Origin of the sequence: Halosolutus amylolyticus (assembly GCF_023566055.1) — an archaeon.
GTDB classification, from domain to species: domain Archaea; phylum Halobacteriota; class Halobacteria; order Halobacteriales; family Natrialbaceae; genus Halosolutus; species Halosolutus amylolyticus.
Map to the genome: position 1 here is coordinate 502,541 of NZ_JALIQP010000002.1, position 55,267 is coordinate 557,807.

Genomic DNA, 55,267 nt, shown 5'->3' on the forward strand with positions numbered 1-55,267 from the left:
CTCGGCGTGTCACAGCCGACCGTCAATCGACACCTCCGACTCGGCCAGAAAGCGCTGTTGCGCCGGCTGTTCGGCGATCGATAGTGTACCGCGAAACGTACGTTCGAGGATACAAAACTGAATTTCAGGAAATCCTTATTCTCCGCTGGCGCCTGCAATCCTACCGGCGATCGAATCCATGACACGCTACGAACTACCGCCGCTGCCGTACGACTACGACGCGCTCGAACCGCACATCTCCGAACAGGTGCTCACCTGGCACCACGACACGCACCACCAGGGTTACGTCGACGGCTGGAACAGCGCGGAGGAAACGCTGGCCGCGAACCGCGAAGAAGGGGACTTCTCCTCGTCCGCCGGCGCGATCCGCGACGTCACGCACAACGGCTCGGGTCACGTCCTCCACGACCTGTTCTGGCGGAACATGAACCCCGACGGCGGCGACGAGCCGACCGGCGCGCTCGCCGACCGCATCGAGGAGGATTTCGGCTCCTACGGGGCCTGGAAGGGCGAGTTCGAGGCCGCCGCGTCCGCGGCCGGCGGCTGGGCGCTGCTCGTCTACGACAGTTTCTCCAACCGGCTCCGCAACGTCGTGGTCGACAAGCACGACCAGGGCGCGCTCTGGGGCTCGCACCCGGTGCTCGCGCTGGACGTCTGGGAGCACTCCTACTACCACGATTACGGACCCGACCGCGGCGACTTCGTCGACAACTTCTTCGAGGTCGTCGACTGGGAGGAGCCGTCCGCTCGCTACGAGCGGGCCGTCGATCGCTTCGAATAGACCGCCTGGCCGTCTCGACGCCGTGGGCATCCGTGGGCAATTTCGTCGAGACGCGTTCGGAATCCGATTTCGTTTTCGAGGGACGTCGGGGCCGCTCGCGGTGAACGGCCGTAACGGAGTGCGTTTTGGACGGGATCTCCCAGACCGTCCGATCGATCCGAATCGACAGCGTGGCAGTGTCCGAACTCGCTCGACGACGCGGACGTCGCACCGAATCGTTCGACGCCGCGAATGGCGCGCTGTCGTCACACGGCGTCCAGAAACGCCGCCCCTCGATCGATCGAGACCGTCGGATCCGTCGGATCGTCGTGTTCGTAGATCAGCCACTCCGCGTCGACGGCCGCGGCCGCCTCGGCACAGGCCCTCATGTCGACGTCGCCCCGTCCGATATCGACGAACTCGACGGCGTCCGAGTCGGCCGCGACCGGCGCGGACGCCCCACCGGCGGTGATGTCTTTCATGTGAACCTGGGACAGCCGATCGCCGAGATCGTGGATCCGATCGGCGGGATCGTCGCCGCCGACGAGCGCCCACCCCACATCGAGTTCGACGCCGACCCCCGTTCGCGCGAGGAATCGATCGAACGCCAGTTCGCCGTCGAGAGGGACGTACTCGTGGGCGTGATTGTGGTAGTGGAGGGCGAGTTCTGCGGCATCGAGGTCGGCCGCGAGGTCATCGAGGTCGGCCGCGGCCGCGTCGACCGCCGTGGTCGATTCGAACCGCGACGGGTCCAGCCACGGGACGACGACGCCATCGATGTCGAACGGTTCGTACGCCGAGAGAACCCGCTCGCGATCGTCCCGAAGCGCCTCGAACCCGACGTGTGGCGGCGTCGCCCCGAGGTCGCGGTCGGCGAGCGCGTCCGCGATCGCTCCCGGGTCGGCCTCGGCGGCGATCGGGCTGTACGGGCCGGCGAACTGGACGCCGTCGTAGCCGGCGGCGGCGACCCGGTCGAGGACGTCGGTGAGCGATTCGTCGAGGGCGCGCACGCTGTAGAGGTTGATCGCGGTCTTCGGCGTCGACATGGCGAAGAATCGTGGGGCCGGCGACTTCAGTCCTCCCGTGCGCGGTAGTCGGGAAGCGTGTCGTCCTGCATCACTGCGCCGCGCCCGCCGTCGACCAGTAGCGACGTGCCGGTGACGAACGCGGCGTCCGGGCTCGCGAGGAAGGAGACGGCCCCGGCGACGTCGGCCGGAACGCCGATCCGACCGGTCGGGTGGATCGATTCGACCTCGGCGAGACGCCCCTCCGGGAGTTCCTCGCGGGTCCGCTCGACCTCGACCCAGCCGGGCGCGACGGTGTTCACGCGGACCGACGGCCCGACGTCGAGCGCCATCGCCCGCGTCATCCCGTTGATCCCGGCCTTCACCGCGTTGTACGGAAAGTGCGCGGGCATCGTCGAGTAGGCGTGGTTCGAGGAGACGTTGACGATCGCCCCCCGGTCCATGTGCTCGAGCGTCGCTCTGGCCGCGAGCCAGTAGGCCCGGAAGTCCGTCTCGAGGACGAAGTCCCAGTCCTCGATGGTGGCCTCGTCCGCGGCCGTCTCGGTCTGGACCGCGGCGTTGTTCACGAGGACGTCGATCCCGCCGAACTCGTCGGCGGTGGCTTCGGCGAGCGCGGCGATGTCCTCCGGGTCGCGCATGTCCGCCCGGACGAACGTCGCCTCGCCCGCGCCGATCCCGTCCGTAATCTCGTCGGCGACGGCCTCGCCCGCGTCCGCGGTTCGACCGGAGATCACGACGTTCGCGCCCTCCGCGGCGAGCCGTTTCGCGACGCCCGCGCCGATACCGCGGGTCGATCCGGTGACGATCGCCGTCTGCCCCTCGAACCGGCCGGGGACGGCGTGCTCGATCGGCGAGTCCGGCCGGCGCGTCATCGATGGCCCTCCATCGTTACCACTCGGCGACGCTGCCGTCGTCGTGACGCCAGATCGGGTTGTGCCAGTCGACGCCGCCCGTCTGGTCGCGGACGTGGTCCTCGTCGATCTCGATACCGAGTCCCGGGCCGTCGGGGATGTCGACGTAGCCGTCGCGGTACTCGAACACGGAGGGGTCCGCGAGGTAGTCGAGCACGTCGCTGGTCTCGTTGTAGTGGATGTCCAGGCTCTGCTCCTGGATGAGCGTGTTCGGCGAGCAGGCGTCGACCTGGATGCAGGAGGCCAGCGCGATCGGCCCGAGCGGACAGTGCGGGGCGATCGAGACGTCGTAGGCCTCGGCCATCGACGCAATCTTGTTCACCTCCGTGATCCCGCCGGCGTGGGAGAGGTCGGGCTGGATCACGTCCACCGCGTTCGACTCGAACACCTCCTTGAAGTCCCACCGCGAGTACATCCGCTCGCCGGTCGCGATCGGGGTCGTCGTCGACGCCCGGATGTCCGGCAACGCGTCGTTGTGTTCCGGCAGGACCGGTTCCTCGATGAACATCGGATCGTACGGTTCGAGCGCGCCCGCCAGTCTGCGGGCCATCGGCTTCGAGACGCGTCCGTGGAAGTCGACGCCGATGTCGACCTCGTCGCCGACCGCCTCGCGAACGGCCGCGATCCGATCGACCGCGTCGTCGACCGCCCGCGGGTTGTCGACCGATCGGATCTCCGGCGTGGCGTTCATCTTGAGCGCGGTGAACCCCTCGTCGACTTTCTCCCGGGCCGCGTCGCCGACGTCGCGCGGTCGATCGCCGCCGATCCACTGGTAGACCCGGACCCGGTTTCGGGCCTTCCCGCCGAGCAGTTCGTACACCGGCGCACCGAACGTCTTGCCCTTGATGTCCCAGAGGGCCTGGTCGACGCCCGCGATGGCGCTCATCAGGACCGGACCGCCCCGGTAGAAGCCGCCGCGGTACATCGCCTGCCAGTGGTCCTCGATCGCGCTCGGGTCCTCGCCGAGCAGGTAGTTGTCGAGCAGTTCCTCGACCGCCGTTCGAACCGTCTTCGCGCGCCCCTCGACGACCGGTTCGCCCCAGCCGACGGTGCCGTCGCTCGTCGTCAGCTTGAGGAAGAGCCAGCGGGGCGGCACTTCGAACAGTTCGTAGTCAGTGATTCGCATTGCTATCGGGATGCCTCCGTATCGACCGCCTTCGCGTCCGCGACCGCGTCAGTTTTCGTCTTCAGCGCGTCCCCGTTCCGGACGTCGAAGAGGTACAGCGACGACTCCTCGAACGTGAACGCGACCTCCTCGCCCGCCTCGGGGCGCAGTTCCGGATCGATCCGCGCCGTGAGTTCATGGTCGGCGAGATCCATGTAACAGAAGTTCTCGTTGCCCATCGGCTCCACGACCGAGACCGTCGCCCGGTTCGACCCGCTCTCGACGAGGGTGATGTCCTCCGGACGGACGCCGACGCGAACCTCACCGGATCCGTCGACCGGGTCGGGATCCGACAGCTGGTAGGTGAACTCGCCCGGCCCGTGGAGCGTCGACCCCTCGACGGTCGCCGTGAAGAGGTTGATGCTCGGCGAGCCGATGAAATTCGCGACGAACTCGTTGGTCGGGTTTCGGTAGACCGCCTCCGGCGGGCCGACCTGCTGGAGCACGCCGCCGTTCATGACGGCGATCCGATCGCCCATCGCCATCGCCTCCGTCTGGTCGTGGGTGACGTAGACCGTCGTCACGTCGAGGTCCTGCTGGAGTTCCTGCAACTCGGTCCGCATCTCCGATCGGAGCTTCGCGTCGAGATTCGACAGGGGTTCGTCCATCAGGAACACCGACGGTTCCCGGACGATCGCCCGGCCCAGCGCGACGCGCTGTTGCTGGCCGCCCGAGAGTTCCTTCGGCTTGTCGTCGAGCAACGGGGTGATCCCGAGCATTTCGGCCGTCGATTCGACCCGATCGGCGATCTCGGCCGAGGAGAGCGTCGTCGACAGCTTCAGCCCGAAGCCGAGGTTCTTCCGGACGGTCATGTGCGGGTACAGCGCGTAGTTCTGGAACACCATCGCGACGTCCCGTTCGCTCGCCCGGCGGTCCGTCACGTCCTCGTCGCCGAACCGGATCGAGCCCTCCGTCACGTCCTCTAATCCCGCGACACAGCGGAGGGTCGTGGACTTGCCACACCCCGAGGGGCCGACGAGGACGAGGAACTCGCCGTCCTCGACCGAGAGGTCGAGATCCTCGACGGCGACGACCGATTCGGCGGCCGCGTCGTACACTTTCGTGAGGTCGTCGATTTCGATTCCTGCCATCAGTCTGTGAGTTGGGTCGTGGTCATTCTTTCAGCGATCCCGCGAGGATGCCGCTGACGAACTGCTTCTGGAGCACCAGGAACAGGATCGCCAGCGGGACGATCGCGAGCGTCGTCGCGACCATGATCTGGTCGTAGTAGATGCGTTGGGTCCCCTCGAGGCCGGCCAGCGCCACCGGGATGGTGTAGTTTGCCTCCGACTCGAGGATGACCAGCGGGTAGAGAAACAGGTCCCACTGGAAGAGAAACAGGATGATCGCGAGCGCGGCCAGCGACGATCGCATCGCCGGCAGGGCGATCCGGTAGAAGATCTGGAACTCGGTCGCCCCGTCCATCCGCGCCGACTCGAGCAGGGCGTCCGGGATCGACTTCATGTTCTGTCGCATGAGGAAGATCCCGATCGGGTTGGCGAGCCAGGGGAGGATGATCGCCCGGAACGTGTCCGTCCACTCGATCTGGGCCATCATCAGGAACAGCGGGATGACCAGCAGCTGGATCGGAAGGACGAGCGTCCCGAGGATCAGGTAGAAGATCGGCTCCTTGAACCGGAACTCGTACTTCGCGAACGCGAAGCCGGCCATCGAGCACAGCAACACCGACAGCACGGTGTAGACGCCCGCGATGAACACGCTGTTCCAGATCGATCGGACGAAGTCCGTCCGGTCCTGGAGCGACGCGAAGTTCTCGAGGAACGCCGTCCCCGGGTAGAACCGCGGCGTGAGGTTGAGGAACTCGTCCTGGGGCAGCGTCGCGGCGACGAGCATCCAGTACAGCGGCACCAGCATCGCGACGGCCATCACGAGGATGAACGCGTAGGTGAGGAACCGCCAGACCGCGTCCTTGCGGCGGTGCTCGCGCATCAGTCCTCACCTCCGATCCGGACCTGGACGATCGAGATCGCGCTGACGATAGTCACGAAGACCACCGTCAGAGCGCTCGCGTAGCCCAGGTTCCAGCTGTCGAACGCTTCCTTGTAGATGTACTGGACGATGGTGATCGTCGCGTTCGACGGGCCGCCGCCGGTAATGACGTACGGCTCCGCGAACAGCTTGAACGTCCCGATCGTCGAGAGAACCACGACGAACAGCAGGACGGGTTTGAGCTGCGGAACGGTCACGTACCGGAACTTCTGCCAGCGGCTCGCGCCGTCGATCTCCGCCGCCTCGTACAGCTGCTGGGGGATGTTCTGCAGGCCCGCCAGCAGGATGATCATGTTGTAGCCGGTCCAGCGCCAGGTGACTGCCGCGATGATCGTGTTGCGCGCCCAGAACGCGCTCCTGAACCACTGGATCTCCTCGAGTCCGAGGGCGACGAGCAGTGAGTTGATCAGCCCGAACTCGTTGAACAGCAACAGGAAGATCGTCGAGTACGCGACGATGTTCGCCGACACCGGGAGCGCGATCGCCGTCCGGAAGACGCCCTTGAACCGGACGAACGACGCGTTCAGCGCGAGCGCCAGCGCCAGTGCGAGCCCGATCATGATCGGCACCTGGATCGCGAGGATGTACGTCGTATTGTACATCGCGTCCCAGAACAGCCCGTCGTTGAGGATCCGGGCGTAGTTCCCGAGGCCGACGAACTCGAGTTCGGCAACCCGCGGAACGTCGATGAGGATCGGTCCGAGGTCGATCCACAGCAGGCTGTCGAAGCTGACCCCCTGGTACTCGAAAAACGAGAGATAGACCGTGTACAGGATCGGGAACAGCAGGAACAGCCCGAAGAGGACGAAAAAGGGCGAGATGAACAGGTACGCGACCGACGGCAGGCGTGGCAGTCGATCGCTCAGTCCCTGGCGCGCGAACCGGAACCGGTCCCAGAGCCGCCGGCGGGTCGCGGTCGCGGGCGTCATCGTCGCCACTATCGTCGCGATCACCGGGGCGTCGCCGCCGCTTCCGTTCCCGTCCCCGCTCTCGCGGGAGACGGATCCCTCGCCGTCCGAATCGTTCGATGACATGAGAGAGGCCACTGGATCAGGCGAGGTCGCGATCCGTCCGATCGGCGACGGTCTGGGCCGCGTCCGCCACCGCGTCTTCGGGATCCTTGTCGTCGTTGATCATCGCCTGGAACTCGCTGTTGATCGCGCTGGTGACTTCCGGCGTGTCGGCGGAGAACCCGTAGCTGGGCATCTCCTCCGCGACGTCGGCGAAGACCCGACGGGCCGCCTGTCCGCCGAAGAAGTCGAGTTCCTCGTCGAAGACGTCCGCGTCGTAGGTCGTCTCGAGGGCGGGGAAGAGTCCGTACTCGTCGTACATGAGCAGCTGCATGTCCTCGGTCGCGAGCGACCACTCGATGTAGTCCCAGGCGCGATTTCGCTTCGCGGACTCGACCTGCTCGGGGATCATCAGGCTCGAACCACCCCAGTTCGAGGCTCGCGAGCCGCCCTCCTCGTGGGCGGGAATCCTGTAAACGCCCCAGTCGCCGGCCGTGTCCGACAGTTCGTCGCGGAGCGTCCCTTCCATCCACGCCGCCGAGGGGAGCGAGGCGACGGTGCCTTCCTCGTACGCGCCGAACCAGGCGGACGACCAGCCGTCGAGCGTCGCGGCGAGTCCGCGATCGTACAGTTCCTTGACCGTCTCGGCGATCATCACCGAGTCGTCGTTGCCGATGTTCACCGCGCCGTCCTCGGTGAACGGCTGGTTGCCGAGCTGGCGGAACTGGTAGCGCCAGACGCCGTCCAGGTCGTTCATCGGCAGGTTGAGCATGTCGACGTCGTCGGGGAGCTTCTCCCCTTCCGCCATGAAGTCGTCCCAGGTCTCGATCGCGTCCGGTTCGAGCCCGTGTTCGTCGTAGACGTCGCGGCGGTAGTAGACCGCCGTCGGCCCGATGTCCCACGGGAGCGCGTAGATGTCGTCGCCGTCCGAGAGCGACGCCCACGCGCCCTCGACGAAGTCGTCGTAGACGCCCGCGTCGTCGATCCGATCGGAAATCTCGTGGATCGCGCCGGTCTCGATGTAGGCCGGGCCGTCGACCATCTCGAGCATGGCGAGGTCCGGCGCACCGGTCCCGCTACTGAGACGCGTCTGCAGGTCCTCCTTCATCGCTTCCCGACCGAACTCTTCGATTTCGACCGTGGCGTCGTTCTCCGCCTCGTACTCGTCGGCGGTCAACTGCAGCGATCGCGCGGCGACGTCCCACCCCCAGCCGCCGATTTCGTCCGCCATCACGTCGGTCGATTCGTCACCGTCTTCCCGGTCGCCGGTTCCGATACAGCCCGCGAGCGCGGCCGCACCGAGGGCAGCGCTTCCTTTCAGGAGTCGTCGCCGACCGTACCGTCCGTATGTGGTATCCCGTGGCATAATCCCACTGAGTATTCCGGATACAATCACGATTATTACTTAACTCTTTCCCCCTGTTGGGCAGAGAACGGCGTTTACAGGCCGTTTCGGTCGCGTTTCTGATGGCAGAACACCCCTTCTTTATATACCTATCTGCCAGCTCTTGGCCAATTTACAGGTAATAATTTCCCCCACCCCGATATATCCGACGTTACTTTGGCAGAATAAATATCGCGCCGGACGACGTCGTTCACCGATGGAGAACAAGGATTTAGTAGATCGGTGAGAGTACTCCACAGGAGAACGATGGGGGATCAGGATGGCGTCTCCGTTCAGGCGACCGCGACGACCGTCGCGATCATCGAGGAACTGCGAGACCGCGATCGGGCCGGAGTCACGGAGTTAGCCACGGCGCTGGACCTGTCGAAAAGCGCCGTTCACAATCACCTCTCGACGCTCGTGTCGCTCGGCTACGTTCGTCGGGCGGACGGTGCGTACGGACTGACCCACCAGTTCCTCAGGCTCGGACTGGGCATCCGCGAACGGAGCGCCGTCTACCGGGCCGCGAAGTCCGACCTCCGGACGCTGGCACAGACGACCGGCGAAACGGTCAACCTGGTCGTCCCCGAGGCCGACCACGGCGTCTACCTCTACCGCGTCGGCGACGGTGACCACCCGATCCCCGAGGGCGGACAGGTCGCACTCCACGCCTCCGCCGCCGGCAAGTCGATCCTCGCGTTCCGGGACCACGAGGCGGTCGACGCGTTCGTCGACGACCACGGACTCCCCGCCCTCACCGAGCGGACCGTCACTGATCCCGCCACCCTCCGGAGCCAGCTCCGGTCGATTCGCGACCAGCGCGTGGCGTTCGACCGTGGTGAACAGACCCCCGACTGGCAGTGCGTCGCCAGCCCCATCGTCGTCGACGGCGACCCGATCGGCGCCATCAGCGTCTCCGGCCCTGCCGATCGCATGCAGGGCAAACGGCTCGAAGAGGACGCCACGGGCCTGGTCGTGAGCACGGCGAAGGCGATCGAACTCGAACTGCTCGATTCGGCGGCGTCCGAGACCGAGTAACCTGCGCGATCGGCCCGGCGCTCGTCGAGACGCCGATCCCCGAGCGGCCCGTGACGCTCGAACCGACCCGGCGGTTCCCGTTTTCGTCTCCCGAACGCACTCGTCCCGGCGGGGTGGCCCCCTGGCCATCCCGTACCACTGGGCTAAAGTCACGCGCGACTGAGTCGTAGCCATGACTGACTCACAGCAGGTCCGCGAACGGATCGTCGAGAGCGGAATCGTCGCCGTCCTCCGGGGCGTCGACGCCGATCGAATCGTCCCGGTCGCCCGCGCCATCCACGAGGCCGGCGTCGGCGCGATCGAGGTCACGGCGAACGACCCGCATGTGAGCGAGAAGGTCGCGGCCGTCGACGAAGCGCTGGCCGACACGAACGCCGTCGTCGGCGCAGGGACCGTCCTCGACGAGGCGACGGCCCAGTCGGTGATCGACGCGGGGGCCGAGTTCGTCCTCGCCCCGGACGTGAATCCCGCGGTCGTCACGGCCTGTAACCGCCACGGCGTTCTCTCCGCGCCCGGCGTGATGACGCCGACCGAGGCCGTCACCGCGATCGAGGCCGGGGCGGACGTCCTCAAACTGTTCCCCGCGAGCACCGTCGGTCCGGACCACGTCGGCGCGCTGCAGGGCCCGCTCGGCGACGTCCCGGTCCTGCCGACCGGCGGCATCGGGCCGGACAACGTCGCCGACTTCTTCGACGCGGGCGCGGCCGCCGTCGGCGTCGGCAGTTCGATCGTCGATTACGACGCGATCGCGGACGGGGATCTCGAGCAGGTCCAGCGGACGGCCGAAACGATGGTCGAGGCCGTCGCGGACGCGCGACGATAACCGGTCGGCGGTCAGGAACCGATTCGTCGATCTCGGCGCACTGTTTGACGCGTTTGTCACAATCCCTTCTTGAGGGGCGACCGATCGTCCACGCGACGATGAGCGAAAAGGACGATCACCGTTCGCAACACGACGCCTCGCTATCGCGTCGATCGGTACTGAAAGCCGGCACGGTCGCCGGCACCGGGCTAACGCTGGGTGGAATCGGATTGGGGAGCGCAGTTGCCGGTTCGTCGGACGACGAGCGCACTATCGATCCGGCGTTCACGAACGTTCGCACCCGTGAGGCACAGCAGGCGTGGGACCGTGGTTACCGGGGTCGACCCGATCGGACGCTCGCGCTCACCGACTCGGGGACGGACGCGCGCCACCCCGATATCGGTCCGTGGAGCGGGGTCACGGTCTCGACCGAGGACGGGTTCGAGGTCGACGGGAACCCGTTCGCCACCACAGGCGCGATCGGCCCGAACACGACGAAACTCGTCGGCTGGCACAACGACCACGACGGCTACGGCGGGTTCGAGAAGCCCCGCGACGAGAACGGCCACGGGACCCACGTCGCCTCGATCATGGCCGGGTCGGGCCGCGCCAGTGCGATCGATCCCGACCGCTACCGGGCGGACGACCCGCATGCGGTTCTCCTGCTCGGCGACACGCTCACCTACGAGGTGTCGGCCGAGGCCGGTACGGGCGTCTTCGCCAGCGCGTACGGCGACGCGATCGAACTCGTCATCGAGGGCCCGGACGGGCAGGAACTCGCGACGTCGGCCGGCGCGTCAGGAACGAGCGAGGTCTCCTTCGAGAACAATATCGCCGAAACGCCGACCGTCCACGAGGCCGGCGAGGCGACCTACACCGTCCACGTCCGGGCGATCGAGGGCGAACTGATCTCGACGGGGCGCGTCCGGACGATCGCCGTCGGCGCGTTCGAGCACCCCGCCGACACCGTCGGCGATCGAACCGCCGACGGCGATCGATCGTTGCACGCCGGCGTCGCGCCGAACGCGAGCCTCCTCGCGCTGACGGACCTCTCCGCGCCGACCGCCGACCTCGCGGCCCACGCCGACGAGTTCGTCGAGACGTTCAACCTCCGCGCGGTCAACATGTCCTGGGGATACGTCGGCGGTCTGCCGCTGGGCGCCGCGGGCGAGACCCTCGACGACGTCCCCGGACGGATCCGCGAGATGGCCGAGGCGGGGATGCTCACCGTCGCGGCCGCGGGCAACGACGCCACGCCCGCCACCGGCAACGGCGCGCCGGCGGTCGCGAACGAGGCCATCTCCGTCGTCGCGACGGGACCCTACGACGGTATTGCCGCCTACTCTTCGGGCGGCATCGGGGGCATCGACGAGTCCGGCGAGCCATACACGAAGCCAGACGTCACTGCACCCGGTGGCCAGGTCAACGTCCTCGACATCGCCGCCGAGAACGGGGTCCCCGAGGACGAGGTCCGCACCGACGACGGCGACGCGGAAGCCGTCGACGCTGCCCTCGAACCGGTCCGCGACCTCGAGGACGTTTCGGACGACGAACTCACGCCCGACACCGAATTCGACGACGAGATCACCGGCGACGCGGCGTACGACCTCGACCTCTCGAGCGACGTGCTGGACGCGCTCCCGTTCGACGACGGCGACGCCGAGGCGATGCGCTACGGTGCCCGGCGCGAGGGCATGGGCGGCGACGGCGTCCGCGACTACACCGGGAAAGCGGGCACCTCGATGGCCAGTCCGAGCGTCTGCGGCATCGCCGGCCTCGTCGCACAGGCGATGGAGGAGGACGCGCCGGACCCGATCGCCCTTCCCGACCCCGCCGAGACGGGGTACGACGACGTCCTCCGCCTGAAGAGCACCATCCTCGCCACCGCGACCGAAACCGCGCTGACGGCCGCCCCGTATCACCGCGCGAAGACGCCCGTCTACACCCACGGCGGTCGCGACCCCTACGAGGGCTACGGGCGCGCCAACGTCGGCCCCGCGATCGACGCCGTCACATGCGACCTCACCGATGCGTCGGTGTCCGACGCGGTCGGCCTCGGCGTCCCGGACGACGAGCGCGCAATCGCGGGCCACGTCCGCGTCACCGATCCCGGCGAGGTCACTGCAACGGTCGCGTTCAGTCACTACAGCGGGGCCAACACGGGCGCGACGAAGGGCGATCCGCACGTCGACCTCTTCCTGTACGACGCCCAGAACCCCGACGGGCTGACGGGAGAGCCAACGATCGTTGATAGCGACGCCGGCATCGAAGGCGACGCCGCGGTGTCGACCGGCGTGAGCGTCGACGACCTCGAGGCGAACGGCGGCGAGCGCGTCTTCTACGTCGTCGCGAAACTCGTGAACGTGCCCGGCCTCGTCACCGGGTTCGACTGCCGCACTCACCTCGACCTCGAGACGGCGTTCGACGAGGTCGGACTGGTCGCGGAAGGAACTCGCGACGACGACGCCAGCGTCTTTACCGGCGGGCAGACGAACCGCACAGCGCTCGACGTCGCGGTCCGCCATCCCGACGATCGCGAGGTCCTCGTCCGCGACACGGTTCCCGAGGGATGGGACGTCGACGAGACCTACGGTGACGTCGAGGCGACGACCCCGGCCTTCGGCGGTGGCACGCACGTCTACTTCGGCCTCGACGACGCCCGATCGGTCTACGAGAGCCTCACCCACTTCGCGGCGGCCCCGGACGACGTCACCGAGTCCGATCGCTACACGTTCGGCCCGATCGCCGTCACCACCGAGACCGACGCCGACGGCACCCTCACCGATCGGGAGTGGACGACGGTAAGCGGCACCGAGCGGACGGTGACCGTCGTCGCGGAGGAGACCTGAGCGCTGCGAGCGAACTGTTCACTGCCGCATCGGCCCGACGCGAGATGTTGACGGTTTTGTCACAACTTCCTTTCAGTCTGTCGTGGCAGACAGTTACACGCAGTGATTCGTCACCGACGGGTCACCACCAACGCCAATGACAGACGACGAGACGATCGATCGACGGACGCGGCGGACAGTTCTCGGCGGAATCGGCACCGGCATCGCGGGCAGCGTCGCCCTCTCCGGTACGGGAGCGGCGCTCGACCTCGGCGACGCCCTCGACGGACACCTCGCCGTCGGCGACACCCTCGTCGACGACGACCTCGACCTCGCGAGCGAGACGTTCCAGCAGGTCCTCGTCGTCTTCGAGTCGAACGCCGACGTCGCCCGACTCGAGGCGCTCGACGTCGAGGTCGCGATCGGATTCGACGTCCTCCCGATCGGGTACGCCGAACTCCCGGGGTCGCTGATCGAGACGGTCGCGGGCTGGGACGCGGTCCGGTACGTCTCGGCGAACTACGACCTCGAGTATCACAACGACGACGCCCGCGGCGACACGAACGCCGACGCGGTGCAGGCGGGCGAGGGCCTCGAGACGGGCTACACCGGCGAGAACGTCCACGTGGCGCTCGTCGACTCGGGGATCGACGGCCTGCACCCCGATCTCGAGTCGAACCTCGCGGGGAACTACCGGTACGTCGGCGTCCCCGAAGTCCAGGACGAACCGCTCTGGTGGGAAGACGTCGGTCCCGTCGACACGGACACGAGCGGGCACGGCACCCACTGCGCCGGGAGCGTCGGCGGCACCGGCGATCGAAGCGACGGCGAATACACCGGGATGGCCCCTGACGCCGACCTGACGATGTATTCGGCGGGCGCGGGCGGACTCCTGCTTGTGTTTCTCGTCTCGGCGTACGACGACCTGCTTCGCCGCCAGCGCGAGGGAGAGCACGATATCCAGGTAGTCTCGAACTCCTACGGCCCGGTCGACGACGATCGGCCGTTCGTTCCCGACGACCCGGCCAACGTCGCGACCTGGCACGCCCACGAGGCCGGGATTCTCCCGGTCTTTTCGGCGGGTAACAGCGGGCCCGATCACGGAACGTTGAACCAGTACGCCAAAGCACCGCACGTCCTCGGCGTCGCCGCGACCGACGCCGACGAAGCCGTCGCGGACTTCTCCTCGCGCGGTCGGCCCCAGGACGGGTCCTTCGACGCGGACAATTACGATCGCGAGACGGCTTACGAGAACCTCACGAGACGCTACGAGGGCGTTCCCGCAGACGAGATTGCCGGCCCGCTGGGGATCTATCGCAACGGCGTCGCGGCGAAAGGCGAAGACGTGATGAGCACGCTCAACCCGGCAGACCCGCTGAACGTCGCCGAACCCGACGGCGAACGCTACTACGGGCTCATGTCGGGGACCAGCATGTCCTGTCCGGTCACCGCCGGGTGTGCCGCGCTGGTGTACGACGCCGTCGTCGAAACCCGGGGCGAGACGCCCGCGCCGATGGACGTCCTCGTGACGATCGAGGCGACCGCTGACGAGACGCGCCGCGACAGCTACACGGCCGAGGCGGTCGGTGCGGGCTACGTCGACGCGCTGGCCGCAGTCGAGCGCGCCGAGGCCGACGATCTCGCCGGGTTCGACGAGGTCGATCTCGCACCGGGTAGCGCCGAGTCCTGACCGCTCGGAATCGCGCTCTCGTTTCATGATGCCCCTCTAACAGTATCGAATCAGACCGAATACTGATCGGCCAAACTATTCGGTGTAACAGCACGGATAACAGATACTCCGTTTCGACGATACCTATAACGACTACTACATATATCTACTCGAGACGCGTAGAACCCGTATGGCCTTCGACATCATCGACGCGATGGTCGAGGGGTTCGACCGCACGCGCCAGCGGAACGGACTCCTCCTCGTCGCGATCTTCGCCGTCCTCGCCGTCGGAAACGCCGCCGTCACCCGATCGACCCTCGGTCCGATGGGCGCAGGCGGGGAACCGGCGAGCGGCCTCCTGGCCGTCGTCGCCGGACTCCTCTCGATCGTCCTCGCCGTGGCGTCGCTCGTCGCGACGATCGTGGCCCTCAGGACGTTCGTCTCGGAGGAAACCGAGACGATTCCCCGCGAGTTCGTCAGCCAGAACATCGGTCTCGTCGCGCTCAACACGTTCGTCGGCGCGATCGCGTTCGCGCTCGTGGTCGCCATCGGGACCGTCTTCCTCATCTTGCCGGGGCTGTTCCTGCTCGTCAGTCTCTACTACTGGGCCGTCTTCGTCGCCGTCGAGGACCAGAACTTCGTGCGCGCGTTCCGGAGTAGCTGGACCCTCACCCGCGGGAATCGGCTCCGGCTGTTCGGTCTCGGCGTCGCCGTCCTCATCGTCGGACTGGCCGTCAACGCGGCCGTCGGCCTCCCGGCGCTCCTGTTCGGTGGCGTGGTCGGGCTCGTGCTCACCCAGGTCGCCGGGGCGGCCGTCACCGTCTACGCCCTCGCGACGACCGCTCGCGCGTACGAGCAACTCCGACATCTCGACCGGCCGATCGAGACCGACCGCCAGCCGGACGTGGCGGGTACACCCGCCTGAACCGACGCAACGCCGCGATCGGTCCGGAGCTGGAGCACCACATTCTGTATACCGATATGTGGTTTAGGAGTTGGGGAGCAGCGGCGACGGGGGCGTTCTACGGCGATCTCCTCGGATCGTGCTACAGACGGTTCGGTCGTCGCGCTGACCGCCGATCGGCCCCTTCACCACGGTCGCAGCGGCCCGAACGCTACGTTTTTACCACTGGTTTCTGACAGTACGTACCGAATGCCATTACCCGCCGGGAATCGCACCCGACGTCGAGTCGTCCGGACGATAGGCGGGACGCTCACCGGGACCGTACTGGCAGGCTGTCAGGGCCTGCGATCGAACGGTACTGCCTCGGACGAGTCGTCACCGAACGCCGACGACGAGTCACAGACGAAGGGTACCGACGCGGGTCCAGACGATACCGAACCTACGGATGACGGAAATTGTGATCCCTCGCAGTCAACCGTCACCGCCCCCGATGGGGACGCCGCCGTCTCGCTCACGCTGCGCGAATCGATCGGCTACGGCGTCCCGCCGGCCGAAGTGACCGTCCAGTTCTCGCGGGTCGAGTTCGACGGTGCCGACGTCCCGACGGTCGCCTACGAGGTGGACGAGCGCCTCGATCTGTGGGCAGCCGGAACGGACGGATCGGATCGCGAATTCGCGGTCGTCGACAGGGAACCGATTCCGGTCGGCACGTACCGGGGGATTCGCGTGTACGGAACGATCGTCGACGTGGAGCCGACGGACGAAACCGTCGAGACCGTTCGACTCGCCGAGGGCGATCACGTTGCGGATACGTTCGGAACGGTCTTCGAATCCGACGATCGGAAGGAGTTCACCGCGATCGTGCGCGCAACCGATACCGGCGAGGCGTTCGAACTCGATTTCAACCGCCGAACGACGTCCAGTTGGTAACTAGAGACGGCAGTGCGTCGCCGAATCAGACGAAGTCGGTAACGGTCTCGAACCCCTCGTCCGCGATCGTCGCCGCGAGGTCGCCGATCTCGACCTCCTCCGGCACGTGCTGGGGGTACTTGCGCCGGAAGTAGCCGACGACGTTCTCCAGGTCGCGACGGAGGAACTCGTCGGCGTTCCCGTGGTCCGTCGGGACGGCCTGGGGCCAGTCGAAGATCGTCACGCCGCCCTCGTCGACGAAGACGTTGTACTCGCTCATGTCCGCGTGGACGTACCCGTGCTCGTGCGCGCGTGCGATTTCCGACAGCAGCAGGTCGAGCACGCCCAGGATCTGCTCGTCCTCGAGTTTCGTCCGGGAGAGTTCCACCCCGTCCATCTTCTCCATCACGATCGCGTGCCGGTTCTGGTCGATCGGCTGGGGAACCGAGACGTCCGGGTACAGGTCCTCCAGAATGTCGTGTTCCCGTTCGGCGGCCTTGCGGGCCGTGTACATCCAGGAGACGTGGTCCTTGTCGGAGGCGTAGTCGCGTTCCTTGTGGACCTCGCGGAAGTTCGTGTACCCCTCGCGGTGGTACTTCAGCGCCAGCGGTTTGTACGATCGGACCTCGTAGACGTCGCTCTCCTTGCCGACGCCCAGCGGCGACCCGAACTCGCCGATCGTGTCGCGTTCGACGAGCGCCCGCAGTGCGAGCGCGTCGTACCCCTCGAACTGGAGGGTGTACCCCTCGTACTGGATCGTCTTCTTCTCGATCAACCCCCGCTTGAGACAGCGCTCGAGCCGGTAGTCGACCTCCTCTTCGGTCAGGCCGGTAAACGAGGGGAGTTTCTCGCGCTGGACCCACTCGGAGAAGCGCATTCCCTGTTCGACACCCGAGAGGAGATAGAAGTCTTCCGTCTCGAGTTCCGGAAGTAATCCGGCGACGTTTCGCACCATACGACGTGGTAGCCGGCGAGTACGTAAAAACGGCGTGACGGGCGATGGACCGGCGGTCCTCGTCGACCGACGCCACCAGTTTTACGCCCAGCACGGCCGGGTTTCACCTCGATCGACCCGTGGTAAATCTCATGACGATATATGAAATCGGCCTGTCGAGAGAAGCCGACGTTCCGGGTCAGTTCGAGCCCCGGTCCACGGCAGGACGTCGTCTCGGTGCCTCCCGATGCTCGCGATCGATACACGAATCGTCGATAGGCGTATCGGCGATCACCGGAACGCGGATCAAAAAAACCATGAACTATCCATCTGCGATATCGACGTACAGAGGACTACTTCAACGACAATGTCGGGCAAATACGACCTCGTTATCGTCGGTGGCGGTATCAGCGGCGCGTCGCTTCTGTACACGACCGCGACGTTCACCGACGTCGAATCCATCGCGTTGATCGAGAAAGAGTCGGAGATCGCTGCAATCAACTCACACTGCACGAACAACTCGCAGACGCTCCACTTCGGGGACATCGAGACCAACTACACGCTCGAGAAGGCCGAAGAGGTAAAGGAAGGGGCGGAACTCCTCGCGGGCTACCTGGAGAACTACGACGCCGACCGGGAGATGCACGACAGGCGGAGCAAGATGGTACTCGGCGTCGGCGACGAAGAGGTGGACAAACTCGAGCGTCGCTACGAGGACGAAGGGTTCGGGGCCCTCTTCCCGAAACTCCGGGCGATCGGCCGCGACGAAATCGCCGACCTCGAGCCGAAGGTCGTGGAAGGGCGCGACCCGGACACGGAGATGCTCGCGCTCCAGACGCCGGACGGCTACGTGGTCGACTACGGCGAGGTGACGAAATCGCTCGTCGATCGCGCCGAGGAGGAAGCCGGCGTGGACGTCTACACCGGGACGGAGGTCACGGACGTCACGCCGACGCTGGACGGCTACACGATCGAGACGAGCGACGGGCGCTTCGACTGTGACGTCTCCGTCGTCGCGGCCGGGTCCCACAGCCTCCAGATGGCGAAGGAACTCGGCTACGGGCAGGACAAGGTGTTGCTGCCGGTCGCCGGGAGCTTCTTCCTCGCCGACGACCTCCTGAACGGGAAGGTCTACACGCTCCAGATGAAGAAACTGCCCTTCGCCGCCGTCCACGGCGACGCGGACGTTCACGACGACAGTATCACGCGGTTCGGTCCGACCGCGAAACTCGTCCCGACGCTCGAACGGGGCCGCATCTCGACCGTCGGGGACTTCCTCGACGTGTTCGGACTCAACGGCGCGGCGTTTCTCAGCTACGCCAACATCCTCTCCGATCGGGTCCTCCTGCCGTACGTCCTCCGGAATCTCGTGTACGACCTCCCGGAGGTCGGCCCGCGACAGTTCCTCCCGCACGTCCAGAAGGTCGTCCCGAGCGTCGAACTCGAGGACATCGAACGCGCGAAGGGGTACGGCGGCGTCCGTCCACAGATCGTCGACACGAAGGCGAAGTCACTCGACATGGGCGAGGCGAAGATCGTCGGCGACGACATCATCTTCAACATCACCCCCTCGCCGGGCGCGTCGACCTGCCTCAAGAACGCCATGCAGGACACGCACACCCTGATGGACTTCTTCGACGGCGAGTACGAGTTCGACGAGCAGGCGTTCCGCGCGGACACCATTGACAACTTCCCCCGGCCGGACACCCCCGGCGATCCGATCCCCGCGGACGACTGACGGGGTCGTCGACCGTCGGCTCTCGTTTCGAACGATCGAGCAACGGCCGCGACCGATCGCGGTCGGAATCGCTTTCCCCCTCGCGAGCGTGGGCCGGCGTATGACGGCACTCGCCGATCGGGAGTGGCGGCTGATCCGGGACGACCCCCGCGAGGGAGCCCTGCAGATGGCCATCGAAGAGGTCGCCGCGCGGACGGCACTCGAGGACGGGATCCGTACCGTCCGGGTCTACGACTGGGACCCGAGCACCCTCTCACTGGGCTACCGCCAGGACGCCGATACGGTCGACTGGGACTACTGCGATCGCGAGGGGATCGACGTCACCCGCCGACAGACCGGCGGCGGCGGGATCTACCACGACCACCGTGCCGACATCTCCTACTCGATCGTCGCCCCCGCCGACGAGGTCCCGGGGGACCTGATGGACTGCTACGCGCTGTTTTGCGAGCCGATCATCGAGGCGTTCGAGCGGATGGGCGTCGACGCCGACTTCGCGGCGGCCGAACAGGACGCGATCTACCACCCCTCGTGCTACCTGCGGGACATCCATCCCGCACACGACGTCGTCGCGCCGGCGGAGGAGGGTGCGAACGCCCGGAAGATCAGCGGCAACGCCCAGTACCGCCAGCGCGACGTCGTGATCCAGCACGGCTCGATCAGTTACGACCTCGAACCGGCCCACCACGTCGGCGTCTTCGACACGACTGTCGACGAATCGACCTTTACGAACCGGGTGACGAGCATCCGCGAACAGGCCGGGATCGATCGCGAGGAGGCGGTCGAAACCCTCGCCGACGCGCTGTCCGACTGGTGCGACGCGACGGAATCGAAGTGGCGCGAGGACGAACTCGCGGCCGCCCGCGACCTGGCCGATCGGAAGTTCGGGGCCGACGCGTGGATCCGCGATCGGGAGGTGCTCGAAGCGAGCGAGCGGTGACCGCGAGGGTCGATCACGGCGTCGCGGACCGGCCGGCGATCGATCGCCCGGGCGTGGCGCTCTCCCCGCTCCGTTATACCTATCACGAACCGGTACTGACGAGTGTCCATGAAGGTCGGCGCACACGTTTCGATTTCGGGCTCGCGCGTCTCTTCCGACGACGAAACACCTCCCTACGACGACGTTCGCAACGCTGTCCACCGCCAGCGTGCGTTCGGCGGCAACTGCGGGCAGATCTTCACGACCTCGCCGCAGGTCTGGCAACAGCCCGAGATCAGCGACGAGGCCGCCGAGGGCTTCCGGGCGGAGTCCGACGAGAAACTCGAGGGGCCGTGGGTGATCCACTCGTCGTACCTGGTCAACCTCTGTACCCCCAAGGAAGACCTCCGCCGGAAATCCAGAGAGAGCATGCAGGCGGAACTCGACGCCGCCGAGAAGCTGGGTATTCCCTACGTAAACGTCCATCTCGGGGCTCACACGGGCGCAGGCGTCGAAGGCGGACTGGACAACGCGGCGGGCGTCATCGACGACCTCGACGTCCCCGACGGCGTGCGGATCCTCATCGAGTCCGACGCTGGGAGCGGCACCAAACTCGGCGGCGAGTTCGACCACCTCGCCGGCATCATCGATCGGACCGAGACCGACATCGGCATCTGCATCGACACCGCCCACACGCTCGTCGCGGGCAACGACCTCACGACGCCCGAGGCGGTCGACGAGACCGTCGGCCGGTTCGACGACGAGGTCGGCCTGGAGTACCTCGAGTACATCCACCTCAACGACTCGAAACACGACGTGGGCACGCACAAGGACGAACACGCCCACATCGGCGAGGGCTATATCGGCGAGGACGGCATGCGGGCGATCGTCAACCACCCCGACCTGCGGGACCTGCCCTTTGCGCTCGAGACGCCGACGGAGGACGGCCGCGGCTTCGCCTGGAACATCGAGAGGGTCGAGGAACTCCGCGAGGAGTAGGGCGCGAAACGGGCGATCGTTTCACCGAAAGAACTATTTTTCGGGTCGGAGAAGTCCGACCGTCCTTTCTGGCCGTAGCTGCGGGACCGCTCCGCGTGACGGCCGGCCCCGTCCGTAAACGGGATTCGACCATGCAATCGGAACCCAACTGGAACAGACCAGAAGCGATCGTATCGATGCGTGACGATCTCGAGATCGTCCGCGAACTCCACGACGTGCCGCCGTATCGCGTCTACGAGGCCCGAATCGACGGTCATCGAGCCGTGCTGAAAGTCGATACCCACTCGCGAGGTCACGCGGCCGTCGAAGGTCGAGTGCAGGCGTTCGTCGCGAGACACACGACGGTACCCGTCCCCGAGATTCTCGACGTCGGAGACCACCACTACGTCTCGAGGTGGGATGACACCGTCCGGACGCCGGAGTCGATCGACGAACGCTGGGCCCGAGCGGCCGGTCGAACGCTCGCGACACTGCACGAGGACACCGACGGCGAATTCGACGGGTTCGGCCAGTTTCGAGTCGGTGACGACGGACTCGAAGCGGCGGGTCGCGACGACTGGGTCGACGCCGTTCGAGACCGACTCGCGTACCACCGTCCGTTCCTTGAGCGCGTCGGCCACGCGGATCTCGTCGACACCGTGGACGAGTTCCTCGCCGAGTACCCGGCAGTCTTCGATGGCGCCGGAGATTCCGTCTGCTGTCACGGGAACGTCCATCCGGAGCACGTGGCGACAACCACCGGCGAAGCAACGGCCGTCATCGATTTCGAACACGCACTCGTCGCGCCCGGAGAATACGACTACTGGCGAGTTGTCACACCGCTGTTCGAGGGCGATCCCGACGTCGGCGACGCCGTACCCGACGCGTTTCGGGAGGGATACGAGTCCGTCCGGCCGCTTCCGAACGGCTTCGAACGACGACGAGACGCCTACCAACTCCTGAATCTCGTGTCGTACGTCGAGTCGCTCTTCCTGCAGCAGAACGTCGAGCCGTCGAGACTGCCGAGGCGGGCAGAACGCCTTCGCGAACTCGCGTCCGATACGCTCGAGCGATTGCGCAGAGGTGCCTCGTAACCGGTCGAGGGGATTCCGGGACGAAAAGCTCGACGAACCGACCCGCTTTTACCCGAGACGGGCGAACTGCGTCCGTGCGCGAGTTCTCCGAAGACTACCTTCGCCGAACCCGCTCCGGGATGTGGGACGATTCCCGGGAGGCGCTCGAGCCGCTGGCGCTCGGGAGCCGCGATCGGATCCTCGACGTCGGCTGCGGAACCGGCGAGTTGAGCCGCGTGCTCGCCGCCGAGTGTCCCGGCGAGGTGATCGGCTGCGACGCCGATCGGGACCTCCTCGCGATCGCTCGCGACCACGTTCCGGTGGTCGCCGGCGACGCGCTCGAGTTGCCGTTTCCGGACGACGCGTTCGACCTCGTGGTCTGTCAGGCGCTGTTGATCAACCTGCCCGATCCCGCCGCCGCGGTGGCTGAGTTCGCGCGCGTCTCGACGGACCTCGTGGCCGCGATCGAGCCCGACAACGGCGCGGTCGCCGTCGACTCGAGCGTCGACGCGGAGGAGTCGCTCGAACGGCGGGCGCGGCGGGCCTACCTCGACGGGGTCGACACCGACGTCACCCTCGGTGCCGACGCGAAAACGGCGTTTACGGACGCCGGACTCGACGTCTGTGAGACGCGCCGGTACGATCACGATCGGACGATCGAACCGCCGTACGACGAGCACGCCCTGACCGTCGCTCGCCGCAAGGCGTCGGGGGCCGGGCTGGCCGACGACCGGGAGACCATGCTCGACGGCGAACTGACCGGACCGGAGTACGACGACCTCCGGAGCGCCTGGCGCGAGATGGGACGGGACGTGATCGACCAGATGACCGATCGCGACTACCGGCGCACGGAGACGGTTCCGTTCTACGTGACCGTCGGCCGGGTCCCCGACGCGTAGCCCGGGTCGACGTGCCGGTAAACTGGACCGCCGATGACGACACAGTCCGGGTTCCGAACCTATTCGCCGGTCGACAATATCTTGAATCCCCCGTTCGTAGGCACCGTATGACTGCGATCGAACTCGAGGGGTTGACGAAGGATTACGGCGAGGTGCTCGCCAACGACGACGTGTCGTTCACCGTCGAACGGGGCGAGGTGTTCGGCTACCTCGGGCCGAACGGGGCCGGAAAGACGACGACGATCCGAACCCTGCTGGGATTTCTCTCGCCGACCGCGGGCACGGCGCGACTGCTCGGCCACGAGATTACCGCGGAACGGGAACTCATCCAGGCGAAGCGACGGATCGGCTACCTGCCGGACGATCCGTCGTTCGACGAGGGCGCGACCGGCCGGGAGGTGCTCGACCTCCACGCGAGCATCAAGGGCGACGAGCGAAGCGACGAGTTGCTCGACCTGTTCGATCCGCCGCTCGATCGGCCGATCCGCGAGTACTCGCAGGGAAACGTCCAGAAACTCGGGATCGTGACGGCGTTCATGCACGGACCCGACCTCGTGATCCTCGACGAACCGACGAACGGGCTCGACCCGCTGTTGAAACAGCGGTTCGCGAGTTTCGTCCGGGACGAACGCGCACGCGGCGTGACGATCTTCTTCTCCTCGCACATCCTCGGCGAGGTCCGGCGGCTCTGCGATCGGGTCGGGATCATCCGCGACGGACGGATCGTCACCATCGAACCCGTCGAGGCGTTGCTCGATCGGAGCGGGAAGGTCGTCCGACTCAAGGCGGCGGAGCCGATTCCGGTCGACGCGCTGGATCTGCCGGGAGTCCACGACCTCGAAGTCGGCCAGCACGACGCGCCTGCACGCGAGTCGCCGGAGGTGGCGGGGACCCGTCACGGTGGGACGACGGAGACGACGGGTGGACCGGACGAGTCCGCGGCGAGTACGAGTGCGACGCCGGACACCATCGACGAGTGTACGTTCACGTTCACCGGCAACGTTAACGACCTCCTGTCGGAACTGTCCGCATACCGGTTGCAGGATTGCTCGATCGAGGAAGCGCCGCTCGAGGACGTCTTCATGCGGTTCTACGGGGGTGAGGGTGATGTTTGAGGTCGCCCGGTACGACGGACGACACCGACTCACCGGGAGTGCCGTCCTCGGGGCCGGGATGGCCCTGCTCGCGGCGCTCGTGATCTGGGTCTACCCCTCCTTCGGGGAGGCGTTCGAGGACGCCGACGCGCTCCTCGAGGCCTATCCCGACCAGATCATTCAGCTGTTCGACATCCAGACGATGACCACCCTCGAGGGGTTCCTCGCGTTCGAACTCTACATGTTCGGCTGGATCATCCTCCTGGGGCTGTACGTCGCCTACGCCACGGCGGGCGTGATCGCCGACGACGTCGATCGCGGGCGGATGGACGTCCTGCTCGCGATGCCGATCTCGCGGGCCCAGGTAGTCCGGGAGAAGTTCGCTGCGATGGTCGTCCCGATCGTCGTCGTCAACCTGCCCACGCCGATCGTCGTCTTCGTGGGCTCGCGGCTGATCGACCACCCGATCGCCGCGAGCGACGTGCTCGCCGCCCACCTGCTCTCGATCCCGTATCTCCTCGCCTGCGCGGGGATCGGCCTGCTCGCGTCCGTCGTCTTCGATCGGGCCAGCATCGCCCAGCGGGTCGCGCTGGGGGTGACGTTCGGCCTCTACCTGTTCGAGTCGCTGCTCGCCGAAACCGACTCCGAGGCGCTGGGCGCGATCGCGCCGATGCGGTACTACGACCCGAACGCGATCTTGCTCGACGGCGAGTACGATCTGGTCGGCGTCGTCGTCCTGCTCGCGATGACGATCGGTCTGGTACTCGTCAGCCAGTTCTGGTTCGCCCGGAGCGACCTGAACTGAGCGCCCCGCACCGTCCGGCGCGCCCTCGCCGGATCGAACCTGTCCGGGCGCACCACAATGATGTTTGATAACACCTGACAATCACTAAATACGCCGACGGAGAACTAGTCTCGAGATGCAAGCCATCGAACAGCCTCGATTCGAGACCAGAGACCACAGAGAGATCTACGAGTACGTCGAGCGAAACGGCGCCGTCGCACCCGAGGAACTCGAGACCGCACTCTCGATCGAACCGAACCGACTGCGAGAGGCGATCGACCGGCTCAAAGACGACGAGTACCTCGAAGCGGAGGGGAGCCTGCTGCGGATCGCGATCGACACCGGTGCCGAGGCGACGCACACGGTCGACGATCTCACGTTCACGATTCGACCGGCGAAACAGAGCGATCTCAAGGGGATCGTGGCCGTGATGCGAGAGGTGGCCGAGGAGAACGACTACCTCGTCGCGGAGACCGTCGTCGACCTGCTGGACCACGAGGAGGTCGTCTTCCGGCACAGCGACATCGAGTCCCGGATCTTCTTCGTGGCCACCGTCGACGACGAGGTGGTCGGCTGGGCCCACCTCGACTCCCCGAACTACGAGAAGCTGTCCCACACCGCCGAACTCACGATGGGCGTGCTCGAAGCGTACCGGGGCCACGGGATCGGTAGCCAGCTCATGGAACGGGGACTCAAGTGGGCAGCCGAAAACGGGTTCGAGAAAGTCTACCAGAGCATTCCAGCGACGAACCAGGACGCGGTCCACTTCCTCGAGGACCACCGCTGGGAGACCGAAGCGATCCGGCAAGCCCACTACAAGATCGACGACCAGTACGTCGCCGAGCAGATGATGGGCATCATGCTCAACTAGCAGCCACTGAGCGTCGATACACACCCGATCGCACGGCGGGAGCGCGGTTCGAAGCGAGCGAAAGGAGGCAGAATCGCGGACAGTGCGATCGGTGATGTGAAAATCGTTTCAGTTGTTACTATAGCAGTAGATAGTAGCACGGTTTCTCCCGTGTGAAGCTCGCGTTACGTGCAGAGCGCGTAAATGCCGAATCGTTAAACTGAGGCTCATGACACACAGCCTAACATCAAAAGATACATACATTATATACGGGTATAGAGACTATGGTTTCCCCGCTTGATACCCGCGATCTACTCCGAGAGAGTACGCCTGTCGCAATCATCTTGCTGTTCTGGGTTGTTCTCTCGTCGGTAGCTATACACTCCATCGCCAACGGTTTGCTCCGCGCTGGCGTCATAATGGCACTTTTCTATACTGTCGTTCGCGGTGTCACACTGGCACGGAGACACCAGCCAACTTCCCAGCCTGATGATCTTGAAGGGATTCTGCGGGAGAACGTGAGAGTGGCGCTTCCAGCAGGCGTATGGTTCCTCGTCGCTCATCTCGTCTATTTCATCGAGACGTTATGGAATAGTTTTGTCAACCCTGGGTCGGTTACCTTCCCTGCGGAGGGGCTCGCATTTATCTTCATCGGGGCTGGCGTTGCCGTTGTCCTACTCTACGCTATTTCAGTTGGTCTGCCTCGCGTACGCGGTAACACCCTCAACAAGGGAAACGATATGACTGGTGCTGCTCCTGCCGACGACTGACAGATATTACCATAATAAGCGTGAGTGTAGTCTGATGGGTGACCTGTTGTATATGCATCTGCACGTAACGAATCGACCAACCTAGGTTCGCGTCCAAAATTAAATAAAGAAACCGAATCACCAACTATTGATAGCCGCTCAGACGACGTCTCCGCGCACCGTCACCCCGTCCTGTCGCTCGCGCCAGGCGTGCAGTTCCCGTGCGGCCTCGGTCGCTTCCTCGTCGTCCATCCCGAGCATCTCCAGGGCCGCCGAGAGCGTCGGCAGGGCCAGTTCGCTCTCGCGGAGTTTGCGGAACGCCTCTTCGCTCCGGGTGCCGTCGGCCCACAGGCAGACGCCCCGGGGATCGAGCAACTGGGTGTAATCCTCGCGCAGTTTCGCCCCCCGGAGGCGCTGGGTGACGTTGTCCTCGAAGGACGCGTTGCAGACCTCGAGGTGGATCGGTTCGTCCTCGCCGAGCAGGTGGGCGGCGAGACACTTCTCGGGGGCGGCGTGACCGTTCGCGTTCGCCCGGAGGTACTCCGGGTGGTCGGCGGCCCAGTCGGCACGAACCGACTTGCCGACGCCCTCGACGCGAAACTGCTCGCCAGCGTCGCCGGCCGCGGGATCGCTATCGTCGCGCATCAGTACGTCCTTCGTCACGTAGACGTCGAGCCGATCGATCGGATCGAGTCCGAGCGCGACGTCGCCGAACGCCCAGACCTCGCGGACCGGGACGGGCATCCGCTCCGCCTCGACGGTGTCGACGAGCGTCTCGAGTCGATCGACCGCGTCGCTGCGGTCAAATCCGGTCATCGTCGCCAGTTGAACGTCGAAGCGCAAAACGGTTTCAGTCCCGACGCGGCGTCCCGGCCGTATTACGCTTTCTTCGACTGGTCCGTCGAGACGTAGACCGTCTTCCGGACGGTCGCGTGGACCTCGCCCGTCGCATCGACCAGGTCGACGGTGTAGTGGCGATCGATCGAATCCGTGCTCGGCCGATCGAGTTCGGCCCGTATCGCCTCGAGTTCCGCGTCGGAGAGCGTAAACCTCGCGTAGAGCGTCTCCCGGCCGGGTTTTTTGAATCGGATCTCGGCCTCTTTGTCCCAGACGACGTACTCGTCGCCGAGGGTCTTGAGAAGCATGATCATGTAGAACGGGTCGATCGCGGCGTACATGCTCCCGCCGAAGGTCGTCCCGACGTAGTTGCGCGTGCGCCACGAGAGCGGCAGTTCGATCCGGATCTCCCGCCAGTCAGGATCGATGTGCGTGACTCGCGCGCCGGTCCCCCGGTAGGCGGGAAACAGGTTGAACGCGATCCGGTAGAGGCGGGCCCGCAGGGCGTCGAACATACGCGATACTGCGGTCCGGTACCGAAAGTCGTTGCCAAACGGGACACGAGTTCGTTGAGATTGCCCGGACTCGTGTCAAGAGAGCAGATTTTTGTCGGACGGCGTCGAACGCAAGCATATGAGACACCGCGTCTTCAACGAGGACGGCGAGGAGGAACTCGTCTTCGTCATGGGCTGGGGCAACCGCTGGACCCACGAGAACGTCAGCTGGCTCGTCGGCGAATTGACCGACGCCGACTACCGCGTCCACGCGTTCGAACTCCCCACGAACATCGATGACTTCAAAGCCGACTGGCTCGAGCCGATCGCGGAGTACGTCCTCGATCTCGACGGCTACCAGTTGCTGGGCCACAGCGCCGGCGCGCTCGTTGCGCAGGCCCTCGACGGCGCGGACAACCACGTCTACCTGAGCCCGTGGTGGGGGTACAGCGAGGCGTACCCGGAAACGGTCCTCGACGCCGTCTCGGCGATCCCGACGACGTTCCCGTGTCTGCCGATCGGCGAGATGGATGCGGACGCCCTCGGCGAACTGGCGACCGACCACCAGGTCGCCACGACACCACGCTGGGTTTCGCCCGCGTTCGTCCGGGAGACTCGCCGCGCGCAGCGGGACCTGCTGACGATCGACCACGACGCGGTCGTCTTCTGTTCCCTTCGCGACCCCGTCGTCAGCCTGCGCCCGATCGGGGAGCGCGTGCCCGCCAGACACGTCGTCCTGTACGACGGCGGCCACGAACTGTTCTCCTCGCGCAGTCGCGAGACCCACGTCGAGACGCTCCTCGCGGCGCTCGCAGAGGGTGCCGCCGCGGTCGAGGAGCGAGATGAGGAAGACGAAATCCCGGCCTGAGACGGTCTGCTGTACCGATGTACCGGTGCAACCGCGACCGTTCTGGGTTGCACCGGAACTGACTGACAGCAGTCCGTATGAGCCGATCGACGCCGATCTGTCGTACGACGTCTTACTACCGGGCTCTCCCGGTCCGCTGAAAAGGGGTTTTGGTTGACACGGCGTCGCAGGAGCGGGTTCACCGGGAGACGAAAAGACGAAACGGACATACGCGTTCACCGGTAAGGTGGCGGCGATGGACTGTAACCGGTGTGGCGAGGAGGCGGTGATGCACGCCGCCTACTCCGGAGCGCACCTCTGTGCGGATCACTTCCGCGAATCGGTCGAGAAACGGGTGCGCCGACGGGTGCGTCGGGACGATCTCGTCCCCCACGACGCAACGCCCGAGGACCCGCAGACGTGGGTGATCGGCCTCTCGGGCGGGAAAGACAGCGTCGTCCTCACGCAGATTCTCCACGAGACCTTCGCCGAGGACCCGCGCATCGAACTCGTCGGCCTGACGATCCACGAGGGTATCGAGGGCTACCGCGACAGGTCGGTCGATGCCTGCGTCGAACTCGCGAACGACCTGGGAATCCGCCACGAACTCGTCTCCTACGAGGACGAGTTCGGGATCCGGATGGACGACGTCGTCGAGGACGACCCCGAGAACATGGCCGCCTGCGCCTACTGCGGCGTCTTCCGGCGGGACGTGCTCTCCCGGTACGCCGAGGACCTCGACGCCGACCTCCTGCTGACGGGCCACAATCTCGACGACGAGGCCCAGACGGCGCTGATGAACTTCCTCGAGGGCGACGTCGCCCAGATCGCCAAGCACTTCGACGCCAGCCTCGGGCCGCTCTCCGAACGCGGCGACCAGGAGGCGTTCGTCCCCCGCGCCAAGCCGCTGCGGGACGTTCCCGAGAAGGAAGTCGCTCTCTACGCCCACATCGAGGACCTCCCGGCCCACATCACCGAGTGCCCGCACTCGAGCGAGGCCTACCGCGGCGAGATCCAGCAGTTGCTGTACGACCTGGAGGAGAACCACCCCGGCACGCGCCACTCGATCATCGCCGGCTACGAGGAACTCGCCGGCATCGCGGCCGACGAGTACGGCGGCGACGAGGACGGCGATCGGGCCGACCTGCAGGCGTGCGTCGAATGTGGCTCGACCACCACGCGGGAGGTCTGCCGGAAGTGTTCGCTCCTCGAGTCGCTGGCCTGATACGGTTTACTGTGCGTCAGTTCCGGCGCAACCGCCGCCCGGATCGCGGTTGCGCCGGTACATCGGTACAGCAATCCGTATGAGACGCGGACTCGAGTGCTCTGTCTCGATCGGCCCGTGAGGATGGAACGAACGCACCCGACCGATACCCGGTGTAAACGCTCCTTATCGGCCGTCTCGGGTAGATTGCAGCGACGAAAACGCCTGCACCCAGCGTCGAAAAGAGTGTCCGGTCGACTACCGGATGACGTCGACGCCGTTCTGCTTCTCGAGTTCGCGCTTGCCCCCGTCGCTCTGGGCTCCGAACTCGCGTTTCTCGACGTTCTTGCTCGCGTCGAAGTCGGCCTCCGTCACACCTTCGATGCTCTGGCGGGACTTGTCGGCCTGTTTCTGCGTCGTCGGTCCGAGGACCTGCGCGCTCTGGACGCCGGTCATGATCGCCATGACGCGGACCTTGCCCTTGTAGTTCTCCTGGATCCGGGCGCCCCAGATGACGTTCGCCGAGGCTTCGAGGCGTTCGGTGATGTTGTCCGCGATCCCTTCGGCCTCCTTGAGAGTGAGGTCCGGCCCGCCGGTGATGTGGACGAGACCACCCGAGGCGCCGCGGTAGTCGACGTCGAGCAGCGGGTGGTTCATCGCGTCCTTGACCACCTCGTCGGTCTTGTTCTTGTCCTGTGTTTCTCCGACCAGCATCACGGCGACTCCGCCCTGGTTCATGATCGTCGACATGTCCGCGTAGTCGAGATTGATCAGCGAGGGCTGGGTGATCGTCTCCGAGATCCCCTTGACGGTCTCGGCGATGATCTGGTCCATCACCGAGAACGCCTTGCCGATCGGGAGGTTCGGGACGTAATCGAGCAGCCGGTTGTTGTCGAGCACGATGATCGAGTCGGCCTGGTCGCGAAGTTTCTCGAGGCCCTCCTCGGCTTTCACCGTCCGCGCGCGCTCGACGTTGAACGGCGTCGAGACCATCCCGACGACGATCGCGCCCTGTTCCTTGGCGATCTTCGAGACGACGGGGGCGGCACCCGTGCCGGTGCCACCGCCCATGCCCGCGGTCACGAACACGAGGTCCGCCTCGCCGAGAACTTCCTTGATCGTGCCCTGGGCCATCTCGGTCGCGCGCTCACCCATCGAGGGGTCGCCGCCCGCCCCGAGCCCGTTGGTGAGGGACTTGCCGACGAGGATCTTCGTGTCGGCCTCGATCATCTTGAGGTGCTGTTTGTCGGTGTTGATCGCGATCGTGTCGGCCCCATCGACGCCGATGTTGTACAGGCGGTTGATCGTGTTGTTGCCCGCGCCACCGCAGCCGACGATAACGATCCGTGGATCGCCGAACTCGTCGCCGTCCATGTCGGCGTCCATCTCGCGGGCCTCTTCCTCGGCGTTCTCGAGGGCGTCCTGAACGATATCCTGCATCGTTACACCTTCGCCCAGGTACGTTTACCGGACTGCTCGCTGTGTCCGTCGTACTGTTCGTTGATCATCTCTCGGACCGCCGACCGGATCGCCTCGCTCCGGTTCGGGAACTCGCCCGAGTCGACCAGTTGCTCTACCTCCTCGATCTGCTGTTTCGGGATTCGCAGTGTCACACGCTCCATGTTTGTATTCCCCATAGCGGGTAAGACGGATCCCGCGCCCCTGTCAGACGCGGCGTGTCTTACGTCGGAACCGCCCGACATCGGGCGTTTTCCGGCCCCAGCCGACCGCTGTAAGACAACCGTCTTACGCGACTAAGGTGGAGACTGTCCGAGATAATAAAACTTTCGTCCGACATCACTTTCTGTGTCTTACGACAGTCGTGTTGTCCGACTAGTTCGAGTCGAGCACGTCCGCGGCGGGCGTCCGACGACCACAGCTGGGACAGAACGCCCAGTCCGTTCGGAGTTCGTCGCCACACTCACAGAACGATCGCCGGGACGCTTTCTCCCCGCAGTTGGGGCAGTAGACGTGGTCTGCGTCGACGTCTTCGCCGCACTGACTGCACTGGTGGTCGCGATCGGCGGGCTCCGCGGGGACGCCGGTCGACTGTGAGACAGTTGTATTACGATCCACGGCATCCCCGTCGAGCGTAATGGCGACGTTCACGTCCTGGGGTTCTCGTGGTGGGCGATCGCGGAGTCGTTCCGACAGGAGCGTGTCAACGCGATCGCGAATCAGGTCGTCGATTGGATCCGTCCCGTCTCGTCGAACCTTCTGGTCCGCGCCCTGGTCCCCGTCGCGCGGCTCCGCGCCCGTGAGATACGCACGCAGTGCCTCCCGCATCGCCTCGCTTTTCGAGGCGTCGAGTGCCTCTAGTTGCTCGACGAGTTCGTCGTCGGCACGGAACGTGATCTTGCTCATCGGCTGACTACCTCTCGTGTTAATACTTCACCTATATTAATCATTCTTCCGTTTACGGTTTGTTACACAGACTCACGCGTCGATGAATGATAACCCTTATATTTGCACCGGCGACTACGTTTGAGTGCGACCGCCCTTAGCTCAGACTGGTAGAGCAGTCGACTGTAGATCGACTTGTCCCCCGTTCAAATCGGGGAGGGCGGATTTTCGGAGAAACTCCGACCGACACGATTTGAGCTTGTGAGTCGCAGCCCCGGAACGGCGCTTCGCGCCGCATGCCCGGAACGTCACACAGCGTTCAAATCGGGGAGGGGACTTTTCGCGATTCCAACCGACGAGCGGAGCGAGTCGCTGGGATCACGAAAAGGAAGTCCCGGCACGATTCAGAGAGAGCCATTCTATAGTTGGGTGTCCGTTCGGGACCGAAGTGTGACATCTGCATCACCCGGCGGGACATCACGGAGGCGAACGCGTGACCGGCGGTTCGTGCCGACAGGTCGGCTGTACGACGTCGAGACTCGGACGGCGATAGTAGCGCAAGCGACGGGCGAGCAGGCTCGGCGCGCCGTGAACCCCTCGGGGTCAAGCCCCGAGGCACTCGCCTGCTCCGCCTGTGGAGATTGGGACGAGTCGGCGGCGAGCGCAACGCTCACTGTGCAGACGGTGCTGGGAACCCTAACGGCCGGAAGTCTTCGCTGCCACAGCGGCATCCCTGCTTTGTGCCGATGGGACGGATGGTCCCATCCTTCCCCATCTCGGAAGCGAAGATGGACTGGCAGTTTTCACACCTCGCAGCGAGTTTCTTCTGTCCGCTTGAGGTTGACATCGCAACTGTTCCAGGGCGGCGTATCGTAATCACAGTGGCTCCAAATTCTGTTGGATCAGAAGCCAGATAGTCGAACACTGATACTCCGGTAGACACCCTTTCTGGCCACGAGGACGGAGAGTTGCGATGACCCGGCCCGTCGAATCCGGCGAGAGCGAGCGTTGCGGTGATCGCGGCGACGCGGAAGGCGAGCGACGGTCGAGCACGCCGACTGGTCGCCAGAACATCGATGTCCACGTCCTTGTCACTCGACTGGCCCCGGTTCGGAGAACTGATAGCTCCCGTCGAGGACTCTTCGCGTGGTTGGTAAAACCGGACGCCGTAGATCCGAGTGGCGTTTCGCCGTCGTTCCGCTCGACGGACCGATAGATGATTTGTAGAGGTGACCACTTCGTGCCGGAAGAAGCACCAGAGCAGACGCTGGAAGAACTCCGCGCATTTCTCTGGTAGCCACTGATGATCAGTGCTACCCGATCGCACGAAGACCGTACGATCGGTGTGCAAACAGTTTCAGTGACTACGATATCCGCGCGACCTCGAGTCGAACGCGATTTCAGTCGAATAGCCGTCACGACCGGGTTCGTCTCACGATCGTCGGACGGATGCTTATTTATCGCCGCCCGGCGTCCGGTAACACATACCGTGACTCGCTTCCCGAGCATCGACGAACAGGTCGAGGGATCGCGTCTCCAACTCGACATCTGGCACCCGGACTGCTGGACACTGGAGGTCACCGCGGACACGCCGGGCGGGTTGCTCGGACACGGCGTGTACGCAATCGACGGCAAGGCGACCGGCCGGTTCACCGCCTACGGCCGATCGGTCGAGGACCTGGAGGTACTCGTCGACGCCGTCGAGGCATCGCCGTTGATCGACGACGTCTGGGAGGCCGACCAGCACTACGCAACCGACGTCGGTACGCCCGATCCCGAGAACGTCACCACTGGACTCGTCGTGCAGTACGAACTCACCAACAGCATCAACGACGCGCTCGTCTCGCGGGGGTTCATCCCCGACGAACCCGTCCGAATGACCGACGGCCGCGAGTACTGGACGGTCGTCACCCACGAGGACCGGGAGACGATCGCCGATCGGCTCGACGAGATCCGCGAGGAGAAGTCGGCCAGCGTCAGGATCGAATCGATGCGATCGCTCCACAGCGGGCTGACGAACGGCGTGTTCCGGACCGACTGTCTCTCGGAGCGACAGCGCGAGGTGTTCGAACTCGCCCGCACCAGGCAGTACTACAGCTGGCCGCGCGAGGTGTCGGCGGCCGATCTCGCAGCGGAACTCGACATTTCGGAGGCGACCCTGCTCGAACACCTTCGGAAGGCCGAAGCGAAACTCCTCGACCCCGAGACGCGGTGACCGTCGAGGGCGCTCTCCAGCCCCGGACCCTGTGTACCTAGGGTGGGTGTTCACCGCCGATCGACTCGTGGCATCAACTGCCATGGTAACAGATGCCACCGAATCGGATCGGAGCCTCGCTCGCGACATCGGCCCGCTCGGCGCGATCGCCACCGTCGTCGCGGGGACGCTCGGGGCCGGATTGTTCGTCACGCTCGGGACGGCCAGTTCGACGACCGGACCGAGCGTCATCCTGATCATCGCGCTGTCGGGAGTGATCGCGATGGCGATCGCGATCAACTACAGCTGGCTCGCGACGATCTTCCCCGCGGCCGGGTCGACGTACTCGTACGTCACTAGGGTGTTCCGTAACCGCCTCGCGGGGTTCGTCGCGACGTGGTCGCTGTGGTTAGGGTATATGGCGGCCGTGTCCGTACTCGCACTCGGATTCGGCAGCTACCTGCAAGTGTTCTACCCCGCCGTCGACCCGCGCCTGGCCGGGATCGGCCTGATAACCGTCCTGTTCCTCGTGAACATGCTCGGAGCCCGCCGGTACAGTATCTCGCAGAACGCGATCTTCCTCCTGCTGATGGTCTCGATACTGGTCCTGGTCGTCCCCGGGACGTTCACCGTCGAGGCCGGCAACTACACGCCGTTCTTCACGGGCGGATTCGACGGCGCGCTCGCCGCCGCCGTCCCGCTGTTCTACGCCTACATCGGGATCGCGGTCGCGGGCGAGATCGGAGCCGAGGTCAAGAACCCCTCGCGGAACCTGCCGCTCGCGATGGCCGGCGGGACGCTCATCCTGATCGTGCTGTACATGTGGACCGCCGCGGTCATCTACGGCGTCGTCGGGGACTACACCGTCCTCGCCAATTCGGACCGGCCGCTCTCGACCGCCGCCGAGACGTTCCTCTCGCTGAACGCGACCGCGATCGTCGGGTTCGGCGGGCTGCTGGCGACCGCCTCCAGCGTCCACGCCGTGATGGCCGCGGGGATCAAACTCCCCTACTGCTGGGCCTGGGACGAGGTCTTCTCGACCCGGTTCTCGGAAGTCAACGAGCGCTGGCGAACCCCTCACTGGTCGCTGTTGACGCTGTTTGCGGTCTCGGTCGGACTGACCTTCTGGACCGCCGGACTGGACCAGGTTATCGCGATCGCGACGTTCAGCTACCTGATCGCCTACGGGGCGACGTCGTTCACCGCGATGTACGCCTACCTCGAGCGGCCGGCCCTGCGCGAGGAAGCCGCCTTCGATCCCGGCCGGTGGATCTTCGTTCCGGGCCTGCTCGGACTCGGCGGCTGCGTCCTCCTGCTGTCACAGGCCTACCAGGGATCGATGACGATCTACGTCCCGTGGCTCGCGATCGGCCTCGCCGTCTTCGCCGTCTACTGGTACCTGGGCAAGCAGTCCGACACGGACGTCGACGCGATCCTCGACACGCTTCCCGGCGTCCCGACGGAGGAGTACAGCCCCGCGATCGTCGACGAACCGACGGTGTCCGACGACGGGACGCCCGCGGACGACTGACGCGACCGATTCTACACTCCATTATGAGCGAACAAACGCACACGGACGCGGACGCGATCGAGTACGACGAGACGATCGAACTGCTACAGGACCTGGTCAGGATACGGAGCCCGTACTTCGAGGAGGAGGCGATCGTCGAGTTCGTCTACGAGTGGCTCGACGACGCGGGGCTCGACCCGGAGTACCAGCCGGTGAGAGAACCCGACATCACCGGCTACGAGGGTGACAACGTCCTCGCCCGGCTCGAGGGCAGCGACCCCGACGCGCCGACGCTACTGCTGAACGCCCACGTCGACACGGTCCAGTTGGTCGAGGAGTGGGACGAGGATCCCCTCTCCGGGCGGGTGGAGGACGGGAAGTGCTACGGGCAGGGCGCCTGCGACATGAAAGGCGGGCTCGCGGCGGTGCTCGTCGCGTTCCGGGCGCTCGCGGACGCCGACCTCCGGGGCGACGTGATCCTCTCCGCCGTGGTCGACGAGGAAGGCCCGTACGGGCTGGGCGCGAACCAGCTCATCAGGGACGGCATCACCGACGAGTGTGACGCAGCGATCGTCACGGAGCCGGGGCCGATCCTCGCCCAGTCCGAACTGGAGAACCCGGCGCTGTTGCTCGGCGCGCGCGGGCGATTCCTCTACGACGTCACCGTCCGCGGGCACGCGGCCCACGGCTCACAGCCCGAGAAGGGGCGGAACGCGGTGGTCGACGCCGGCACGCTGGCCGGTGCGCTCGCGGAGATGGACGTCGGCACACACCCCAAGCTCGGCGACGGATCGGTCTGTCCGCTGTCGATCGAGGGCGGCGGGGAGACGCTCTCGGTCCCCGAGGCGTGTCGCCTGCTGGTCGATCGCCACGTCGTGATCGGCGAGGACGCTGAGTCGGTGCTGGCCGACGCCGAGCGCGTCGTCGCCGACCTCGACCTCGACTCGGACGTCGAGATCGGGTTCCGCGAGGCACCCGCGCCCGACGTCCGCTACGGCCCCTACGTCACCGACGAGGACCATCCGCTGGTCAGGTCCCTCACGGCGTCCGCCGAGTCGGTCACCGGCCAGGCGCCCGCGATCGGCTACTTCTCGAGCGTCGGCGACTTCAACTACTTCGGTCACCGCGCGGGGCTCCCGACGGTGATCGTCGGCCCCGACGGCGAGAACATCCACGGCGCGGGCGAGTTCGTCTACACCGACGAGGTGGTCGACGTGGCTCGCATTCTCGTCGACGCGACGACCGCGTTCGCGGGGTGAGCCGTGACCGACGATCCCAGTCGGGATCGGCAGGATCACGCCCCGGTCCTGACGATTCGACCCGCGATCGTCGAGCGGAACTCGCGCCGGGTCGCCGATCGGTTCGACGGCGATCTCGTCGGCGTCACGAAGGGCGTCGGGGGCGATCCCCGGGTCGCCAGGGCGATGGTCGACGGCGGCGCGACCGCGATCGCGGATTCGCGGCTGGCCAACCTGCGACGGCTCGGCGATCGGGTCGACTGCGACCGCTACCTGCTCAGGCCGCCGATGCGTCACGAGATCGACGCCGTCGTCCGTAATGCGGAGGTCTCGTTCCAGTCCGAGCCGTCGGTGCTGCGAGCGACCGCGGCCGCCGCGTCGCGACGGGGCGTCGATCACCGGATCGTGCTCGCGGTCGACGTCGGTGACCGACGCGAGGGAGTCCTGCTCGACGACCTCGCGTCGACGCTTTCGATCGCCGCGGGGATCGACGGAATCGAGGTCGCGGGGGTGGCCGCCCACACCGGATCGCTCAACGGCGTCGTTCCGACCGCGGAGTCGGTATCGCGGTTCGTCAACTGCCTCGAGCGGGCCGAGGAGTCGATCAGTCGGCAGGTCCCGATCTGCTCCGCGGGGAGTTCCAACACCCTGGGGCTGTGTTTCGACGGCGACCTCCCGGAGCGGGTGACGCAGCTCCGGATCGGCGAGGCGATCCTGCTGGGGACGGATCCGACCACCGGCGAGCCACTGCCAGGGTTCGAGACCGACGCCGTCGTCCTGTCCGCGGACGTGATCGAGTGCAAGGCCAAACCGTCCGCACCGACGGGGCCGACAGGTCGCGACGCCTTCGGGGAGTCGCCGACGGTCGAGGATCGGGGCGTCCGGGACCGTGCGATCGTCGCGATGGGGCGCGTGGACGTCCCCGTCGAGGGACTGGCGCCGGTTCGGGAGGGCGTCGACGTCCTCGGAGCGAGCAGTGATCACGCGGTCCTCGACGTCACCGCAGTTCGGGAATCGATTCGACCGGGCGACAGCCTCACGTTCGAACTGGACTACGGTGCGCTCGCCCGCAGCGCGGCGTCGCCGTACGTTGCGACGGCCTACGAGTGATACGCTAGTTCGTCGCGACCGGTCCACACGCGTTCGCCGGCCGGCCGCTTTTGCACGCGCTCGTGATAGCACCGGGTATGAGTGACGACACCCCGAGCCGTGATCGCGCACAGGATCGGGCCGAACAGCGCAAGTCCCGGCGGGCCGACACCACGGAGTCGATCCTCGACGACGTGGAGCGACACCTCGGCGACGTGGAGTACCCGGTCAGGGGCGAGGAACTCGCCACGGAGTACGGCAACGAGCCGATCGACATGCCGAACGAGACGGAGTCGCTGGGGAGCGTCTTCGATCGGCTGACGGACGAGCAGTTCGAGTCGGCCGAAGAGGTCCGGGAGGCCGTCTACGGCGAGATCACCGGCGAAGCGGGCACTCGCGACGAGGCGAACCCCGAACGCGACCTGGAACGGCTGGACGAGGAGAAACAGGGATCGATGGCCGACAGCGGAAACGACCAGTTCTAGGCCGGGTCCACCCCGGCGATCGGCCGTGGACTCGGGGCCGGGTTTCGATCCGAACCGCGCGTTGCGCTCCGTGCGCAGCCCGTACCCGACGAGGGAGCGACGATAGCAGAACGGATTTACGTCGCGGGGCACTGCGTCCGTGTATGGATTACGAATCGAGTCTCGACCGAGCGATGGACGAAGTCCCCGACATCGGGGGCGACCAGGAGCGATTGCAGATCCCCGATCCGCAGGCACAGAAAGACGGTGCCTTCACGCGGTTTACGAACCTCGGCGACGTCGCCGACACCCTCTCCCGGGAGGACGAACACCTCCACCGGTTCATCCAGCGCGAACTCGGGACCAGCGGCAAACTCGAGGACGGCCGCGCCCGGTACAACGGGTCGTTCTCCGAGAAGGACTTCGACGCGGCGATCGACGCCTACGTCGACGAGTACGTCCTCTGTTCGGAGTGTGGCCTGCCGGACACCCGCCTCGTCCGCGAGGACCGCACGCCGATGCTTCGCTGTGACGCCTGCGGTGCGTTCCGGCCGGTCACCAAGCGCTCGACCAGCAGCCAGCAACAGCAACAGCAGGAGGCCGTCGAGGAAGGCAAGACGTACACGGTCGAGATCACCGGCACCGGCCGCAAGGGCGACGGCGTCGCCGAGAAGGGCGAGTACACCATCTTCGTCCCCGGCGCCGAGGAAGGCGACGTGGTGGAAATCTACATCAAGAACATCTCCGGGAACCTCGCGTTCGCCCGACTCGCCTGATCGGCCGGCGCTCGATTCACGGCCCCTTTTCCAGCGGAGCCGGTACCTCGCTCGGCAGACAGACGATCTTCTCGCGACCGAGCTGGTACCGTTCGATCGCGCCGCGTGCTTCGAGGTCGGAGAGCAGTCGGCTCACGGTCGAGGCCGACCAGCCGTACTCGTCGGCAAACCGGCGCTGTTTCAGCCGCCCGTCGTGTTTCTCCAGGACGGCCCGGACGTACGCCTCGGGCGAAATCCCGTGGTCGAGGATCTCGCTCCGGCTGGTCGGCCCCCGCCCCGGGTCGAGGTACCGTCTGGACGGCTCCGACTCCGGTGCAGACTGCGCTACCGGTAGCGATCGATCCGTCGACTCGACCCGCGCCGCAGTGTCGACCGCCGTTCCACCGCGATCGGTCCCTGCCCGATCGGTGGAGACGTCCGCCTCCGATCCGGTGGCGGTTCGACAGCGCCGGACGGTTCGTCTGACGGCGCCGGAGAGCCGGGACACGAACGGTGCCTGTGGCCGCATCATACTCGGTGGTCGGATCCAGCCCGGGAAAGGGATATTCACAAACCCGTCCAAACGTTCGCGGGGCGCGATCGGACCGCGAAGCTAAAGTCAATTTGTGCTAGTCACACGAACGTGGGCGTCTCGTTCGACCTCTTCGGAACCCTCGTGACCGTCGATCGGCCGGCCGATCCAGCCGCCGCGATCGCGACCGAACTCGCGAACCGGGACGTGACAGTCCCCGACGACTGGGCCGACGCGTACGCCGAGCCACACGTCGACGCGCCCGAAGGAGCGGAGGTACCGCTTCCGGCGCACGTCTCGCGCGCGCTCGCGAGCCGCGACGTCGACTACGACCACAACGCGGCAAGGCGGGCCGTCGTCGCCGCGTTCGATCCCGCCGTCGAGACGAGATCGGGTGCGCGCGAGGCGATCGCGGCCGCGCGCGAACGGGGCCTGATCGCGCTCTGTTCGAACTGTAGCGTCCCGGAACTGGTCGGGCGGACGCTGGTCAGGTCGGACTTCGAACGCGACGACTTCGACGCCGTCGTGACGAGCGTCGGCTGCGGCTGGCGGAAACCCGCGCCCGAGATCTTCGAACTGACGGCGGCAAAACTCGACGTCGACCCCGCCGATCTCGTCCACGTCGGCGACGATCCGGCGACGGACGGCGGGATCGAGGCCGTCGGCGGGACGGCACTGTTGCTCGAGGACGCCTCGCTCGACGAGATTCCGGATCGCCTGGCACGGCTGGAGGACGAACCATGAAGACCGGCGGCACGAGGGCCAGCGGCGGAACCGGACGGACCGATCGGAGGGGACCGCCCCCGTGATCGTCGTAACGCTCGCCGTACTCGGCCTGGCGTTCAGCCTCGACCTGCTGATCGGCGAACCGCCGACCGCGGCCCACCCCGTGGCGTGGTTCGGCCGCCTCGTCGGCGCCCTCGATCGGGACTGGCACGACGACGATCGCGGCCAGCGACTGGTCGGCGTCGGGATCGCGCTCGTCACGCCGCTCGTCCCCGCGGGTGCCGCGGCCGGAATCGTTCTCGTCGCGTCGGCCGGGCACGGGACTGCGGGCGCGATCGCCGCCGGGGTCGTCCTCTTCCTGACGATCAGCCTGCGATCGCTGCTCGACCTCACCGAGACGGTCGTCGCGGCGACCGAGACGGACCTCGAGACGGCCCGTGAGGAGGTTCGCGGCCTCGTCGGCCGGGACGCGGCGTCGCTCTCGCCGGCCGAGATCCGGAGTGCGGCGATCGAGAGCGCCGGCGAGAACCTCGCCGACGGGCTGGTCGCGACGCTGCTACCGTTCACCGTTCTCGCCCCGCTCTCGCTCCCGGCCGCCGCGGCCGCGGCGGCGTGGGTGAAAGGCGTCAACACGCTGGACTCGATGCTCGGCTACCCCTCGAAGCCGATCGGGACGGCGAGCGCCCGCCTCGACGACGTCGTAATGTGGCTCCCCGCCCGGCTCGCGGCGGTGGCGATCGCCGTCGCCGCGGCCGATCCGCTGGCGCTGGGTCGTGCCCGCGAGTGGGCCCGCGACCCACCGTCGCCGAACTCCGGGTGGCCGATGGCGACGCTCGCCTGCGCACTCGACGTCCGTCTCACGAAACCGGGCGTCTACGACCTCGCGCCCGATCGGGACCTGCCGACGGTCGCCGACGGCGAGCGAGCAGTTCGTCTCGTCGGTCTGGCGGGGGTCGTCGCGATCGCCATCACCCTCCTGTTCGCGACCGCCGTCGCGATCGGCCAGGAGAGATTCTCGCTGGTCCGATACGCCGTGATGACGGCGCTGGAGGTGACGCCGTGAGCCGCCGCTGGCTCGGCGCCGTCCGCGGCGCGATCGGCTTCCTGACCCGCCTCCCCGCGGCCCACCGCGAGGGCGACTGGGAGGCGTTCCGGACGACGCCGACGGCCTTCCCGATCGCCGGGTACGTGGCGGGCGCGATCGCCGCCCTGCCGCTTCTGGCCGCCGCGGCGCTTTCCGCGCCGACCGTCGCGCTCGGCTACCTGCTCGCGGTCTATACGGTGACGGGGATCCACCACCTGGACGGCGTGGCGGACCTCGGCGACGCGCTCGTCGTCCACGGCGACGCGGCTCGTCGCCGCGAGGTGCTCAAGGACACGACGACCGGCGTCGGGGCGATTCTCGCGGTGTCGATCACCGTCGTCGGACTCGCGCTCGGAGGACTCGGCCTCGCCGGGCTTCCCGTCCTCGCGGCCGTCGCGATCGCGATCGCGGCCGAGGTCGGAACGAAACTCGGCATGGCGGCGATGGCCTGCTTCGGAGCGGCGAGCTACGAGGGGATGGGCCGACAGTTCACCTCGGGGGCCGCGCCGCGGTCGTTCGTCGCGCCCGCGATCGTCGCCCTGCCCGCCGTCGCGCTCACGTGGCCGCACGCGGCCGCCGCGGTCGCGCTCTGCGGTGCGATCGGGGGAATCGCCCTCCCCTGGTACTGGGCGACTCGCTACGTCGGGGGCATAAGCGGCGACATCTTCGGCGCGGCGAACGAAATCGGCCGCGTCGCCGGCGTGCACGCGGGGGTGATCGCGTGGACGCTGTCGTGATGTGTGGCGGGCGCGGAACCCGCCTCGAGAGCCCGCACGAGAAGCCGTTGCACCCGATCGCCGGCCGCCCGATGGTCGATCGCGTGCTGGCGGCGGTCGACGAAAGCGACGTCGAGACGGCGTACGCGGCCGTCTCGCCCAACGCGCCGGAGACGCGCGAACACCTCGCGGACCGCGACGGCGTGCGGACGATCGAGACGGCCGGGGACGGCTACGTCGCCGACCTGACGACCCTGCTCGACCGGCCCGCGGTCGAGCCGCCGATTCTCACGGTCGCGGCCGATCTGCCGCTGCTCTCCGGTCCGGCGATCGATCGCGTCCTCGATCGCTACGACGGGGCCGCGGCGGGGGCCGGCGCGCCGTCGCTGACTGTGGCCGTCCCCGTCGCCCTGAAGCGACGGCTCGGCGCGAGTATCGACTCGCGTCTCGAACCGAACCCACACCTCGCGCCGACGGGGGTCAACGTCGTCGGCACCACCCACAGAACCATGACGGACGTCTCCTACGATCCACGACTCGCAGTGAACGTGAACCGCCGTGCAGACGCAGACGTCGCGGCCGATCGCCTGGCCGGGAGGGACGACCCGTGCGCGTGATCCTCCCCGCCGGAACGACCGAGACGGCGCTGATCGACGGGATCAGCGCGGCCGGGGCGGCCCCGGAGCTGATGGAACACACGCCCTCGGCCGACGTCGAGATCCTCGCGTACGGGAAGCCGACCGCCGCGCCCGTCACCCCGGTGAGTCCGAACGGGTGTCCGACGCCCGCCGCCGTGACCCGGGCCGTCCGCGAGGAAGTCGGTTTCGACGTAACGGTCGTCGACGCGGGTCTCACCAGATCGACCGCCGCGCCGACGGTGGACCTCGACGTCAGCCCGGGAGCCGACGTTCGCGAGGAGACTGCCGTCCCCGACGCGGCCGCGATATTCGATCGTGCCCACGGCTACGGCTCGGAACTCCCGGACGAGGAACTCCTGATCGGCGAGACCGTCCCCGGCGGGACGACGACCGCGCTCGGGGTGCTCACCGCCCTCGGCGAACCCGCCGGCGTCTCGTCGTCGCTCCCGGAGAACCCGATCGAGCGCAAGCGTCGCGTCGTCGACGAGGGACTCGCGGCGAGCGGTCTCGATGCGGGCGCGTGCGACGGCGACCCGCTCGCCGCGATCGAGGCGGTCGGCGATCCCGTCCAGCCGACCGTGATGGGCATCGCGGCCGGCGCGCTGGAGTCGGGCACCGAGGTGACGCTGGCCGGCGGGACGCAGATGGTCGCCGTCGCCGCCCTGTTGCGCCACGGCGGGATCGACGCCCCGCTGTCGATCGCGACGACCTCGTTCGTCGCGGCCGAACAGGGCGATCGGCTCGAGGCGGCCTGCGATCGGCTCGACTGCGACCTCGTCGTGACCGATCCCGGCTTCGACGAGCGCGACCACGTCGCGATGGCCCGGTACTGCGCCGGCGAGGCCAAGGAGGGCGTCGCGATGGGCGGCGCGCTCTCGCTCGTCCCCGACGGACGGATGGCGGCCGTTCGAGATCGACTCGAGACCGTCTGTGCGCGACTCGGGATCGAGGCGGACGGGCCGGCAGAAGAGTCTGCGGCGACGACTGGCGACCCAGCTGAGGCTGCCGCGGAGGACGATCGTGGATCCTGACGCGATGCGCTCGGGAGAGCGGGTCCCCCACGGTGGGGAGTCCGATCGGGACCTGCTCGACTTCTCGGCCAACACGAACCCCGCGACGCCCGAGGGCGTGGAGAGCGTCTACGAGGCGGCACTCGAGGAGTCGCGCCGGTATCCCGACGACGACTACGTCGAGTTTCGGACCGCCGCGGGCGCGTTCGTCGGCTGTGAGTCCGATCGGGTGATCCCGACCCCCGGCGGACTGGCCGCGATCAGGCTGGCCATGGAGAGCGCGCTCTCGCCCGGCGATCGGGCGCTGGTTCCCTATCCCAGCTTCGGCGAGTACGCCCGCGAAATCCGCCTGCAGGGCGCGACGCCGCAGTTCGTCCACCACGAGGACCTGCTCGCCATCGAGCGCGACGTCCTCGACGGCTGCGCGCTGGCGGTCGTCTGCACGCCGAACAACCCGACCGGCGAAGCCGCCGATCCCGACGCGCTGGCGGCGTTCGCCGATCGCTGCGCGGCGGCGGGAACGACGCTGCTGGTCGACGAGGCGTTCCTCGGCTTCACCGACCTGCCGTCGGCGGCCCGACTCGACGCGGCGGGCGTCGTCGTCGCCCGATCGCTCACGAAACTGTTCGGCCTCCCCGGACTGCGGGCCGGGTTCGCCGTCGCGACGGACGATCGGCGGGACGCACTGGAGACCGCGCGGCGGGCGTGGTCGCTCGGAACGCCTGCGGCGCGGGTCGGCGCCCACTGTCTCCGGCAGGGCGCGTTCGTCAGGGAGACCCGCGATCGGGTCGCGAGCGAGCGCGAGCGAGTTCGAACCGCACTCGCGTCCAGGTTCGACGTCCGCCCGTCCGACGCGCCCTACCTCCTGTGTGACGTCGGCGATCGGGACGTCGACGGCGTGATCGAATCGGCCCGGTCGAACGGGGTCGCGATCCGCGACGCGCGGACGTTCCGGACGCTCGACTCGCACGTGCGCGTCGCGATCAAGGATCGGCGCTCGAACGATCGACTGCTCGCCGCACTCGATTGCGATGGCTGACCCGGTCGATCCCGCCTACGAGGCGTGCCGCTCCGACGGCGTGCTCCGCGTTCACCGGCCCAGCACCGAGTGGCTCTCGACCGGCCCGAACGGCGGTCGCGTCACGGCCGACGCCGCGTACAACGTCTCGGTCCCCGCCGAGTGGGCGGAGACGCCGCTCGACGCCTACGCGACCGATCGGGTCGATCGGGCGGGGTTCGACGGGGCGACCGACGGCCCGGTGCTGTTCACCGGCGTCGCGATCGAGGACGCCCGCGGCGCCCGCTGCGGGCCGGTCACCGCCTACGCGACCGCTGGCATCTCGAATCCGGCGGCCCTGCCGATGGAGCCGACGGGAACCGCCGGGTTCGAGGACGGCGACGAATCGGCCGGCGATCGGGCCCGGGGGACGGTCAATCTCGTCGTCGGCACGACCCGGGCGCTGGCCGACGGCGCGCTCGCCAACCTGGTCGCGGTCGCCGCGGAGGCGAAGGCCGCGACGCTGCTCGCCGAGACCGGCTTTCCCGGGACGACGACGGACGCGATCGTCGTCGGCCACGATCCGTCGGGCCCCGGCGCGTCGTTCTCGGGGAGCGCTACCGAGGTCGGCGCGGCAACGCGGGCCTGCGTCCGCGAGGCCGTCCGGGCGTCGCTGGAGGGGCACTACGACGGCGCCGACCCGATCCTCCCCGCATCGGTCGACGACGCGACCTACGGCGTCTCGACGGACGTCCGGGCCGACGTGTTTCGGCCGCCGATCGCGGAGCGCGACTGAGGATCTCGATTCGATCGGGATCGAACCCGAAATCGAGTGCTCCCAATCGGCCTCCGTGACGCGGCCCGGCGCCAACCCGGACGCTAAACCGTCGCGAACCGTACGATCGATACATGCCCGAGGACGATCCATCGGCGATCCGGTCGCTCGCCGTGTCGCCGGACGACGCCGTCGACGCCTACGCCTACCGCCAGGAGAACCCCGGCGAGGCCGTGCTCCGGGTGACGCCGCCGTTTCACGGCCGAATGCGGGCACGGATCCACGTCTACCACGTCGACGACACCGAACTGACCGGCGCGGTTCACCTCTCCCCCGCGGATCTCATCGCGGACGACGTCGTCGCGGCGTATCCCCGACTCGAGGAGACGCTCGAGGACGCGGACGACGCGGACCGGATCCGCGAACGGCACGCCGAGGCGGTCGCGGCGTGGCAAGAGCGCGCTCGCGAGGCGATCGTCGAATCGGTCGCGCTCGAAACGGACGACGGCCCGCACCGTGTCGACGTGAAGCGTCTCGGCTAGCTCCGGTCGCGATCGGCGACGGCGCGAGACGCGAACTCGCCGCGAGCGCCGCTCCGTCCCGCACTTTCACTTTCACCGCGGACGGATCGGTTTGACGTACTGTCCGTCCAACTGATGGGTATGGCACTGATAACGGACGGGACCGACGACCGGGGAACGTACGAGGAACTGGTGACGCACGACCGCGACCGCCACGAACCCGATCGACGGCGACGGATCGACGTCACCGACCTGCACGCGGCCGGAATCGACTCCTTCGTCCGATCGAACGTCGAGACCGATCGGGTCTCGCTCGAACACCGCGGCGCGCGGACCTACCTCGTCATCGAGGAGTGACCGCCGCGATCGATTCGGGCAACTGTTTTGATCGTGCCCGCGACTAGTCCTGCATGGGAGTCACACGCACCCTCTTCCGGGGAGGAGGACCCGTATGATCGAACGGACGGTCACCGTGGTGCCGTCGGACGGATTACACGCCCGACCGGCCGCAACGCTCACCTCGACGGCGAGCGGGTACGAGGCCGACGTGACGATTGCACGCGCCGAGGATGGGGAGTTCGTGCCGGCGAATAGTATGCTCGCAGTCACCGGGCTGAACATCCGACACGGCGAGGACGTAACGCTACGGGTCGAGGGCCCGGACGAGGCGACGGCGGTCGATACCCTCGAAGAAATCCTCACGACCCCCGTCGACGACGCCGACGAAACGAACGCCGACCCGAACGACGATGACTGAGCAGCGCGAACTCGCGGGAACCGGCGTCACGCCGTTCGTCGGCCTCGGCACCGCGTACTGGCTCGAGACGAGCGTCGAACTCGGCCCGCCCCCGGATCCGGACGACGTCGACGCAGACGCCGAACGCGATCGGTTCGAGCGCACCCGCGACGCGGTTCGCGAAGCGCTCGAGCGGGAACGGGACGCGACCGCGGACCGGGTCGGCGATGAGGAGGGCGACATCTTCGACGCGCACGCGGCCTTCCTGATGGACCCCCAGATCACGGACGGCGTCACGGCGGCGGTCGGGGACGGACTCCCCGCGACGCACGCGGTCAGGGAAACGTTCGACGAGCACGTCGAGCAGTTCGAGGGGCTGGAGGGACCGATGGCGGATCGGGCGGACGACCTGCGCGACGTTCGGGATCGGCTACTCCGTCGGCTGCTCGCCGACGAGGCCGACACCGGAGACGCTGCGACGGGCGGGACGGCCGCGGCCGAAGAACTGGCGTCGTCGATTCCCGAGGGTGCCGTGGTCCTCGCGGATCGGCTCACCCCCAGCGAGACGGCGGCGTTCGATCCCGACCGGATCGCAGGGATCGCGACGAGTACCGGGAGCGAGACCTCCCACGCGGCGATCATCACGCGGGCACTCGGCATTCCCGCCGTCGTCGGCGTCGGCGACGTACTGCGGACGGTCTCGGACGGGGCGCCGGTCGTCGTCGACGGCGACCGCGGGGTCGTCGTCCCGGATCCGGACGACGAAACGCGTGCGCGGGCCGCCGCCGATCGATCCGTCGACCCGATCCCGGAACCGGTGTCGACGAGCGACGGCCGATCGATCGAGGTGGCCGCGAACGTCGCCGGACGCGAGGACGTCGAGCGGGCGGCCGCGATGGGGGCCGACGGGATCGGCCTGTTCCGGACGGAGTTTCTCTTCTTCGATCGCGACGAACCGCCCGGCGAGGACGAGCAGTTTCGGACGTACCGAGACGCCCTCGAGACCGTCTCCGGTCGCGTGATCGTCCGGACGCTCGACGTCGGCGGGGACAAGCCGCTGCCCTACCGGCAGGACGGGACCGAGCGGAACCCGTTCCTCGGTTCGCGGGGCATCCGCCTCTCGCTGGCGGACCAGTCGGACCTCTTCGAGACGCAACTGCGAGCGCTCCTGCGGGCGGCCGCGACGCCGAGCGGGGACGACCTCGCGGTCATGTTCCCGATGATCGCGACGGTCGAGGAACTCGACGCGGCGCGAGAGCGACTCCACGCGATCGCGGCGGACCTGACCGCGGCGGGCGTCGACAACGCCGTTCCGGAACTCGGCGTGATGATCGAGACGCCCGCTGCGGCGTTCGTCGCCGACGAACTGGCGGCCCGCCTGGACTTCCTGAGTCTCGGTACGAACGACCTCACCCAGTACGTGATGGCCGCCGATCGGGAGAACGAGCGGGTCGCGGACCTGCAGGACCCGCTCTCGCCGCCGGTGCTACGGGCGATCGCTCGAACGGTCCGGGCGGGCCACGAGGGGGACGCGTGGGTCGGGATGTGCGGTGAACTTGCCGGCGACCCGGCGGTGACCGAACTCCTCGTCGGCCTCGGCCTCGACGAACTCAGTGCGAGTCCGATCGCCGTTCCGGCGGTCAAGCGCCGGGTACGGGACCTCGACGCGAGCGCCGCGGCAGCGCTCGCCGATCGGGTCCTCGACGCGGCGACGCGGGACGAGGTTCGAGCGCGCTACGCGGACGACTCGCGCTGACCCCACTCGGCCGCCGGTTGCCAGTCACCGACCACCGATCGCCTCACACCTTCGAGACGTCGCGGGCGTCCTCGGCGGCCTCCAGGACCGACTCGACGGTCGCCGACGGTGCGGTCGCCGCCACGGCCGCGTTGAGCGCCCCCTCGAGGACCGGCGCGTCGGCGACGACGGCGTCGGCGGCCGCCTCCTCGATCGCGAGTTCGGCGTTCATCACCGCGCTCCCGAGGTCGACGAGGACGACGACGCCGTCGTCGGCGACGGCCTCGATCGCCTCCCGTATCGGTCCCGGTGTCGTTCCGATCCGGCCGTCTCCGGTTCCACCCACGGCCTCGATACGGGCGTCTCCACCCACCTCCCGGGCGATCTCGCGAATACCCGCGGCCGCTCGCTCGCTGTGGGAGACGACGACGATGCCGACCATCACTCACCCCCGTCCGCGGGCGCGTCTTCGGCGTCGGGCAGTTCGTCGGGTTCCACGTCGGCCGCCGCGTCGATCGCGACCTCGCCGTCGACGTATTCGGTCGCCACGTCGAGCAGTTCCTCGAGCAGGTACAGCGTGCTCGTCGCGCCCGGATCCTGGTGGCCGACCGATCGCCAGCCGAGGTACGACGCGCGGCCCTTCTTCGCCCGGATGGGCGTCGTGAACTCGACGCCGCGACGAGCGGCGTCGACGGCCTTCCCCAGGGCGTCGATCGGTTCGCGGTCGTCGACCTCGATCGATTTCCTGTAGGTGTGGACCGCCGGCGTGAGTGCGTCGACCATCGTCTTGTCGCCGACGGACGCTTTTCCCCGCTCTTCGACCGTCTCGAGGTAGCGCTCGGCGAACGCGACCGTCGTGTCGGCGGTGATCCCGTCCTCGAGTTCCTGGCTCGCCTTCATCAGCGACCCGCCGTACAGCGGGCCCGACGCGCCGCCGACCTCCGAGACGAGCGCGACGCCCGCCGCTTTGACGAGGTCGGCCGGGTCGCCGTCGGTCTCCTCGACGCGTTCGAGTGCAGTCCGGAAGCCGCGATCCATGTTCGCACCGTGGTCGGCGTCGCCGATCGCGGAGTCGAGGTCCGTCAGGTGGTCCTTTTCATCCGCGAGCCGGTCGGCGATCGCTTCGACTGCCGTCCGAACTGCTTCGGTCTGAGTCTCTTGATCCATCCTGTCGTCACCAGTCGGTTACTCGGGGACCGTCAGCCCGGGCGTCTCGGCCGGGGCGGCGAGCAGTTCCATCAGTTCGTCGTCGAGTTCGAGCACCGTGATCGAACACCCCATCATGTCGAGGGAGGTCATGTAGTCGCCGACCCAGGCGTCCCAGGTTTCGAGCCCACGGTCGTCGAGTACCGACTGGAGCCGACGGTTGACGACGTACAACTCCATCAGCGGCGTCCCGCCCATCCCGTTGACGATCGTCGCGACCTCGGTTCCCGTCTCGAGTTCGAGGTCCTCGAGCACGGCCTCCGCGAGGTGGTCGGTGATCTCGTCCACGGACATGAGTTCGGTGCGTTCCGTCCCCGGCTCCCCGTGGATGCCGATCCCGAGTTCGATCTCGTCCTCGCCGAGGTCGAACGTCGGCTCGCCCTTCTCGGGCGTGACACAGGAGGTGAGCGCCATGCCCATCGTCCCGACGTTCTCGGTGGCCTTCTCGGCGACGCGCTTGATTTCGGCCAGATCCTCGCCCCGCTGGGCCATCGCGCCGGCGATCTTGTGGACGAAGATCGTCCCGCAGACGCCGCGGCGACCCGACGTGTACAGCGAGTCCTCGACCGCGACGTCGTCGTTTACTACGACGTGCTCGACCTCGGTGTCGGCCTCCATCTCGGCCATCTCGATCGCCGTCTCGAAGTTCATCACGTCGCCCTCGTAGTTCTTGACGACGCAGAAGACGCCCTCACCGCCGTCACAGGCCTGGATCAGTTCGCTCACCTGATCGGCCGTCGGCGAGGTAAACACCTCCCCCGCGGCCGCACCGTCGAGCATGCCGTCGCCGATGTAGCCCGCGTGTGTGGGTTCGTGACCGCTGCCGCCGCCCGAGACGAGTCCGACTTTTCCCTCGACGGGCGCGTCGCTGCGAACGACGGCCTCCGTCCCGTCGACCCTGCGGAGGTCGTGGGCCGCGACCATCCCCTCGAGCATCTCGTCGACGACGTCCGCCGGTTCGTTAATGAGTTTCTTCATAATCCCACGTGGAGTGTGGACACATAGCAAGATAACGCTTGCTCGTCGCTCCATCGACCGAGAAGGCCCCGGAGTCGCGCCGGACGATCGGCCGGACCCAGGTGGCCACGACGAGCCTGCGCGACCGATCGTCCGCGTCCGATTGCGTACCCGCGAACGGCCGCACGGCGAGCGGTCACTGCACCGGCGGGGTCGCGATCGGATACGGGCCTGCTTCTTCCCAGCCAACCTATTTCTGTCCTCCCGGTGCCAATCCACCCATGGCAGATACCACCAGCACCTCGGACGAAGTGACGCGCGACGAGGCGGCCGATCGCCTCCAGGAAATCGCCCGCGAACTCCGTGGCGAGGGACCGGCGGACGTTCACATCGGCAACAAGACCCTGACGCTGGCGCCGACGTCCGCCCTCGAGTACGACGTCGAGGTCGAGGAACGATCGCCGATGCTCGGCGGCGATCGGGAACGGCTCACCGTGTCGCTCGCCTGGAAAGCGGACGGCGACGACTGATACGGATTGCTGTACCGATGTACCGGCGCAACCGCGATCCGGCGGCGGTTGCGCCGGAAATGACTTACAGTAAACCGTATGAGACGGATTGCTGTCACGAGTTCCCAGCGCGACCACAGACGGGTCGCGGGTGCGCCGGAACTGACGGACAGCAGTCCGTATGAGAACCGAGCGGGTCGATCTGGCTGGTTTCCTCGGTCACGTGGCACATGGGGATAGCCTGCAGTCAGACGACGAACCGGTAGGACTAATCACTGGGCGGCCCATCCCCCGTCGATGCGACTCGCGAGGATTTCGACTCCCGACGGACCGGTCACCGGACGGTACGAGGACGGCGTCGTCCACGGCGACGGTGAGACCTACGAGGTCGACGACGAGACCGACTTCCTACCGCCCTGCGAGCCCTCGGCGCTGTACTGCGTCGGGCGCAACTACGCGGAGACGCTCGACCAGATGGAGTACGAGCGACCCGCGGAACCCGACTTCTTCATCAAGCCGCCCGCCTCGCTGCTCGGCCAGCGGGAGCCGATCCCCTACCCCGAATTCACCGAGGAACTGACCTACGCCGGCGAACTGGCGGCCGTCATCGACGAGCCGTGCCACGACGTTCCGAAAGCGGAGGTACCCGACGTCGTGCGGGGCTACACGATCATGAACGACGTCGACGCGCTCGACCAGCAGGGCCGGACCGCCCGGAAGGCGTTCGACGGTTCCGGGCCCCTCGGGCCGTGGATCGAAACCGATCTCGACCCGACGGCGATCGACATGCGGACCGACGTCGCGGGCGAACGTCGACAGGAGGCGAACACGGAACTGATGCTGTTCGATCCGTACGAGATCGTCTCGTACCTCTCGAAGCGGTTCACCTTCCGCCCCGGGGACGTCGTCGCGTTCGGCAGTCCCGCGAATCCCGGCCTGGTCGAACCCGGTGACGCCGTCGAAATCACCTACGAGGGTGTCGGTACCTTGCGCAATACGATAGTCGAGTCGAGCGACTAGAGAGCGGTCGGTCGCACGACGCTCGATCCGATCGACGCTCCTCGATTACTCGATCCGGGACAGCGCCAGGTCCTTCGCGGTGTCCGCGTCCGAAAACGGCGTCTCGCCCACTTCGATCGCCGACACCCACTTGATGTGCTCCCAGCAGTTCCGCTCTGAATCGATCGGCACGAGTCGGGCCGGGCCGCCGTGCTCGACCGGGAGCGACTCGCCGTCGAGTTCGAGCGCGAGGATCGACTCTCGGAGTCGATCGAGGGAAAACGAGCAGGCGTAGTCGCCGTCCATCGCGCGGACGAGGGCGTACTCGCTGCCTTCAGTGAGTCCGGCGCGGTCCAGGACGGTCCCGACGCGGACGCCGCGCCAGGAGAGCCCGTCCGCGACCCACCCCTCGACGCACGCGAAGTCGTCGGCTGCGGTCTCCAGCGGGAACGACGCGAGGTCGTCGGGGGTGAGCCGGAGCGATCGATCGACCGTCCCGGTGACGGACAGGGTCCACCCGTCGGGGTCGACCGCGGCTGGCACGTCGTGCGTTCTGAGGTCGCTCATCGCCCGGTACTACGACGTCCTCACGGAAACAGTTGCGCCGAACCGCTTCGGGAGCGGGTCATACGGACAGCGATCCGTCTCAATCGGGATCGAACTCGCCGCGCCGGAGGCCGACTCGGACCGGTTCGTGTTCAGCGTCCGTCGGCGGCGGGGACGTGACGAGCAGGGCCTCCAGCCGTTCGTCCTGGTTCGCGTGGATGCCCCGGGACTCGCCGGCGGGGACGACGACCACGTCGCCCGGTCCAACCTTCCGATCGTCGTCCCCGTCCCTGACGAGGCCGCGCCCCGATTCGACGTCGATCACGACGTCGCTGTCGGGCGCGTGGACGGGGATGAACTGTCCCGGCTCGAAGTAGCCGAGCACCGCTTTCAGCCGATCGCTCCGGTAGATCTCCCGCGTCGAGAATTTCTCGTCGTCGTAGGTCCGCTCGGCGTCGAAGTCGGTCGCGACCATACCCGAGCGTCGGCGCGACACGGGGAAGAGACTTGACCGGAATATGTTCGGCACTCGATCGGGTCGACCGGTCGAAACGGGCCCGTCACGAACGTCCCGTCTCGACGCGACCCAGGAAGAAAGGCACTTCCGCCCGCACCCCGTCTCACCCGCTGTGAGCGCTGACGCCCCGCGCCGCGTCGAAGTCCACCCCGATCGGGAGGTCGTCGTCGAGTTCGATCCCGACCTGACCTTCGAGTGCGTCGACGACTGCACCTGGTGTTGCCACCACGGGGTCTTGCTCTACGATCGGGACCTCCTCGAACTGGCCCAGCGGGCGAACCTGGCGGAGACGACGACCGACTTTCGCGGCGAGAAGTTCGTCGCCCGCGAGGAGAAGGGGCGCGACGAGCACGTCGCCGACGACGGCCACGCCTGCGCGTTCCTCCGCGAGGACGGCCTCTGTACACTGCACCTGGAAGAGGACTGGAAGCCGACCCGGTGTTCGGTCTTCCCGCTCGGCGTCTGGCGCGAGGACGGCGACCTCCACGTCGACATCCGGGACTCGGCACACGACCACTGCGAGGGGCTGAACGTCAGCGATCGGCGGGTGATCGAGCACCTCGACGCTTTCCTGCCCGAACTGCTGTGGGACCTCGAGAATCCGGATTCGGACCGGGTACTGTAGTCCGATCCCGATCGATCATCGTCGCCGTGGTGGTTCCCAACTGAGAGGAGCCTGCTATCGAGTGCCGTGCTACCACGACTCTCCAACCATTTAAACGTGCGGCGCTCGTAGTGAAGGTGTGACAGAAAACTCCGGGCGACGGAACCTCCGTATGCCCAACAGTGACGAAGTATTCGCCGTCGTAACCGAACACCTCGGGGGCAACCACGTTCAGCTCCGCTGTGAGGACGGCGAAGAGCGTCTCGGCCGCATTCCCGGGCGGATGAAATACCGCACCTGGATCGAGCAAGACGACATCGTCGTCGCCGAGCCCTGGGACTGGCAGGACGAGAAGGCCACGATCGAGTGGCGCTACACCAGTCAGGACGCCGATCAGCTGCGCCGCGAAGGCCATATCGACTGATACCCATTCTTGTCTAGCGGGTCGAGCCGAGACCGCTCTCAATGACGATTAGGACGCCAGCGACGCCACACGCGAGTGACGACACCGGATCACCGATCGGCCCCAACGACGGGACCCGGGAACCGATCGTGCGATCGATCGTGACGGCGACGCCCGGTTATTCGGTAGCCGCGAACTCCTCGACGATGGCGTCGCAGAAGGCATCGAGGTCGTCCGGATCACGGCTCGTGACCAGTCCGTCGTCGACGACGACCTCCTCGTCGACCCACTCCCCGCCCGCGTTTCGAACGTCGGTCTGCAGGCTGGGATAGGACGTCAGCGTCCGGCCCTCGACGACGTCCGCCTCGATCAGCGTCCACGGTCCGTGACAGATGACGCCGGCAGGCTTGCCGTCCGTCAGGTGCTGCCGGAGGAGATCGACCGCGTCCTCGTCGGTCCGGAGCGTGTCCGCGCCGACGGTTCCGCCCGGGACGAGCAGGGCGTCGTAGTCGGCGGCCGAGACCTCGTCGAACGTCTCGTCGACCGCGTAGGCGTCGCTCCAGTCGAGATCGTTATTGACGGTCCGGCCGTCCCCGGATTCGCTCCCCAGAACCACGACCGTCGCACCGGCGTCGGACACGGCCTCCCTCG

The 55,267-nt window shown here is 67.0% G+C and carries 60 protein-coding genes and 1 tRNA gene (2 of these 61 cut by a window edge); 41 read left to right on the forward strand and 20 right to left on the reverse strand.

The window, feature by feature from the left end:
* On the forward strand, window positions 1-84 hold the 3' portion of the coding sequence (locus MUN73_RS08865; protein WP_250140102.1) for a bacterio-opsin activator domain-containing protein. 2,793 nt of this gene lie to the left of the window's left edge; the window shows 84 of its 2,877 coding nt (coding positions 2,794-2,877); its start codon lies beyond the left edge, outside the window; its stop codon occupies window positions 82-84.
* A gap of 94 nt (window positions 85-178) precedes the next feature.
* Window positions 179-781: a superoxide dismutase gene (sod, locus tag MUN73_RS08870; protein ID WP_250140103.1), complete on the forward strand. Its 603-nt coding sequence runs from the start codon at window positions 179-181 to the stop codon at window positions 779-781.
* A gap of 245 nt (window positions 782-1,026) precedes the next feature.
* On the opposite strand, the gene MUN73_RS08875 is transcribed toward sod, so the two are convergent.
* From MUN73_RS08875 to MUN73_RS08905, 7 genes are all read right to left on the reverse strand, one after another.
* Window positions 1,027-1,806: a sugar phosphate isomerase/epimerase family protein gene (locus tag MUN73_RS08875; RefSeq protein ID WP_250140104.1), complete on the reverse strand. Its 780-nt coding sequence runs from the start codon at window positions 1,804-1,806 to the stop codon at window positions 1,027-1,029.
* A gap of 26 nt (window positions 1,807-1,832) precedes the next feature.
* Window positions 1,833-2,657, reverse strand: coding sequence for an SDR family NAD(P)-dependent oxidoreductase (locus tag MUN73_RS08880; protein ID WP_250140105.1), 825 nt, complete (start codon window positions 2,655-2,657; stop codon window positions 1,833-1,835).
* A 16-nt stretch (window positions 2,658-2,673) separates the two neighbouring features.
* Window positions 2,674-3,822, reverse strand: a complete 1,149-nt coding sequence (dgoD, locus tag MUN73_RS08885) for a galactonate dehydratase (protein WP_250140106.1) — start codon at window positions 3,820-3,822, stop codon at window positions 2,674-2,676.
* Between the two features lie 2 nt (window positions 3,823-3,824).
* Window positions 3,825-4,952, reverse strand: coding sequence for an ABC transporter ATP-binding protein (locus MUN73_RS08890; RefSeq protein ID WP_250140107.1), 1,128 nt, complete (start codon window positions 4,950-4,952; stop codon window positions 3,825-3,827).
* A 22-nt stretch (window positions 4,953-4,974) separates the two neighbouring features.
* Window positions 4,975-5,811, reverse strand: a complete 837-nt coding sequence (locus MUN73_RS08895; RefSeq protein WP_250140108.1) for a carbohydrate ABC transporter permease — start codon at window positions 5,809-5,811, stop codon at window positions 4,975-4,977.
* Window positions 5,811-6,800: a carbohydrate ABC transporter permease gene (locus MUN73_RS08900; protein ID WP_382182395.1), complete on the reverse strand. Its 990-nt coding sequence runs from the start codon at window positions 6,798-6,800 to the stop codon at window positions 5,811-5,813. Before MUN73_RS08900 ends, MUN73_RS08895 begins: the two co-directional genes overlap by 1 nt.
* A 121-nt stretch (window positions 6,801-6,921) precedes the next feature.
* Complete coding sequence (locus MUN73_RS08905; RefSeq protein ID WP_250140110.1) at window positions 6,922-8,247, reverse strand: extracellular solute-binding protein; 1,326 nt, start codon at window positions 8,245-8,247, stop codon at window positions 6,922-6,924.
* 285 nt (window positions 8,248-8,532) lie between these two features.
* Here MUN73_RS08905 and MUN73_RS08910 point away from each other — a divergent pair, with 285 nt between their 5' ends.
* The 6 genes from MUN73_RS08910 to MUN73_RS08935 all read left to right on the forward strand — a co-directional run bounded on the left by MUN73_RS08910 (window position 8,533) and on the right by MUN73_RS08935 (window position 16,436).
* Window positions 8,533-9,303, forward strand: a complete 771-nt coding sequence (locus MUN73_RS08910) for an IclR family transcriptional regulator (protein WP_250140111.1) — start codon at window positions 8,533-8,535, stop codon at window positions 9,301-9,303.
* Window positions 9,304-9,475: 172 nt separating this feature from the next.
* Window positions 9,476-10,126 carry a bifunctional 4-hydroxy-2-oxoglutarate aldolase/2-dehydro-3-deoxy-phosphogluconate aldolase gene (locus MUN73_RS08915; protein ID WP_250140112.1) on the forward strand — a complete coding sequence of 217 codons (651 nt, stop codon included), beginning with the start codon at window positions 9,476-9,478 and terminating at the stop codon, window positions 10,124-10,126.
* 98 nt (window positions 10,127-10,224) lie between these two features.
* Window positions 10,225-12,954, forward strand: a complete 2,730-nt coding sequence (locus tag MUN73_RS08920; RefSeq protein ID WP_250140113.1) for a S8 family serine peptidase — start codon at window positions 10,225-10,227, stop codon at window positions 12,952-12,954.
* Window positions 12,955-13,090: 136 nt separating this feature from the next.
* Window positions 13,091-14,623 carry a S8 family peptidase gene (locus tag MUN73_RS08925; RefSeq protein ID WP_250140114.1) on the forward strand — a complete coding sequence of 511 codons (1,533 nt, stop codon included), beginning with the start codon at window positions 13,091-13,093 and terminating at the stop codon, window positions 14,621-14,623.
* 169 nt (window positions 14,624-14,792) lie between these two features.
* On the forward strand, window positions 14,793-15,527 hold the full coding sequence (locus tag MUN73_RS08930; RefSeq protein WP_250140115.1) for a DUF7847 domain-containing protein: 735 nt from the start codon (window positions 14,793-14,795) through the stop codon (window positions 15,525-15,527).
* 228 nt (window positions 15,528-15,755) lie between these two features.
* Window positions 15,756-16,436, forward strand: a complete 681-nt coding sequence (locus MUN73_RS08935; RefSeq protein ID WP_250140116.1) for a hypothetical protein — start codon at window positions 15,756-15,758, stop codon at window positions 16,434-16,436.
* A 25-nt stretch (window positions 16,437-16,461) separates the two neighbouring features.
* Here the strand turns inward: MUN73_RS08935 and MUN73_RS08940 are convergent, their stop codons facing one another.
* Entirely contained in the window at window positions 16,462-17,370 is a 909-nt protein-coding gene (locus tag MUN73_RS08940; protein ID WP_250140117.1) for a serine/threonine-protein kinase RIO2, read from the reverse strand.
* Between the two features lie 346 nt (window positions 17,371-17,716).
* Here MUN73_RS08940 and MUN73_RS08945 point away from each other — a divergent pair, with 346 nt between their 5' ends.
* From MUN73_RS08945 to MUN73_RS08985, 9 genes are all read left to right on the forward strand, one after another.
* Entirely contained in the window at window positions 17,717-19,087 is a 1,371-nt protein-coding gene (locus MUN73_RS08945; RefSeq protein WP_250140118.1) for an FAD-dependent oxidoreductase, read from the forward strand.
* Between the two features lie 100 nt (window positions 19,088-19,187).
* On the forward strand, window positions 19,188-20,024 hold the full coding sequence (locus tag MUN73_RS08950) for a lipoate--protein ligase family protein (protein WP_250140119.1): 837 nt from the start codon (window positions 19,188-19,190) through the stop codon (window positions 20,022-20,024).
* Window positions 20,025-20,132: 108 nt separating this feature from the next.
* Complete coding sequence (locus tag MUN73_RS08955) at window positions 20,133-21,002, forward strand: deoxyribonuclease IV (RefSeq protein WP_250140120.1); 870 nt, start codon at window positions 20,133-20,135, stop codon at window positions 21,000-21,002.
* 176 nt (window positions 21,003-21,178) lie between these two features.
* Entirely contained in the window at window positions 21,179-22,075 is an 897-nt protein-coding gene (locus MUN73_RS08960; protein ID WP_250140121.1) for an aminoglycoside phosphotransferase family protein, read from the forward strand.
* A 74-nt stretch (window positions 22,076-22,149) separates the two neighbouring features.
* Entirely contained in the window at window positions 22,150-22,953 is an 804-nt protein-coding gene (locus tag MUN73_RS08965; protein WP_250140122.1) for a class I SAM-dependent methyltransferase, read from the forward strand.
* A 107-nt stretch (window positions 22,954-23,060) separates the two neighbouring features.
* Complete coding sequence (locus MUN73_RS08970; protein WP_250140123.1) at window positions 23,061-24,068, forward strand: ABC transporter ATP-binding protein; 1,008 nt, start codon at window positions 23,061-23,063, stop codon at window positions 24,066-24,068.
* A complete protein-coding gene (locus tag MUN73_RS08975; protein ID WP_250140124.1) occupies window positions 24,061-24,852 on the forward strand; it encodes an ABC transporter permease in 792 nt (263 codons plus the stop codon). Before MUN73_RS08970 ends, MUN73_RS08975 begins: the two co-directional genes overlap by 8 nt.
* A gap of 115 nt (window positions 24,853-24,967) precedes the next feature.
* On the forward strand, window positions 24,968-25,702 hold the full coding sequence (locus MUN73_RS08980) for a GNAT family N-acetyltransferase (protein ID WP_250140125.1): 735 nt from the start codon (window positions 24,968-24,970) through the stop codon (window positions 25,700-25,702).
* Between the two features lie 263 nt (window positions 25,703-25,965).
* Entirely contained in the window at window positions 25,966-26,451 is a 486-nt protein-coding gene (locus MUN73_RS08985; RefSeq protein WP_250140126.1) for a hypothetical protein, read from the forward strand.
* 138 nt (window positions 26,452-26,589) lie between these two features.
* Here the strand turns inward: MUN73_RS08985 and MUN73_RS08990 are convergent, their stop codons facing one another.
* Together MUN73_RS08990 and MUN73_RS08995 are read right to left on the reverse strand one after the other, a co-directional pair.
* The gene (locus MUN73_RS08990) at window positions 26,590-27,246 is read right to left on the reverse strand and encodes a DUF7095 family protein (RefSeq protein ID WP_250140127.1); all 657 of its coding nucleotides are present in this window, start codon (window positions 27,244-27,246) and stop codon (window positions 26,590-26,592) included.
* Between the two features lie 62 nt (window positions 27,247-27,308).
* Window positions 27,309-27,782, reverse strand: coding sequence for a DUF4442 domain-containing protein (locus MUN73_RS08995; RefSeq protein ID WP_250140128.1), 474 nt, complete (start codon window positions 27,780-27,782; stop codon window positions 27,309-27,311).
* 118 nt (window positions 27,783-27,900) lie between these two features.
* Between MUN73_RS08995 and MUN73_RS09000 the strand changes: the two genes are divergently transcribed.
* The gene (locus MUN73_RS09000; RefSeq protein ID WP_250140129.1) at window positions 27,901-28,629 is read left to right on the forward strand and encodes an alpha/beta fold hydrolase; all 729 of its coding nucleotides are present in this window, start codon (window positions 27,901-27,903) and stop codon (window positions 28,627-28,629) included.
* Window positions 28,630-28,864: 235 nt separating this feature from the next.
* A complete protein-coding gene (ncsA, locus tag MUN73_RS09005; protein ID WP_250140130.1) occupies window positions 28,865-29,833 on the forward strand; it encodes a tRNA 2-thiolation protein NcsA in 969 nt (322 codons plus the stop codon).
* A gap of 237 nt (window positions 29,834-30,070) precedes the next feature.
* Here the strand turns inward: ncsA and ftsZ are convergent, their stop codons facing one another.
* The 3 genes from ftsZ to MUN73_RS09020 all read right to left on the reverse strand — a co-directional run bounded on the left by ftsZ (window position 30,071) and on the right by MUN73_RS09020 (window position 32,176).
* The gene (gene ftsZ / locus MUN73_RS09010) at window positions 30,071-31,252 is read right to left on the reverse strand and encodes a cell division protein FtsZ (RefSeq protein ID WP_250140131.1); all 1,182 of its coding nucleotides are present in this window, start codon (window positions 31,250-31,252) and stop codon (window positions 30,071-30,073) included.
* 2 nt (window positions 31,253-31,254) lie between these two features.
* The gene (locus MUN73_RS09015; RefSeq protein ID WP_250140132.1) at window positions 31,255-31,434 is read right to left on the reverse strand and encodes a ribbon-helix-helix domain-containing protein; all 180 of its coding nucleotides are present in this window, start codon (window positions 31,432-31,434) and stop codon (window positions 31,255-31,257) included.
* 211 nt (window positions 31,435-31,645) lie between these two features.
* Window positions 31,646-32,176 (reverse strand): double zinc ribbon domain-containing protein, encoded by a 531-nt coding sequence (locus MUN73_RS09020; protein WP_250140133.1) that lies wholly within the window; start codon window positions 32,174-32,176, stop codon window positions 31,646-31,648.
* A 130-nt stretch (window positions 32,177-32,306) separates the two neighbouring features.
* On the opposite strand from MUN73_RS09020, the gene MUN73_RS09025 reads away from it, so the two are divergent.
* The 7 genes from MUN73_RS09025 (at window position 32,307) to MUN73_RS09055 (ending at window position 39,426) form a co-directional block, all read left to right on the forward strand.
* Window positions 32,307-32,380, forward strand: a tRNA-Tyr gene (locus MUN73_RS09025).
* Between the two features lie 1,264 nt (window positions 32,381-33,644).
* Complete coding sequence (locus tag MUN73_RS22695; RefSeq protein ID WP_250140134.1) at window positions 33,645-34,370, forward strand: helix-turn-helix domain-containing protein; 726 nt, start codon at window positions 33,645-33,647, stop codon at window positions 34,368-34,370.
* A gap of 82 nt (window positions 34,371-34,452) precedes the next feature.
* A complete protein-coding gene (locus MUN73_RS09035) occupies window positions 34,453-35,880 on the forward strand; it encodes an APC family permease (RefSeq protein WP_250140135.1) in 1,428 nt (475 codons plus the stop codon).
* A gap of 23 nt (window positions 35,881-35,903) precedes the next feature.
* The gene (locus MUN73_RS09040) at window positions 35,904-37,118 is read left to right on the forward strand and encodes a M20 family metallopeptidase (RefSeq protein ID WP_250140136.1); all 1,215 of its coding nucleotides are present in this window, start codon (window positions 35,904-35,906) and stop codon (window positions 37,116-37,118) included.
* Between the two features lie 3 nt (window positions 37,119-37,121).
* Complete coding sequence (locus MUN73_RS09045) at window positions 37,122-38,207, forward strand: alanine racemase (RefSeq protein WP_250140137.1); 1,086 nt, start codon at window positions 37,122-37,124, stop codon at window positions 38,205-38,207.
* A gap of 77 nt (window positions 38,208-38,284) precedes the next feature.
* Entirely contained in the window at window positions 38,285-38,671 is a 387-nt protein-coding gene (locus MUN73_RS09050) for a DUF5789 family protein (RefSeq protein WP_250140138.1), read from the forward strand.
* 143 nt (window positions 38,672-38,814) lie between these two features.
* Window positions 38,815-39,426 (forward strand): translation initiation factor IF-2 subunit beta, encoded by a 612-nt coding sequence (locus tag MUN73_RS09055; RefSeq protein WP_250140139.1) that lies wholly within the window; start codon window positions 38,815-38,817, stop codon window positions 39,424-39,426.
* 16 nt (window positions 39,427-39,442) lie between these two features.
* Here the strand turns inward: MUN73_RS09055 and MUN73_RS09060 are convergent, their stop codons facing one another.
* The gene (locus MUN73_RS09060) at window positions 39,443-39,937 is read right to left on the reverse strand and encodes a helix-turn-helix transcriptional regulator (protein ID WP_250140140.1); all 495 of its coding nucleotides are present in this window, start codon (window positions 39,935-39,937) and stop codon (window positions 39,443-39,445) included.
* 111 nt (window positions 39,938-40,048) lie between these two features.
* Between MUN73_RS09060 and MUN73_RS09065 the strand changes: the two genes are divergently transcribed.
* From MUN73_RS09065 to ptsP, 11 genes are all read left to right on the forward strand, one after another.
* Window positions 40,049-40,681 (forward strand): HAD family hydrolase, encoded by a 633-nt coding sequence (locus MUN73_RS09065; protein WP_250140141.1) that lies wholly within the window; start codon window positions 40,049-40,051, stop codon window positions 40,679-40,681.
* Window positions 40,682-40,742: 61 nt separating this feature from the next.
* Window positions 40,743-41,726 (forward strand): adenosylcobinamide-phosphate synthase CbiB, encoded by a 984-nt coding sequence (gene cbiB, locus MUN73_RS09070; protein WP_250140142.1) that lies wholly within the window; start codon window positions 40,743-40,745, stop codon window positions 41,724-41,726.
* Window positions 41,723-42,484, forward strand: coding sequence for an adenosylcobinamide-GDP ribazoletransferase (gene cobS, locus MUN73_RS09075; protein ID WP_250140143.1), 762 nt, complete (start codon window positions 41,723-41,725; stop codon window positions 42,482-42,484). Before cbiB ends, cobS begins: the two co-directional genes overlap by 4 nt.
* A complete protein-coding gene (locus tag MUN73_RS09080; RefSeq protein ID WP_250140817.1) occupies window positions 42,484-43,080 on the forward strand; it encodes an NTP transferase domain-containing protein in 597 nt (198 codons plus the stop codon). The genes cobS and MUN73_RS09080 overlap by 1 nt, the downstream gene beginning before the upstream one ends.
* Window positions 43,071-44,132 (forward strand): nicotinate mononucleotide-dependent phosphoribosyltransferase CobT, encoded by a 1,062-nt coding sequence (gene cobT / locus MUN73_RS09085; RefSeq protein WP_250140144.1) that lies wholly within the window; start codon window positions 43,071-43,073, stop codon window positions 44,130-44,132. The genes MUN73_RS09080 and cobT overlap by 10 nt, the downstream gene beginning before the upstream one ends.
* Complete coding sequence (locus tag MUN73_RS09090; RefSeq protein ID WP_250140145.1) at window positions 44,122-45,150, forward strand: aminotransferase class I/II-fold pyridoxal phosphate-dependent enzyme; 1,029 nt, start codon at window positions 44,122-44,124, stop codon at window positions 45,148-45,150. Before cobT ends, MUN73_RS09090 begins: the two co-directional genes overlap by 11 nt.
* On the forward strand, window positions 45,143-45,904 hold the full coding sequence (locus MUN73_RS09095; RefSeq protein ID WP_250140146.1) for an adenosylcobinamide amidohydrolase: 762 nt from the start codon (window positions 45,143-45,145) through the stop codon (window positions 45,902-45,904). Before MUN73_RS09090 ends, MUN73_RS09095 begins: the two co-directional genes overlap by 8 nt.
* A 113-nt stretch (window positions 45,905-46,017) precedes the next feature.
* On the forward strand, window positions 46,018-46,425 hold the full coding sequence (locus tag MUN73_RS09100) for a DUF8009 family protein (RefSeq protein WP_250140147.1): 408 nt from the start codon (window positions 46,018-46,020) through the stop codon (window positions 46,423-46,425).
* A gap of 120 nt (window positions 46,426-46,545) precedes the next feature.
* Complete coding sequence (locus MUN73_RS09105) at window positions 46,546-46,761, forward strand: hypothetical protein (RefSeq protein ID WP_250140148.1); 216 nt, start codon at window positions 46,546-46,548, stop codon at window positions 46,759-46,761.
* A 97-nt stretch (window positions 46,762-46,858) separates the two neighbouring features.
* Entirely contained in the window at window positions 46,859-47,161 is a 303-nt protein-coding gene (locus tag MUN73_RS09110) for an HPr family phosphocarrier protein (protein WP_250140818.1), read from the forward strand.
* On the forward strand, window positions 47,154-48,896 hold the full coding sequence (gene ptsP / locus MUN73_RS09115) for a phosphoenolpyruvate--protein phosphotransferase (protein WP_250140149.1): 1,743 nt from the start codon (window positions 47,154-47,156) through the stop codon (window positions 48,894-48,896). The genes MUN73_RS09110 and ptsP overlap by 8 nt, the downstream gene beginning before the upstream one ends.
* A gap of 43 nt (window positions 48,897-48,939) precedes the next feature.
* Here the strand turns inward: ptsP and dhaM are convergent, their stop codons facing one another.
* The 3 genes from dhaM to dhaK are packed head-to-tail and all read right to left on the reverse strand — an operon-like array spanning window position 48,940 to window position 51,059.
* Window positions 48,940-49,317, reverse strand: coding sequence for a dihydroxyacetone kinase phosphoryl donor subunit DhaM (dhaM, locus tag MUN73_RS09120; RefSeq protein WP_250140150.1), 378 nt, complete (start codon window positions 49,315-49,317; stop codon window positions 48,940-48,942).
* Window positions 49,317-50,042: a dihydroxyacetone kinase subunit DhaL gene (gene dhaL / locus MUN73_RS09125; protein ID WP_250140151.1), complete on the reverse strand. Its 726-nt coding sequence runs from the start codon at window positions 50,040-50,042 to the stop codon at window positions 49,317-49,319. The genes dhaM and dhaL overlap by 1 nt, the downstream gene beginning before the upstream one ends.
* Before the next feature lie 18 nt (window positions 50,043-50,060).
* Entirely contained in the window at window positions 50,061-51,059 is a 999-nt protein-coding gene (gene dhaK, locus MUN73_RS09130; protein WP_250140152.1) for a dihydroxyacetone kinase subunit DhaK, read from the reverse strand.
* Window positions 51,060-51,319: 260 nt separating this feature from the next.
* On the opposite strand from dhaK, the gene MUN73_RS09135 reads away from it, so the two are divergent.
* Window positions 51,320-51,568 (forward strand): amphi-Trp domain-containing protein, encoded by a 249-nt coding sequence (locus tag MUN73_RS09135; protein ID WP_250140153.1) that lies wholly within the window; start codon window positions 51,320-51,322, stop codon window positions 51,566-51,568.
* Between the two features lie 276 nt (window positions 51,569-51,844).
* A complete protein-coding gene (locus tag MUN73_RS09140; protein WP_250140154.1) occupies window positions 51,845-52,567 on the forward strand; it encodes a fumarylacetoacetate hydrolase family protein in 723 nt (240 codons plus the stop codon).
* A 45-nt stretch (window positions 52,568-52,612) separates the two neighbouring features.
* Here MUN73_RS09140 and MUN73_RS09145 read toward each other — a convergent pair whose 3' ends face one another.
* Together MUN73_RS09145 and MUN73_RS09150 are read right to left on the reverse strand one after the other, a co-directional pair.
* Window positions 52,613-53,113, reverse strand: coding sequence for a molybdopterin-dependent oxidoreductase (locus MUN73_RS09145; RefSeq protein WP_250140155.1), 501 nt, complete (start codon window positions 53,111-53,113; stop codon window positions 52,613-52,615).
* 79 nt (window positions 53,114-53,192) lie between these two features.
* Window positions 53,193-53,567, reverse strand: a complete 375-nt coding sequence (locus tag MUN73_RS09150; RefSeq protein ID WP_250140156.1) for a cupin domain-containing protein — start codon at window positions 53,565-53,567, stop codon at window positions 53,193-53,195.
* Between the two features lie 154 nt (window positions 53,568-53,721).
* On the opposite strand from MUN73_RS09150, the gene MUN73_RS09155 reads away from it, so the two are divergent.
* Window positions 53,722-54,234 (forward strand): YkgJ family cysteine cluster protein, encoded by a 513-nt coding sequence (locus tag MUN73_RS09155; protein ID WP_250140157.1) that lies wholly within the window; start codon window positions 53,722-53,724, stop codon window positions 54,232-54,234.
* 118 nt (window positions 54,235-54,352) lie between these two features.
* Window positions 54,353-54,637 (forward strand): translation initiation factor eIF-1A, encoded by a 285-nt coding sequence (locus MUN73_RS09160; protein ID WP_074929683.1) that lies wholly within the window; start codon window positions 54,353-54,355, stop codon window positions 54,635-54,637.
* A 157-nt stretch (window positions 54,638-54,794) separates the two neighbouring features.
* Here MUN73_RS09160 and MUN73_RS09165 read toward each other — a convergent pair whose 3' ends face one another.
* Window positions 54,795-55,267: the 3' portion of a type 1 glutamine amidotransferase domain-containing protein gene (locus tag MUN73_RS09165; protein ID WP_250140158.1), read on the reverse strand. It continues 91 nt past the right edge of the window; the window shows 473 of its 564 coding nt (coding positions 92-564); its start codon lies beyond the right edge, outside the window — the gene reads right to left on this strand; the stop codon is at window positions 54,795-54,797.

What these genes read in the sequence shown, in the direction of transcription:
- MUN73_RS08955 (WP_250140120.1), top strand. Translation starts at nt 20,133, where the DNA reads ATGAAGGTCGGCGCACACGTTTCGATTTCGGGCTCGCGCGTCTCTTCC.
- MUN73_RS08940 (WP_250140117.1), bottom strand. Translation starts at nt 17,370, where the DNA reads ATGGTGCGAAACGTCGCCGGATTACTTCCGGAACTCGAGACGGAAGAC.
- ftsZ (WP_250140131.1), bottom strand. Translation starts at nt 31,252, where the DNA reads ATGCAGGATATCGTTCAGGACGCCCTCGAGAACGCCGAGGAAGAGGCC.
- MUN73_RS09015 (WP_250140132.1), bottom strand. Translation starts at nt 31,434, where the DNA reads ATGGAGCGTGTGACACTGCGAATCCCGAAACAGCAGATCGAGGAGGTA.
- MUN73_RS08950 (WP_250140119.1), top strand. Translation starts at nt 19,188, where the DNA reads ATGACGGCACTCGCCGATCGGGAGTGGCGGCTGATCCGGGACGACCCC.
- MUN73_RS09060 (WP_250140140.1), bottom strand. Translation starts at nt 39,937, where the DNA reads ATGATGCGGCCACAGGCACCGTTCGTGTCCCGGCTCTCCGGCGCCGTC.
- dhaK (WP_250140152.1), bottom strand. Translation starts at nt 51,059, where the DNA reads ATGAAGAAACTCATTAACGAACCGGCGGACGTCGTCGACGAGATGCTC.
- MUN73_RS08875 (WP_250140104.1), bottom strand. Translation starts at nt 1,806, where the DNA reads ATGTCGACGCCGAAGACCGCGATCAACCTCTACAGCGTGCGCGCCCTC.
- MUN73_RS08960 (WP_250140121.1), top strand. Translation starts at nt 21,179, where the DNA reads ATGCGTGACGATCTCGAGATCGTCCGCGAACTCCACGACGTGCCGCCG.
- MUN73_RS09135 (WP_250140153.1), top strand. Translation starts at nt 51,320, where the DNA reads ATGGCAGATACCACCAGCACCTCGGACGAAGTGACGCGCGACGAGGCG.
- sod (WP_250140103.1), top strand. Translation starts at nt 179, where the DNA reads ATGACACGCTACGAACTACCGCCGCTGCCGTACGACTACGACGCGCTC.
- MUN73_RS08985 (WP_250140126.1), top strand. Translation starts at nt 25,966, where the DNA reads ATGGTTTCCCCGCTTGATACCCGCGATCTACTCCGAGAGAGTACGCCT.
- MUN73_RS09050 (WP_250140138.1), top strand. Translation starts at nt 38,285, where the DNA reads ATGAGTGACGACACCCCGAGCCGTGATCGCGCACAGGATCGGGCCGAA.
- MUN73_RS08925 (WP_250140114.1), top strand. Translation starts at nt 13,091, where the DNA reads ATGACAGACGACGAGACGATCGATCGACGGACGCGGCGGACAGTTCTC.
- MUN73_RS08945 (WP_250140118.1), top strand. Translation starts at nt 17,717, where the DNA reads ATGTCGGGCAAATACGACCTCGTTATCGTCGGTGGCGGTATCAGCGGC.
- MUN73_RS09100 (WP_250140147.1), top strand. Translation starts at nt 46,018, where the DNA reads ATGCCCGAGGACGATCCATCGGCGATCCGGTCGCTCGCCGTGTCGCCG.
- MUN73_RS09095 (WP_250140146.1), top strand. Translation starts at nt 45,143, where the DNA reads ATGGCTGACCCGGTCGATCCCGCCTACGAGGCGTGCCGCTCCGACGGC.
- dhaM (WP_250140150.1), bottom strand. Translation starts at nt 49,317, where the DNA reads ATGGTCGGCATCGTCGTCGTCTCCCACAGCGAGCGAGCGGCCGCGGGT.
- MUN73_RS08915 (WP_250140112.1), top strand. Translation starts at nt 9,476, where the DNA reads ATGACTGACTCACAGCAGGTCCGCGAACGGATCGTCGAGAGCGGAATC.
- dhaL (WP_250140151.1), bottom strand. Translation starts at nt 50,042, where the DNA reads ATGGATCAAGAGACTCAGACCGAAGCAGTTCGGACGGCAGTCGAAGCG.
- MUN73_RS09020 (WP_250140133.1), bottom strand. Translation starts at nt 32,176, where the DNA reads ATGAGCAAGATCACGTTCCGTGCCGACGACGAACTCGTCGAGCAACTA.
- MUN73_RS08930 (WP_250140115.1), top strand. Translation starts at nt 14,793, where the DNA reads ATGGCCTTCGACATCATCGACGCGATGGTCGAGGGGTTCGACCGCACG.
- MUN73_RS08890 (WP_250140107.1), bottom strand. Translation starts at nt 4,952, where the DNA reads ATGGCAGGAATCGAAATCGACGACCTCACGAAAGTGTACGACGCGGCC.
- MUN73_RS09140 (WP_250140154.1), top strand. Translation starts at nt 51,845, where the DNA reads ATGCGACTCGCGAGGATTTCGACTCCCGACGGACCGGTCACCGGACGG.
- ptsP (WP_250140149.1), top strand. Translation starts at nt 47,154, where the DNA reads ATGACTGAGCAGCGCGAACTCGCGGGAACCGGCGTCACGCCGTTCGTC.
- MUN73_RS08980 (WP_250140125.1), top strand. Translation starts at nt 24,968, where the DNA reads ATGCAAGCCATCGAACAGCCTCGATTCGAGACCAGAGACCACAGAGAG.
- MUN73_RS09000 (WP_250140129.1), top strand. Translation starts at nt 27,901, where the DNA reads ATGAGACACCGCGTCTTCAACGAGGACGGCGAGGAGGAACTCGTCTTC.
- ncsA (WP_250140130.1), top strand. Translation starts at nt 28,865, where the DNA reads ATGGACTGTAACCGGTGTGGCGAGGAGGCGGTGATGCACGCCGCCTAC.
- MUN73_RS08990 (WP_250140127.1), bottom strand. Translation starts at nt 27,246, where the DNA reads ATGACCGGATTTGACCGCAGCGACGCGGTCGATCGACTCGAGACGCTC.
- MUN73_RS08935 (WP_250140116.1), top strand. Translation starts at nt 15,756, where the DNA reads ATGCCATTACCCGCCGGGAATCGCACCCGACGTCGAGTCGTCCGGACG.
- MUN73_RS08995 (WP_250140128.1), bottom strand. Translation starts at nt 27,782, where the DNA reads ATGTTCGACGCCCTGCGGGCCCGCCTCTACCGGATCGCGTTCAACCTG.
- MUN73_RS09105 (WP_250140148.1), top strand. Translation starts at nt 46,546, where the DNA reads ATGGCACTGATAACGGACGGGACCGACGACCGGGGAACGTACGAGGAA.
- MUN73_RS08970 (WP_250140123.1), top strand. Translation starts at nt 23,061, where the DNA reads ATGACTGCGATCGAACTCGAGGGGTTGACGAAGGATTACGGCGAGGTG.
- MUN73_RS08895 (WP_250140108.1), bottom strand. Translation starts at nt 5,811, where the DNA reads ATGCGCGAGCACCGCCGCAAGGACGCGGTCTGGCGGTTCCTCACCTAC.
- MUN73_RS08910 (WP_250140111.1), top strand. Translation starts at nt 8,533, where the DNA reads ATGGGGGATCAGGATGGCGTCTCCGTTCAGGCGACCGCGACGACCGTC.
- MUN73_RS08900 (WP_382182395.1), bottom strand. Translation starts at nt 6,800, where the DNA reads ATGACGCCCGCGACCGCGACCCGCCGGCGGCTCTGGGACCGGTTCCGG.
- MUN73_RS08880 (WP_250140105.1), bottom strand. Translation starts at nt 2,657, where the DNA reads ATGACGCGCCGGCCGGACTCGCCGATCGAGCACGCCGTCCCCGGCCGG.
- MUN73_RS09055 (WP_250140139.1), top strand. Translation starts at nt 38,815, where the DNA reads ATGGATTACGAATCGAGTCTCGACCGAGCGATGGACGAAGTCCCCGAC.
- MUN73_RS08975 (WP_250140124.1), top strand. Translation starts at nt 24,061, where the DNA reads ATGTTTGAGGTCGCCCGGTACGACGGACGACACCGACTCACCGGGAGT.
- MUN73_RS09080 (WP_250140817.1), top strand. Translation starts at nt 42,484, where the DNA reads ATGTGTGGCGGGCGCGGAACCCGCCTCGAGAGCCCGCACGAGAAGCCG.
- MUN73_RS08920 (WP_250140113.1), top strand. Translation starts at nt 10,225, where the DNA reads ATGAGCGAAAAGGACGATCACCGTTCGCAACACGACGCCTCGCTATCG.
- MUN73_RS09040 (WP_250140136.1), top strand. Translation starts at nt 35,904, where the DNA reads ATGAGCGAACAAACGCACACGGACGCGGACGCGATCGAGTACGACGAG.
- dgoD (WP_250140106.1), bottom strand. Translation starts at nt 3,822, where the DNA reads ATGCGAATCACTGACTACGAACTGTTCGAAGTGCCGCCCCGCTGGCTC.
- MUN73_RS08905 (WP_250140110.1), bottom strand. Translation starts at nt 8,247, where the DNA reads ATGCCACGGGATACCACATACGGACGGTACGGTCGGCGACGACTCCTG.
- MUN73_RS09150 (WP_250140156.1), bottom strand. Translation starts at nt 53,567, where the DNA reads ATGGTCGCGACCGACTTCGACGCCGAGCGGACCTACGACGACGAGAAA.
- MUN73_RS09035 (WP_250140135.1), top strand. Translation starts at nt 34,453, where the DNA reads ATGGTAACAGATGCCACCGAATCGGATCGGAGCCTCGCTCGCGACATC.
- MUN73_RS09145 (WP_250140155.1), bottom strand. Translation starts at nt 53,113, where the DNA reads ATGAGCGACCTCAGAACGCACGACGTGCCAGCCGCGGTCGACCCCGAC.